General features: G+C 66.8%; 41 protein-coding genes (1 of these 41 running past the window's edge). 25 read left to right on the top strand and 16 right to left on the bottom strand.

The window, feature by feature from the left end:
* On the bottom strand, positions 1-2,358 hold a 2,358-nt coding region (locus BM013_RS41160), incomplete at its 3' end, for an ESPR-type extended signal peptide-containing protein (protein WP_256221403.1).
* A 497-nt stretch (positions 2,359-2,855) separates the two neighbouring features.
* On the opposite strand from BM013_RS41160, the gene BM013_RS06155 reads away from it, so the two are divergent.
* The gene (locus BM013_RS06155; RefSeq protein WP_093124178.1) at positions 2,856-3,992 is read left to right on the top strand and encodes a DUF2827 domain-containing protein; all 1,137 of its coding nucleotides are present in this window, start codon (positions 2,856-2,858) and stop codon (positions 3,990-3,992) included.
* A gap of 12 nt (positions 3,993-4,004) precedes the next feature.
* Entirely contained in the window at positions 4,005-4,865 is an 861-nt protein-coding gene (locus tag BM013_RS06150; RefSeq protein WP_093124175.1) for a hypothetical protein, read from the top strand.
* A 79-nt stretch (positions 4,866-4,944) separates the two neighbouring features.
* Here the strand turns inward: BM013_RS06150 and BM013_RS06145 are convergent, their stop codons facing one another.
* The 5 genes from BM013_RS06145 to BM013_RS06125 all read right to left on the bottom strand — a co-directional run bounded on the left by BM013_RS06145 (position 4,945) and on the right by BM013_RS06125 (position 11,001).
* Entirely contained in the window at positions 4,945-7,530 is a 2,586-nt protein-coding gene (locus tag BM013_RS06145; RefSeq protein ID WP_093124172.1) for a bifunctional aconitate hydratase 2/2-methylisocitrate dehydratase, read from the bottom strand.
* A 79-nt stretch (positions 7,531-7,609) separates the two neighbouring features.
* Positions 7,610-8,179 (bottom strand): hypothetical protein, encoded by a 570-nt coding sequence (locus tag BM013_RS06140; protein WP_093124170.1) that lies wholly within the window; start codon positions 8,177-8,179, stop codon positions 7,610-7,612.
* A gap of 34 nt (positions 8,180-8,213) precedes the next feature.
* Positions 8,214-9,212: an HpcH/HpaI aldolase/citrate lyase family protein gene (locus BM013_RS06135; protein ID WP_093124166.1), complete on the bottom strand. Its 999-nt coding sequence runs from the start codon at positions 9,210-9,212 to the stop codon at positions 8,214-8,216.
* Positions 9,209-10,000, bottom strand: coding sequence for a trans-aconitate 2-methyltransferase (gene tam, locus BM013_RS06130; RefSeq protein WP_093124163.1), 792 nt, complete (start codon positions 9,998-10,000; stop codon positions 9,209-9,211). Before tam ends, BM013_RS06135 begins: the two co-directional genes overlap by 4 nt.
* A gap of 14 nt (positions 10,001-10,014) precedes the next feature.
* Complete coding sequence (locus tag BM013_RS06125; RefSeq protein WP_093124159.1) at positions 10,015-11,001, bottom strand: malate dehydrogenase; 987 nt, start codon at positions 10,999-11,001, stop codon at positions 10,015-10,017.
* Positions 11,002-11,184: 183 nt separating this feature from the next.
* Between BM013_RS06125 and BM013_RS06120 the strand changes: the two genes are divergently transcribed.
* From BM013_RS06120 to accD, 18 genes are all read left to right on the top strand, one after another.
* Positions 11,185-11,943: a GntR family transcriptional regulator gene (locus tag BM013_RS06120; RefSeq protein ID WP_093124157.1), complete on the top strand. Its 759-nt coding sequence runs from the start codon at positions 11,185-11,187 to the stop codon at positions 11,941-11,943.
* Between the two features lie 233 nt (positions 11,944-12,176).
* Positions 12,177-12,620, top strand: a complete 444-nt coding sequence (gene sdhC, locus BM013_RS06115; RefSeq protein ID WP_093124155.1) for a succinate dehydrogenase, cytochrome b556 subunit — start codon at positions 12,177-12,179, stop codon at positions 12,618-12,620.
* Between the two features lie 14 nt (positions 12,621-12,634).
* Complete coding sequence (gene sdhD / locus BM013_RS06110; RefSeq protein ID WP_093124152.1) at positions 12,635-13,000, top strand: succinate dehydrogenase, hydrophobic membrane anchor protein; 366 nt, start codon at positions 12,635-12,637, stop codon at positions 12,998-13,000.
* A gap of 7 nt (positions 13,001-13,007) precedes the next feature.
* Complete coding sequence (sdhA, locus tag BM013_RS06105; protein WP_093124150.1) at positions 13,008-14,816, top strand: succinate dehydrogenase flavoprotein subunit; 1,809 nt, start codon at positions 13,008-13,010, stop codon at positions 14,814-14,816.
* A 29-nt stretch (positions 14,817-14,845) separates the two neighbouring features.
* Positions 14,846-15,547 carry a succinate dehydrogenase iron-sulfur subunit gene (locus tag BM013_RS06100; RefSeq protein WP_093124147.1) on the top strand — a complete coding sequence of 234 codons (702 nt, stop codon included), beginning with the start codon at positions 14,846-14,848 and terminating at the stop codon, positions 15,545-15,547.
* Positions 15,548-15,575: 28 nt separating this feature from the next.
* Complete coding sequence (locus BM013_RS06095; protein WP_093124145.1) at positions 15,576-15,890, top strand: FAD assembly factor SdhE; 315 nt, start codon at positions 15,576-15,578, stop codon at positions 15,888-15,890.
* A gap of 24 nt (positions 15,891-15,914) precedes the next feature.
* Positions 15,915-17,225, top strand: a complete 1,311-nt coding sequence (gene gltA / locus BM013_RS06090; RefSeq protein WP_093124143.1) for a citrate synthase — start codon at positions 15,915-15,917, stop codon at positions 17,223-17,225.
* A gap of 178 nt (positions 17,226-17,403) precedes the next feature.
* Positions 17,404-18,348: a LysR substrate-binding domain-containing protein gene (locus BM013_RS06085; protein WP_093124141.1), complete on the top strand. Its 945-nt coding sequence runs from the start codon at positions 17,404-17,406 to the stop codon at positions 18,346-18,348.
* A gap of 61 nt (positions 18,349-18,409) precedes the next feature.
* A complete protein-coding gene (leuC, locus tag BM013_RS06080) occupies positions 18,410-19,831 on the top strand; it encodes a 3-isopropylmalate dehydratase large subunit (RefSeq protein WP_093124138.1) in 1,422 nt (473 codons plus the stop codon).
* Positions 19,832-19,848: 17 nt separating this feature from the next.
* A complete protein-coding gene (leuD, locus tag BM013_RS06075) occupies positions 19,849-20,505 on the top strand; it encodes a 3-isopropylmalate dehydratase small subunit (protein WP_093124135.1) in 657 nt (218 codons plus the stop codon).
* Positions 20,506-20,542: 37 nt separating this feature from the next.
* Positions 20,543-21,631: a 3-isopropylmalate dehydrogenase gene (gene leuB / locus BM013_RS06070; protein WP_093124133.1), complete on the top strand. Its 1,089-nt coding sequence runs from the start codon at positions 20,543-20,545 to the stop codon at positions 21,629-21,631.
* An 89-nt stretch (positions 21,632-21,720) separates the two neighbouring features.
* Positions 21,721-22,890 carry an aspartate-semialdehyde dehydrogenase gene (gene asd / locus BM013_RS06065; protein ID WP_093124130.1) on the top strand — a complete coding sequence of 390 codons (1,170 nt, stop codon included), beginning with the start codon at positions 21,721-21,723 and terminating at the stop codon, positions 22,888-22,890.
* A gap of 168 nt (positions 22,891-23,058) precedes the next feature.
* On the top strand, positions 23,059-25,908 hold the full coding sequence (locus BM013_RS06060) for a FimV/HubP family polar landmark protein (protein ID WP_093124128.1): 2,850 nt from the start codon (positions 23,059-23,061) through the stop codon (positions 25,906-25,908).
* A gap of 41 nt (positions 25,909-25,949) precedes the next feature.
* Complete coding sequence (truA, locus tag BM013_RS06055) at positions 25,950-26,762, top strand: tRNA pseudouridine(38-40) synthase TruA (protein ID WP_093124125.1); 813 nt, start codon at positions 25,950-25,952, stop codon at positions 26,760-26,762.
* Positions 26,759-27,460: a phosphoribosylanthranilate isomerase gene (locus BM013_RS06050; RefSeq protein WP_093124123.1), complete on the top strand. Its 702-nt coding sequence runs from the start codon at positions 26,759-26,761 to the stop codon at positions 27,458-27,460. The genes truA and BM013_RS06050 overlap by 4 nt, the downstream gene beginning before the upstream one ends.
* Before the next feature lie 47 nt (positions 27,461-27,507).
* On the top strand, positions 27,508-28,785 hold the full coding sequence (gene trpB, locus BM013_RS06045) for a tryptophan synthase subunit beta (RefSeq protein ID WP_093124119.1): 1,278 nt from the start codon (positions 27,508-27,510) through the stop codon (positions 28,783-28,785).
* A complete protein-coding gene (trpA, locus tag BM013_RS06040) occupies positions 28,785-29,630 on the top strand; it encodes a tryptophan synthase subunit alpha (protein ID WP_093124117.1) in 846 nt (281 codons plus the stop codon). The genes trpB and trpA overlap by 1 nt, the downstream gene beginning before the upstream one ends.
* Positions 29,631-29,696: 66 nt before the next feature.
* Complete coding sequence (gene accD, locus BM013_RS06035; protein ID WP_093124114.1) at positions 29,697-30,569, top strand: acetyl-CoA carboxylase, carboxyltransferase subunit beta; 873 nt, start codon at positions 29,697-29,699, stop codon at positions 30,567-30,569.
* Between the two features lie 93 nt (positions 30,570-30,662).
* Here accD and BM013_RS06030 read toward each other — a convergent pair whose 3' ends face one another.
* Positions 30,663-31,223 (bottom strand): YggT family protein, encoded by a 561-nt coding sequence (locus BM013_RS06030; RefSeq protein ID WP_093124112.1) that lies wholly within the window; start codon positions 31,221-31,223, stop codon positions 30,663-30,665.
* Positions 31,224-31,312: 89 nt separating this feature from the next.
* Between BM013_RS06030 and BM013_RS06025 the strand changes: the two genes are divergently transcribed.
* The 5 genes from BM013_RS06025 (at position 31,313) to BM013_RS06005 (ending at position 36,443) form a co-directional block, all read left to right on the top strand.
* Positions 31,313-32,278: a glycosyltransferase family 2 protein gene (locus tag BM013_RS06025; protein ID WP_093124109.1), complete on the top strand. Its 966-nt coding sequence runs from the start codon at positions 31,313-31,315 to the stop codon at positions 32,276-32,278.
* 35 nt (positions 32,279-32,313) lie between these two features.
* Positions 32,314-32,937 carry an LON peptidase substrate-binding domain-containing protein gene (locus BM013_RS06020; protein WP_256221402.1) on the top strand — a complete coding sequence of 208 codons (624 nt, stop codon included), beginning with the start codon at positions 32,314-32,316 and terminating at the stop codon, positions 32,935-32,937.
* A gap of 124 nt (positions 32,938-33,061) precedes the next feature.
* Positions 33,062-34,645 carry a lysine--tRNA ligase gene (gene lysS, locus BM013_RS06015; protein WP_177206344.1) on the top strand — a complete coding sequence of 528 codons (1,584 nt, stop codon included), beginning with the start codon at positions 33,062-33,064 and terminating at the stop codon, positions 34,643-34,645.
* A gap of 2 nt (positions 34,646-34,647) precedes the next feature.
* Positions 34,648-35,919, top strand: a complete 1,272-nt coding sequence (locus BM013_RS06010; protein WP_093124107.1) for an Hsp70 family protein — start codon at positions 34,648-34,650, stop codon at positions 35,917-35,919.
* Positions 35,916-36,443, top strand: a complete 528-nt coding sequence (locus tag BM013_RS06005; protein ID WP_093124105.1) for a M48 metallopeptidase family protein — start codon at positions 35,916-35,918, stop codon at positions 36,441-36,443. Before BM013_RS06010 ends, BM013_RS06005 begins: the two co-directional genes overlap by 4 nt.
* 6 nt (positions 36,444-36,449) lie before the next feature.
* Here BM013_RS06005 and BM013_RS06000 read toward each other — a convergent pair whose 3' ends face one another.
* The 9 genes in view from BM013_RS06000 to BM013_RS05960 are tightly spaced (at most 30 nt apart) and all read right to left on the bottom strand, a layout consistent with a single transcriptional unit that may run on beyond the window.
* Positions 36,450-37,322 (bottom strand): DUF7164 domain-containing protein, encoded by an 873-nt coding sequence (locus BM013_RS06000; RefSeq protein WP_093124103.1) that lies wholly within the window; start codon positions 37,320-37,322, stop codon positions 36,450-36,452.
* Between the two features lie 30 nt (positions 37,323-37,352).
* Complete coding sequence (locus BM013_RS05995; protein WP_093124100.1) at positions 37,353-38,699, bottom strand: glycosyltransferase family protein; 1,347 nt, start codon at positions 38,697-38,699, stop codon at positions 37,353-37,355.
* A 3-nt stretch (positions 38,700-38,702) separates the two neighbouring features.
* Complete coding sequence (nagZ, locus tag BM013_RS05990; protein WP_093124098.1) at positions 38,703-39,824, bottom strand: beta-N-acetylhexosaminidase; 1,122 nt, start codon at positions 39,822-39,824, stop codon at positions 38,703-38,705.
* Positions 39,821-40,213 carry a holo-ACP synthase gene (acpS, locus tag BM013_RS05985; RefSeq protein ID WP_093124095.1) on the bottom strand — a complete coding sequence of 131 codons (393 nt, stop codon included), beginning with the start codon at positions 40,211-40,213 and terminating at the stop codon, positions 39,821-39,823. The genes nagZ and acpS overlap by 4 nt, the downstream gene beginning before the upstream one ends.
* Before the next feature lie 13 nt (positions 40,214-40,226).
* A complete protein-coding gene (locus tag BM013_RS05980) occupies positions 40,227-40,994 on the bottom strand; it encodes a pyridoxine 5'-phosphate synthase (protein WP_093124093.1) in 768 nt (255 codons plus the stop codon).
* Positions 40,991-41,764, bottom strand: a complete 774-nt coding sequence (gene recO, locus BM013_RS05975) for a DNA repair protein RecO (RefSeq protein ID WP_093124090.1) — start codon at positions 41,762-41,764, stop codon at positions 40,991-40,993. The genes BM013_RS05980 and recO overlap by 4 nt, the downstream gene beginning before the upstream one ends.
* Before the next feature lies 1 nt (position 41,765).
* Positions 41,766-42,731, bottom strand: coding sequence for a GTPase Era (era, locus tag BM013_RS05970; protein ID WP_093124088.1), 966 nt, complete (start codon positions 42,729-42,731; stop codon positions 41,766-41,768).
* A 7-nt stretch (positions 42,732-42,738) separates the two neighbouring features.
* The gene (rnc, locus tag BM013_RS05965) at positions 42,739-43,425 is read right to left on the bottom strand and encodes a ribonuclease III (RefSeq protein ID WP_093124086.1); all 687 of its coding nucleotides are present in this window, start codon (positions 43,423-43,425) and stop codon (positions 42,739-42,741) included.
* 17 nt (positions 43,426-43,442) lie between these two features.
* Positions 43,443-43,784: the 3' portion of a DUF4845 domain-containing protein gene (locus BM013_RS05960; protein ID WP_093124083.1), read on the bottom strand. Its footprint extends 27 nt past the window's final position; the window shows 342 of its 369 coding nt (coding positions 28-369); its start codon lies off the right edge, out of view; its stop codon occupies positions 43,443-43,445.

The following is a 43,784-nucleotide window of genomic DNA, read 5'->3' as shown; positions in this document are numbered from 1 at the left end:
CGCCTGGCTGTCCACGCCGGTGCTGTTGGCGTGGAAGTACTTCGTGCCGGTGTTGTAGATCGAGCTGACCGACGAACTCAGCTTGCCGAGGTTGCTGCTGGTGGTGCTCAGGCCGGTCGACAGGCTGCCGACGCTGCTCGTGGCGGTGCTGAGCCCGGTGGAGAGGCTGGCGATGCCGCTGGTGGCGGTGCTCAAGCCTGTGGAAAGGCTCGTGACGCCGGTGGACGTCGATGTCGACAGGCTGGCCACTGCGCTGTTGGTGGTGCTCAGGCCCGTCGAGAGGCTGCCCACGCCGCTGGTCACGGTGCTCAGGCCGGTGGACAGGCTGCCGATGCCGCTGGCGGCCGTGCTCAGCCCCGTCGAAAGGCTCGTGATGCCCGTGGACGTCGACGACGACAGGCTGGCGACCGCGCTGTTGGTCGTGCTCAGGCCCGTGGAAAGACTGCCGACGCCGCTGGCGGCAGTGCTGAGGCCAGTCGAGAGGCTGGTGATGCCGGTGGACGTCGAGGACGACAGGCTGGCGACGGCACTGCTGGTGGTGCTCAAGCCCGTCGAAAGGCTGTTGACGCCGCTCTTCACCGTGCTCAGCCCGGTGGAAAGGCTGCTGACGCCGCTGGTGGCGGTGCTCAGGCCGGTCGACAGGCTCGCCGTGCTGGTGCTCAGCTGGGCCACGGTGACGGCGTCCTGCGCCGCGGAACCGTCGGCCACGTTGGTGATGCGGCGCAAGGCGCTCGCGCTGCCGACGGAAACTTCGGAAGCCGGTGCGGCGGTGCCGGTGATGTAGCCGGTGCCCGAGGGCGCAACGGCACCGGTCGCGGAGCCCGCGCCGATGGCCACGCTGTTCGCGTACTGCGCCTTGGCGCCGGTGCCGAGGCCGACCGCATTCGATGCGGCCGTCGCGCCGTCGCCTTGCGCAATACCGAAGGCGCCATTGACGATCGCGCCGCGCCCGATGGCAATGCCGGACGTCGCTGCCGACGCGACACTCGATTCACCGCCCAGCGCGATGGAATCGGCCGCCGCCGCCGCCGCCCCGGCGTTGGCGTTTCCGCCAAGTGCCGTGGCACCCACCCCGCTCGCATTGGTCGTCCGCCCCACGGCCGTCGAAAAGCCGCCCGTGGCCGTGGCTCCCGAGCCGATGGCGACGTTGCGCGCCGGGGTTGCGGACGTGGGCGAGCCAGCCGTCGCGTTGATGCCCATCGCCACGTCGTTCGCGTTGTAGGCGTAGGCGGCGCCGATCGCCACTGCGCTGCTTCCGTAGGCCTGGGCGTTCGTGCCGATAGCCACGCCGCTCCTGTTGGTGGCGAGCGACGAAAATCCCATCGCAACCGAAAGCGCGCCCGAGGCGTTTGCCAAGGCACCGAACGCGATGGCACCGCCAGCGCCACTGGCAGTGGCCCTGGCACCGTTGCCGAACGCCGTCGACGGCGCCAGGCCTGTGACCTCGCCGATGGCCAGCGCGTTGTTGCCGAAGGCCGTGTCGTTGTTGAAGACCGCGTTGGCGCTCGAACCGAAGGCCGTTGCGGCGACGCCGGTCGCACGGGCATTGGGGCCGATGGCGACGGCGTTCATGCCGCTCACGACGGCGTTGAGCCCGATGGCCACGCCCGCGCCCCCGCCCGCGGGGGCGGTGACGGTGGCGCCTGCGCCCAACGCCACGCCGTTGGACACCTGCACATTGGCGCCGAGGCCGATGGCCGTGCCGGCAGTCGCCCCGGCGGCCACGAGGGACTTCCGGCCGATCGCAATGCCGTCGGTGGCCGCGGCGTTGGGGCCGTCACCCTGCTGCGCGTTGTTCGAGACGCTGGCGCTGCCCAGCGCGATGGAATTCATGCCGGATGCGTTGGAGCCGTAGCCCCAGGCCTGCGCCAGGGTGCCCGCGGCCACCGAATCGCGCCCCATCGAGAAGCTGTAGTTGCCGAGGGCCAGCGCATTGACGCCCAGCGCGAAGGCGCTGGTACCGAGGGCCGCCGTGGGATAGGAGCAGTTCGCGCCGATGGCGATCGACTCGGATCCGTTGCCAATCGCGCCTGAATTGGAAGTCGCTCCACCGCCGCCCTGGTTGCGATAGTTGCTGTCGGTCGCCGGAGCGCAGGTCGCGGTGCCGCCGATGCTGATGTGGCGCGTGCCGGTGCCGGTGCCCCCGCCCAGGTCGGTTTGCGCCCGGGCGTCCGGCGCCGCCGCGAGCGACATGAGCGCGGCCAGCACGGTGGCACTCAATGTGGAGGCGCGAAAGCCCTGTGCACCGCTTCCCGCCACCGCCGAGCCGCTGCGCTTGCCGCGAGCCTTCGTGGTCTCGGCAGTGGCCACCCAGGCACCCAGGGCTTCGTTCCATATGCTGCGATGTGACTTATTCATTTGTTTCGACTTAATTTTTCAAAAGAAGCGGGCGGCTTCAGATCTGCGGGAAAGCGACATCCCTGCTTTGGGATCGGATGGTCAAAGTCACTGCATGCGACTTTGTTTTTCAAGAGTGATGGAATGTACGGACTTGTTTACATTTCCGATGCGCTGCAGCAATTCCTGCAATTCAGCCTGATGATTTAGTGCACAGAATTCAAAAAATAGTGATTTTGCGAATGACGTCCAGTTGTCATGGGGCCACGGAAAATTACCGGATTCTTAATCGGCGGCATCCAAACATTCGCCTTCTTCATCCAACTGCAGTTAACAATCACGCTTCCCCTCGATAATTTCATTTGGTGACGGAAGCAGATAGACTTCACGACGGCAAGCGCCAGATGACATTCAAATGAAAAAAACGGAAATCCTTCACACCGCCACTTGTGAAATCCGTCACCCCAATTCGATTTAAATAGCCTCTCGTCATTAATTAACATTCAAGAAACAATTCAATGACTTCACCACCTCGACTGAGAATTGGCATCACCATCGGCCTTCATCACGAAGCCGAAACGCTCTGGAACAACGGCATCAAGCAAAACGCCGTCTTCCTGGCCGAGGCGTTGAAGCACTGCGCCACGGTCCGCTCGGTGGTGCTGGTCAACACCACCGCCACGCCCATCACGCCCGCCCTGCCCTGGGACCAGGCGCGCTGGCCCACCGTGACCTTCGAGGCGGCCAAGGACAGCGTGGATGTGCTGATCGAGCTGGGCGGCCAGATCGACGCGGCCCAGACGGACCACCTGAAGCAGCGCGGTGCCCGGCTGGTGTCGTACTGCTGCGGCTTCGAGTACGTGCACGCGATGGAGTCGGTCCTGTTCGACAAGCCCCTGTGGGGCCAAAACCTGTTCGTGAACCAGCGCTACGACGACATCTGGATGGTTCCGCAGGTGGCAAACATCAGCCAGCCGTACTTCGAGGTGCTGCGCCGCGCCCGGGCGCGCGCGGTGCCCTTCGTGTGGAGCCCCGTGTTCCTCGACGAGCGCACCCGCGACCTGCCCGACGCCGGCGTCTACCGGCCGCACCCGGGCCCGCGCCGGCTCAGCGTGATGGAGCCCAACATCAACGTGGTGAAGTTCTGCCTCTACCCGGTGCTCATCGCGGAGCTGGCGTACCGCTCACGGCCCGGGGCCATCGAGGTGCTGCAGGTCACCAACGCCGAGCGGCTGGCCCGGGAGAACATGGAGTTCATCACCCTGATGAACCAGCTCGACCTGGTCCGCGAGCACAAGGCCGTCTTCCTGGGCCGGCACGAGACCCCGGTGTTTCTGGCCCGGAACACAGACATCGTGATTTCCCACCAGTGGGAGAACCCACTCAACTATTTCTACCTGGAGACCTGCTGGCAGGGCTACCCGCTGGTGCACAACGCGCACCTGTGCGCGGACCTGGGCTACCACTACGAAGGCAACGACGTGGCCGGCGGCAGCGCACGCGTGCTGGAGGCCGTCGACAGCCACGACGCCCAGGCCCTCGCCTACCGCGAGCGGCAGCGCGCCCTGATCGACCGCTACCTGCCCGGCAACGCCGCGGCCACCGAGGTGTACAACGCCCTGCTGCTCGGCCTCGTGCAGCGCCCCGCCAGATAACCGGACCCTTTCATGCTCGAGCCCTCCGAACTGCGGCAGTTCTTCCCCGTCATCGTCACGCCGAGCCATGACGGCAAGTACTTCCAGAACTATGTCATGTCGATGATGAATTTCGCCATCGAGGCCGAACGCGCCGGCATGCGGCTGCAGGTGCTGTTCCACCAGGGTGAAAGCCTGGTGACACGGGCGCGCAACAACTGCGTGGCCCAGTTCCTGGCCAACCCGCAGTGGACGCACCTGTTCTGGATCGACGCCGACATCGGCTTCTCGGCGCAGGCGGCCTTCCGCCTGCTGCTGGCCGACTACGACATCGCGGCCGGCGTGTACCCGCTCAAGCGCGAGGACTGGCCCGCCGAAGGGGTCGCCGAAGGCACGACACGGCAGCTTTTCGAGGCCACGTTCACGCGCTACACGGTCAATGCCAAGGCGTCGGAGGCCAGCTCGCAGGTCGAGCTCGAGGTGCAGCCCGACGGGTTCATGCGGATGACCGAGGCGCCGACGGGCTTCATGGCCATCAAGCGCGGCGTGTTCGAGCGGCTCATCGCCAGCCACCCCGAGCTCAACTACGTGCCCGACAGCATCGGCGAGCCCGACCTCGGGCTGCACTACCGCTTCTTCGACGTGATGGTCGATCCGCAGACGCGCCGCTACCTGTCGGAAGACTACGGTTTCTGCCGGCTGTGGTCGGGCCTTGGCGAGTCCATCTACATCGACGCCAACTCGAACCTCACGCACCAGGGCGCCAAGCTCTACCGCGGCGACTTCGCGAGTTCGCTGCTGACCTCGCTGCCCCACGCGGTGGGCGGCCCGGCCGGCGCGAACATGGTGCTGAGCGGCCAGGAACACCTGCAGCCCAACCTGCCACCGAGCTGAGCGAACAACACCACCCCGTTCGCCAATGAAAAAGCCCCGCGGAGCGGGGCTTTTTCGCATGCGAAAGACGCTGTGCCGATCAGCAGGCCGGTGCGGTCTCGGCCACCTTGTAGTCTTCGATCTTGTCGAAGTTCAGGTACTGGTAGATCTGCGTGCTCGACGCATCGAGCACGCCCGTGGCGGCCATGTATTCCTCACGCGTCGGGATGCGGCCCAGGCGCGAGCAGATGGCGGCCAGCTCGGCCGAACCCAGGTACACGTTGGTGTTCTTGCCCAGGCGGTTCGGGAAGTTCCGCGTGCTGGTCGACATCACCGTCGCGCCTTCGCGCACCTGTGCCTGGTTGCCCATGCACAGCGAGCAGCCCGGCATTTCGGTGCGCGCACCGGCATTGCCGAACACGCCGTAGTGGCCTTCTTCGGTGAGCTGCTGCGCGTCCATCTTGGTCGGCGGTGCGATCCACAGCTTGACCGGGATGTCGCGCTTGCCTTCGAGCAGCTTCGACGCCGCGCGGAAGTGGCCGATGTTGGTCATGCACGAGCCGATGAACACTTCGTCGATGGTGGCGCCGGCCACGTCGCTCAGCGTCTTCACGTCGTCGGGGTCGTTCGGGCAGGCCACGATGGGTTCGTGGATCTCGGCCAGGTCGATGTCGATCACGGCGGCGTACTCGGCGTCGGCGTCGCCCGCAAGCAGCGACTGGTCGGCCAGCCACGCCTCTTGTGCGGCGATGCGGCGGGCCAGCGTGCGTGCGTCGGCGTAGCCTTCGGCAATCATCCACTTCATCAGCGTGATGTTGCTGTTGATGTACTCGGCGATCGGCTCCTTGTTCAGGTGCACGGTGCAGCCAGCGGCCGAGCGTTCGGCCGAAGCGTCGCTCAGCTCGAAGGCTTGTTCCACCTTCAGGTCGGGCAGGCCTTCGATTTCGAGGATGCGGCCCGAGAAGATGTTCTTCTTGCCTTGCTTGGCCACGGTCAGCAGGCCCGCCTTGATGGCGTACAGCGGAATGGCGTTGACCAGGTCACGCAGCGTGACGCCGGGCTGCATCTTGCCCTTGAAGCGCACGAGCACCGACTCGGGCATGTCCAGCGGCATCACGCCGGTGGCGGCCGCGAAGGCCACGAGGCCCGAGCCTGCAGGGAAGCTGATGCCGATGGGGAAACGGGTGTGGCTGTCGCCGCCCGTGCCCACGGTGTCGGGCGTCAGCAGGCGGTTGAGCCAGCTGTGGATCACGCCGTCGCCCGGACGCAGCGACACGCCGCCGCGGTTGGCCATGAACTCGGGGAGTTCGTGGTGCATCTTGACGTCGACCTTCTTGGGGTACGCCGCCGTGTGGCAGAACGACTGCATCACGAGGTCGGCCGAGAAGCCCAGGCAAGCCAGGTCCTTCAGCTCGTCGCGGGTCATCGGGCCGGTGGTGTCCTGCGAGCCGACCGAAGTCATCTTGGGTTCGCAGTACGTGCCCGGGCGAACGCCCTGGCCTTCGGGCAGGCCGCAGGCGCGGCCGACCATCTTCTGTGCGAGCGAGAAGCCCTTCTTGGTGTCGACCGGGCTGGTCGGCAGGCGGAACAGCGTCGACACGGGCAGGCCCAGTGCTTCGCGCGCCTTGGCCGTGAGGCCGCGACCGATGATCAGCGGAATGCGGCCGCCGGCGCGCACTTCGTCGAACAGCACTTCGCTCTTGACCTGGAATTCGGCAATGACCTTGCCGTCCTTCAGTGCCTTGCCGTCATAGGGACGCAGCTCGACCACGTCGCCCATTTCCATCTGCGTGACGTCGAGCTCGATGGGCAGTGCGCCCGAGTCTTCCATCGTGTTGTAGAAGATGGGAGCGATCTTGCCGCCAAGGCAGACGCCGCCGAAACGCTTGTTCGGAACGAAGGGAATGTCTTCGCCGGTGAACCACAGCACCGAGTTGGTGGCGCTCTTGCGCGACGAACCCGTGCCGACCACGTCGCCCGCGTAGGCCACCAGGTGGCCGCGTGCGCGCAGGTCTTCGATGAACTTCACCGGGCCGCGCTTGCCGTCTTCTTCCGGCACGATGCCGGGACGCGCGTTCTTGTGCATCGCCAGGGCGTGCATCGGAATGTCGGGACGCGTGGTGGCGTCGGGCGCGGGCGACAGGTCGTCGGTGTTGATTTCGCCAGCCACCTTGAAGATGCTGACGGTGATGCTCTGGGGCACTTCGGGGCGGCTGGTGAACCACTCGGCGTCGGCCCAGCTTTGCAGCACGCCCTTGGCGTGCACGTTGCCCTTGTCGGCCTTTTCCTTGACGTCGTGGAACTGGTCGAACATCAACAGGGTTTTCTTCAGGCCTTCGGCTGCCACGGCGCCGACTTCGGCGTCGTCGAGCAGGTCGATCATGGGGCTGATGTTGTAGCCGCCGAGCATGGTGCCGAGCAGTTCGGTGGCGCGGGCGCGCGACAGGAACTCGCTCTTCTCGGTGCCGTGGGCCACGGCCGCAAGGTAGCTCGCCTTGACCTTGGCGGCGTCGTCGACGCCGGCAGGCACGCGATAGGTGAGCAGATCGAGCAGGAAGGCGCCGTCTTTCGCGTTCGCGCTCTTCAGGAGCTCGATCGCTTCAGAGGTCTGCTTCGCGCTCAATGGCAGCGGCGGGATACCGAGCGCGGCGCGTTCGGCAACATGGTCAACGTAGGCTTGCAACATCTTTTTTTCTCCGGAAACTGGTCTGACGGGCGTGCGGAGCGCTCAAGCAAGAGCTGCGCCGCACCCCGGCTCGGTACGCTTACTTCTTCTCGCCGTCGGCACCTTCGAACAGGGCCTTGGGCGGGTTCTTCTTCATTTCTGCGGCGAACGCGACTTGCGCGTCGGTCTGGCATTCGTCCGCAATGCGCAGGCCGGCCTTCTGGTTCATCAGCATCGACTTGTTGCCGAGCTGCAGCCACATGGCGCCGGCGCGCGGGTCTTCGAGGCGGATGGCGCCGGTGCGGCTTTCGACCGGGTGCATGCGGTACTTCTGGCCCTTGGTGCTGACGGTGAAGAAGCCGGGCTTCTTCTCGTCGGGCGTGACGGTCACGTCGGCGCCGAGTTCGCACTGGGCCTTGCCGACCGACACGCGCTGTGCCACGGCCAGGTCGGCGTCGTTGAGCGTCACGTCGGTGTCGGTGTTGACGGGGGTGACTTCTTCCACGGCCTTGGCGGCGCGGCGGGTGACCTGGCGCTTCGGCGGAGCCTTCTTGGCCTCGGCCTTGGCGGCGGGCTTGGCCGCCGGCTTGGCGGGGGCTGCTGCGGTCTGCGCCACGGCAGCGAACGGCAGTGCCAGGGCAACGGCAGCGATCAGGGCAATTTTCTTCATGTGTGGGTTTCCTTGAGACTGGATTCGGGTGGTTTCAGGAGGCCGCGAATGCAAACCAGGCTTTCGCCTCGGGGGGCAACACGCGCCCTGTTGCGTGGGCGCGCGTCAGAACCTGCCAGAAATGGCGGTAGCTCGCGCGGTCGTGCAATGTGCCATCAATTTGTGTCGGTGCCCAATTCGCGGTTGCCGCCTTTACAAGGATTTTTGTGGCAATTTGAATCTGCGCCTCGTCGGGCGCGAAGGCCTCGAGGATCGGGCGGATCTGGTTCGGGTGGATGCTCCACATGCGCGTGTAGCCGAATTCGGTGGCGGCCTTGCGGGCCGCCGTGCGCATGGCATCGGTGTCGTTGAACTCGGTGACCACGCAGTGCGAGGGCACCTTGCCGCAGGCATGCGCGGCCGACGCGATGGCCAGCTTGGCGCGCACCACCAGCGGATGGCTGAACTGTCCCGCCGCGCCCATGCCGTCGGCCGGAATGGCGCCGGCGTGGGCCGAGACGAAGTCCATCAGGCCGAAGCTCAATGACTGCACGCGCGGATGCGCGGCGATGTCGAAGGCGTTGTGCACGGCCAGCGGCGACTCGATGAGCACGTGCAGCGGCAGCGCGGCGGCATCGGCCGCGTCGAGCGCGGCCACGGCCTGCAGCACGTCTGCCACCGACTCGACCTTCGGCACCATCAGGTGGCTCAGGCGCTCGCCGGCACGCCCGGCGATGGTGATCACGTCGCCGGCAAAGGCCGGATGGTCGACCGGGTGCACGCGCACGCCGACGCGCATGCCGGGCCTGGCGGCCAGCGCGAGCTCGGTGACGAGCGCGGCATGCTCGGCCTCGCCGCCCACCGGGGCGCCGTCTTCGCAGTCGAGGGTGACGTCGAACACGCAGGCGCCGAACTCCTCGGCCATCTCGGCCTGGAGCGCGAGGCTCTTCTTCATGCGCGCTTCGACGCCGCTGTAGTGATCGCACACCGGCAGCGTCACGGCGCCGGCCTGCGCGCCGAGCAGTACTTCACCCGGGTGAACAGTGTTCGTCATGCCTTGTTGCCCTTTTGCGCCACGATGAACATGCGCGGAAAAGCGAGCAGCCGCTTGCCGTCGGCACGGGCCGGATAGGCCGCGTCCACGCGGCGCAGGTACTCGGCCAGGTAGCTGGCCTGCAGGTCGGCCGGCAGGCGGTCGACGAACGGCTTCAGCCCGGTGCCGCGCACCCATTCGACGATGGCCGCGGCATCGGCCATGCGGTGCTGGTAGATGGTGTGCCAGACATCGACGTGCGCGGCGCGCGGCGCCAGCAGGTCGTAGTAGCCGCCCAGGTCGAGCAGCAGCGTGCGCAGCCTGTCGGCATCGCCGATGGCCTCGGCCCACGGGGCTTCGGCGGCCACGGCGCGCATCAGGCGGTGCGTGGGCTCCTGGCGGTTGTCGGGCATCTGGATGGCGAGCACGCCACCCGGGGCCAGCGCGTCGAACAGGCGCGGGATCAGCGTTTGGTGATCGGGCACCCACTGCAGGGACGCGTTGGCATAAATGAGGTCGGGCGCTTGCTCCGCAGAGTGCGGCGCCCAGGTCGCGATGTCGCTCAACTCGAAGGCCGCCTGGGGCAGCCGCTCGCGCGCGCTGGCCAGCATGGCCTCGGAGTTGTCGGTTCCGGTGACTTGCGCCGCCGGGAACCGATGGACCAGCAGCTCGGTGGAATTGCCCGGCCCGCAACCGAGGTCGACCACGCGGGCCGCCTCCGTCAGCGGCACCCGCGCCAGGAGTTCCTGTGCGGGGCGGGTGCGCTCGTCCTCGTAGCGACGATAGAGCGCGGGATTCCAGTCGAGCATGCTGCGGGGTTGCCTTACAGCAGGTGAGCGACGCCGGCGCGTTCGCCTTCGAGCTCTTCGAGGGTCTTGTTGATGCGTTCCTGGCTGAATGCGTCGATGTCCAGGCCTTCGACCAGCTTGTACTCACCGTTTTCGCAGGTGACGGGGAAGCCGAACATCACGTCCTTCGGAATGCCGTACTGGCCGTCCGACGGGATGCCCATGGTGACCCACTTGCCGTTGGTGCCCAGGGCCCAGTCGCGCATGTGGTCGATGGCGGCGTTGGCGGCCGAGGCAGCCGACGACAGGCCGCGTGCTTCGATGATGGCCGCGCCGCGCTTGCCGACGGTCGGCAGGAAGGTGTTGGCGTTCCATTCCTGGTCGTTGATCATCTTGGCGACGCTTTCGCCGTTGATGGTGGCGAAGCGGTAGTCGGCGTACATCGTGGGCGAGTGGTTGCCCCACACGGTGAGCTTTTCGATGTCGGCCACGGCCTTGCCGGTCTTGGCGGCGATCTGGCTGGCGGCACGGTTGTGGTCCAGGCGCAGCATGGCGGTGAAGTTCTTGCGCGGCAGGTCCGGCGCGCTCTTCATGGCGATGTAGGCGTTGGTGTTGGCGGGGTTGCCGACCACCAGCACCTTGACGTTGCGGCTGGCAACGGCGTTCAGGGCCTTGCCCTGCGCGGTGAAGATGGCGCCGTTCACGGCCAGCAGTTCGGCACGTTCCATGCCGGGGCCGCGGGGACGCGAACCGACCAGCAGTGCGTAGTCGGCGTCCTTGAAGGCGGTCATCGGGTCGCCGTGGGCTTCCATGCCGGCCAGCAGCGGGAAGGCGCAGTCGTCGAGCTCCATCATCACGCCCTTGAGCGCCTTCTGGGCCTTCTCGTCGGGGATTTCGAGCAGTTGGAGAATGACCGGCTGGTCTTTGCCGAGCATTTCACCGGATGCGATACGGAACAACAGGGCGTAACCGATTTGACCGGCGGCACCGGTAACGGCAACGCGGACGGGCTTTTTGCTCATGGGAAGACTCCAGAAGGTGATGAAACGGTGCGGCGCTCTCGTGGGGCGCCAGGGTCCTGCGGAATGGAAATACCTTCCCGCAGCGCGAGACCCGCAGCATTTTAAGCCGATTCAATGAGGGCCGTCTTATGTCTTATATAAGATATCCTCTGGGGGTCCGCCACGGCGCACCCCACCGCTGCCATGAACACGCCCACCCTCCTCGACGAGCCCACGACGCCGTCCTTCAGTCCGCTCTACCAGCAGATCAAGACATTGATCCTGCAGAGCCTGCAGGCGGGCGAGTGGAAGCCGGGCGAACCGATCCCGAGCGAGATGGACCTGGCGGCGCGCTACCGCGTGAGCCAGGGCACGGTGCGCAAGGCCATCGACGAACTCTCGGGCGAAAACCTGGTGGTGCGCCGCCAGGGCAAGGGCACCTTCGTGGCCACGCATGCCGAGCAGCATGTGCAGTACCGCTTCCTCAAGCTCGTGCCCGATGCCGGCGACCCGAGCACCGAGGGCCCCGCGGTGCGCACCATCGTCGACTGCAAGCGCCTGCGCGCCTCGGCTGACGTGGCACGCGCGCTCGGCCTGCGCACCGGCGACGCGGTGCTGCAGGTGCGCCGCGTGCTCGCCTACGGCGGCGTGCCGACCATCCTCGAAGACCTCTGGCTGCCCGGCACGCCCTTCAAGGGCCTGACCGCCGAGCGCCTGCGCGCATGGCCCGGCCCGATGTACGCGCTGTTCGAGACCGAATTCGGCGTGCGCATGGTGCGCGCCGAGGAAAAAATCCGCGCCGTGCTGCCCGATGCCGAACAGGCGCAGCTGCTCGACGTTCCCCGCCAGATGCCCCTGCTGAGCGTGGAACGTGTCGCGCACACCTACCATGACATGCCGATGGAGCTGCGACGCGGCCTCTATCGCACCGACACGCACCATTACAGGAACCAGCTGGGCTGATCCCGATGCATTCGAAGGAAGAATCCGGTCTCGCGCAGACCCCCGCACAGCATGCCCAACGCGCTACGAAGTCAATAGCATCCGACTGCAACGGTGCGCTGACTCGGACGCGTCCGCTGCCCGATGGTGCATTGCAATAGAATTTTGCGTTGTTTGCATTTCCGCATAAGAAACAAAAGCGTTCGCTCTCAGAACAAGCCAACAAGTCACCAAGCCACGAAAGCAATCCCCCAATGACAGAGCTTGCAACTCCTCCTCGGCCACGTCGCGAATTCCGCAACATCAATGCCTTCACCGACCTCACGACGTACCGGCTGCCGCCGGCCGGCATCGTGTCGATCCTGCATCGCGTCAGCGGCGTGCTGATGTTCCTGCTGCTGCCGTTCATCATCTGGATGTTCGACACGTCGCTGTCATCTGACTATTCGTTCGCGAAATTCAAGGGCGCGTTCAACGTCGGCATCGGCTTCGCTCCGGGCTGGTTCTTCAAGCTGGTCGCACTCGCGCTCATCTGGGCCTACCTGCACCACTTCATCGCCGGCCTGCGCCATCTCTGGATGGACGTGAGCCACGCAGCGGTCACCAAGGAGTTCGGACACAGCTCCGCCCTGGTCACGCTGTCCCTGAGCATCCTGCTCACCGTGGTGCTCGGCGCCAAGTTGTTCGGCCTGTACTGAGAAGGAGCCAATCCATGTCTGTGAACTACGGCTCCAAGCGCATCGTCGTCGGCGCGCACTACGGTCTGCGCGACTGGCTCAGCCAGCGCATCACCGGCGGCCTGATGGCCCTCTTCACGATCATCCTGCTCGCGCAGCTGATCTTCTCGCGCGGCCCCATCGGCTACGACCTCTGGGCCGGCATCTTCGCCGCGCAGTGGATGAAGGTCCTGACGTTCTCCGTGATCGTCGCCCTGCTCTATCACGTGTGGGTCGGCATGCGCGACGTGTGGATGGACTACGTCCAGCCTGTCGGCATCCGTCTCGTGCTGCAAATTTTCACCATCGTCTGGCTTGTCGGTTGTGCGGGTTGGGCCATTCAAGTGCTTTGGAAGATCTGACCCCACCATGACTTACACAAAAGAAAAAATCACCAAGCGCAAGTTCGACGTCGTGATCGTCGGTGCCGGCGGCTCCGGCATGCGCGCCTCGCTGCAACTCGCACGTGCCGGCCTCAACGTGGCCGTGCTGTCCAAGGTGTTCCCCACGCGTTCGCACACCGTGGCTGCCCAGGGCGGCGTGGGCGCATCGCTCGGCAACATGAGCGAGGACAACTGGCACTACCACTTCTACGACACGATCAAGGGCTCCGACTGGCTCGGCGACCAGGACGCGATCGAGTTCATGTGCCGTGAAGCACCGAAGGTCGTGTACGAACTCGAACACTTCGGCATGCCGTTCGACCGCAACCCCGACGGCACCATCTACCAGCGCCCGTTCGGCGGCCACACCGCCAACTACGGCGAAAAGGCCGTGCAACGCGCCTGCGCCGCGGCCGACCGGACCGGCCACGCGATGCTGCACACGCTCTACCAGAAGAACGTCGAAGCCCGCACCCAGTTCTTCGTGGAATGGATGGCGCTCGACCTCATCCGTGACGACGAAGGCGACGTGGTCGGCGTGACCGCGCTCGAGATGGAAACCGGCGACCTGCACATCCTGCAGGCCAAGACCGTGCTGCTCGCCACCGGCGGTGCAGGCCGGATCTTCGGCGCGTCCACCAACGCCTTCATCAACACCGGCGACGGCCTGGGCATGGCCGCGCGCTCGGGCATCCCGCTGCAGGACATGGAGTTCTGGCAGTTCCACCCCACCGGCGTGGCCGGCGCGGGCGTGCTGCTGACCGAAGGCTGCCGCGGCGAAGGCGCCATTCTGCTGAACAGCAACGGCGAACGCTTCATGGAGCGCTATGCGCCCACGCTGAAGGACCTGGCGCCGCGCGACTTCGTGTCGCGCTCGATGGACCAGGAAATCAAGGAAGGCCGTGGCTGTGGTCCGAACAAGGACTACATCCACATGAAGCTGGACCACCTGGGTGCCGACACGATCCACAAGCGGCTGCCCTCGGTGTACGAGATCGGCATCAACTTCGCCAACGTCGACGTCACCAAGGAACCGATCCCGGTGGTGCCCACCATCCACTACCAGATGGGCGGCATCCCGACCAACATCAACGGCCAGGTCGTCATCCAGAAGGGTGAAGAGAACAGCGCCGTGGTGAATGGCCTCTACGCCGTGGGCGAATGCTCTTGCGTGAGCGTGCACGGCGCCAACCGCCTGGGCACGAACTCGCTGCTCGACCTGCTGGTGTTCGGCCGCGCGGCCGGCAACCACATCGTGCAGTTCAACGACAAGCTCAAGGAACACAAGGCCCTGCCCAACGACGCGGCCGACCGCACGCTGGAGCGCCTGAACCGCCTCGAGGCGACCACCGACGGCGAGTACGCGCAGGACGTGGCCGGCGAGATCCGCGCCGTCATGCAGCAGCATGCCGCCGTGTTCCGCAAGCAGGCCTCGATGGACGAAGGCGTGGTCAAGATCGCCGCCGTGCGCGAGCGCGTGAAGGCCATCGGCCTGAAGGACAAGTCGAAGGTGTTCAACACCGCGCGCATCGAAGCGCTGGAAGTCGACAACCTGATCGAAGTGGCGCAGGCCACCATGGTCTCGGCCGCGGCCCGCAAGGAATGCCGCGGCGCGCACACGGTGGAAGACTACGAGCGTCCCGCGGACGATCCGGTCGCACCGCTGGGCCGCGACGACGCCAACTGGATGAAGCACACGCTCTGGTACAGCGAGGACAACCGCCTCTCGTACAAGCCCGTCAAGCTGCAACCGCTGACGGTGGCTTCGGTGCCGCCCAAGGTCCGCACGTTCTAAGAACAAAGAGCATTTAAAAGGTCAATACGATGAAGCGCACATTCCAGATCTACCGCTACGACCCGGACAAGGACGCCAAGCCCTACATGCAGACGGTCGAGGTCGAACTCGACGGCCACGAACGCATGCTGCTCGACGCCCTGATGAAGCTCAAGGCGCAGGACCCCACGCTGTCGTTCCGCCGCTCGTGCCGCGAAGGCGTCTGCGGCTCCGACGCGATGAACATCAACGGCAAGAACGGCCTCGCCTGCCTGACCAACATGCTCACGCTCAAGGGCACGATCGTGTTGAAGCCGCTGCCGGGCCTGCCCGTCATTCGCGACCTGATCGTCGACATGACGCAGTTCTTCAAGCAGTACAACTCGATCAAGCCGTACCTGCAGAACGACAACGTACCGCCCGAGAAGGAGCGCCTGCAGTCGCCCGAAGAGCGCGAAGAGCTCGACGGCCTGTACGAGTGCATTCTTTGCGCGAGCTGCTCCACAAGCTGCCCGAGCTTCTGGTGGAACCCCGACAAGTTCGTCGGCCCGGCCGGCCTGCTGCAGGCCTACCGCTTCATCGCCGACAGCCGCGACGAAGCCACCGCCGAGCGCCTGGACAACCTGGAAGACCCGTACCGCCTGTTCCGCTGCCACACGATCATGAACTGCGTGGACGTGTGCCCGAAGAGCCTCAACCCGACCAAGGCCATCGGCAAGATCAAGGAATTGATGGTGCGTCGCGCCATCTAATCGACTGCTTCATCTGCCTGACGCCACCATGCAACCCGCCGCCGACTCCGCCCAGTTGCTCAGCGAACGTGCGCTGAGCAAGCTCAAATGGCGCTGCCGGCGCGGACTGCTCGAGAACGACCTGTTCATCGCCCGCTTCTTCGAGCGGCACGAAGCCCGCATGACCGTGGGTCAAGCGGGAGCGATGGAGACATTGATGGACCTGTCGGACAACGACCTCCTCGACCTCCTTCTCCGTAGAAAGGAGCCCGAGCCCGAATGGGCCGGGGCCGAGGTGGTCGCATTGCTGCAGCTGATGCGCACCGACGGCGCTCAGCGTCCCGCGATTTCTCCTTCGTCCTGAATCCACCTCTGAAAGTAAACCGAAATGAAAGCATCCGATACCAAGGCCACGCTGTCGTTCAGCAACGGCGGCGACAGCGTTGATCTGCCGATCTACAAGGGCACCGTCGGTCCCGACGTCATCGACATCCGCAAGCTGTACGCGCAGACCGGCATGTTCACCTATGACCCGGGCTTCATGTCGACCGCGGCCTGCCAGTCGGCCATCACGTACATCGATGGCGACAAGGGCGAACTGCTGTATCGCGGCTACCCCATCGAGCAACTCGCCACCAACTGCGACTTCCTCGAAACCTGCCACCTGCTGCTGTACGGTGAACTGCCGGACCAGGCCAAGAAGGAAAACTTCACCAAGGTCGTGACGAACCACACCATGGTGAACGAGCAGATGCAGTTCTTCCTGCGCGGTTTCCGTCGCGATGCCCACCCGATGGCCATCATGACCGGCCTCGTGGGCGCCCTGTCGGCCTTCTATCACGACAGCACGGACATCAACAATCCCGAGCACCGCGAGATCGCCGCGATCCGCCTGATCGCGAAGATGCCCACGCTGGTGGCCATGGCGTACAAGTACACGATCGGCCAGCCGTACATGTACCCGAAGAACGACCTGAGCTACGCAGGCAACTTCCTGCACATGATGTTCGCCACGCCGTGCGAAGAGTACAAGGTGAACCCGGTGCTCGAGCGCGCGCTCGACCGCATCTTCATCCTGCACGCAGACCACGAGCAGAACGCCTCGACCTCGACGGTGCGCCTGTGCGGCTCGTCGGGCACGAACCCCTTCGCGGCCATCGCGGCCGGCGTGGCCTGCCTCTGGGGCCCGGCCCACGGCGGCGCCAACGAAGCAGCACTGAACATGCTGTACGACATCCAGAAGGAAGGCGGCGTCGAGAAGATCGGCGAGTTCATCAAGAAGGTCAAGGACAAGAACTCGAACGTCAAGCTGATGGGCTTCGGCCACCGCGTGTACAAGAACTACGACCCGCGCGCCAAGCTGATGCAGGAAACCTGCAACGAAGTGCTGACCGAGCTGGGCCTGGAAAACGACCCGCTGTTCAAGCTGGCCAAGGAACTGGAAAAGATCGCCCTGGAAGACGAATACTTCGTGTCGCGCAAGCTGTACCCGAACGTCGACTTCTACTCGGGCATCGTGCAGCGCGCCATCGGCATCCCGGTGCCGCTGTTCACCGCGATCTTCGCGCTGGCCCGCACGGTCGGCTGGATCGCCCAGCTGAACGAAATGATCGGCGACCCCGAGTACAAGATCGGCCGCCCGCGCCAGCTGTTCGAAGGCTCGCCCAAGCGCGACGTGAAGCCGATCTCGGCCCGCTGATCGGCCCGCCGAGCGATCGCTCCCCTCAAAAAGCTGCCTTCGGGCAGCTTTTTTATTGCCCGTTCGGCAGGCCCCTCTTCTCGGGCCGGCAGCAATGCCATCTCATATCACGATGGCAATGGCATGAAAACAGCGAGAAAATAGCCATCTCATCGCAGAACGCGATGCCCCACACCCCATGAGCACGTCAGAACGCAACTTCGCCCGCCGCATCGACCTCACGTCGCTGCAGCTGTTCGTGGCCGTCTGCGAGCTGGGCAGCATCGGCCGCGCGGCGGAGCGCGAATTCATTGCGGCCTCGGCCATCAGCAAGCGGCTGTCCGACCTGGAAGCCACGCTCGGCACCACCCTGCTCTACCGCCATGCGCGCGGCGTCGACCTCACGCCCGCCGGCGAAAGCCTGCTGCACCACGCCCGCTCGGTGCTCTACAGCCTCGAGAAGATGCAGGGCGAGCTCAGCGAATACGCCGACGGCGTGCGCGGCCACGTGCGGGTGCACGCGAACATCTCGGCCATCGTGCAGTTCCTGCCCGAAGACCTGGGCGTGTTCACGCGCGCCCACGAAGCCATCAAGATCGACCTCGAAGAACACCTGAGCAGCGAGGTGATCCGCGCGGTGCAGGAAGGCGCGGCCGACCTCGGCGTGTGCCACGTGGCCGGCGGCGCGGGCGAGCTGCAGAGCCTGTCGTACCGCCACGACCGCCTTGCGCTGATCGTGCCCACGGGGCACGTGCTGGCGGCGCAGGACAGCATCGACTTCATCGACTCGCTGGACTTCGACCACGTCGGCCTGCACACCAACAGCTCGATCTACGTCGCCATGCACGAGGCCGCGCTGGACGCGGGCCGCAGCATCAAGCTGCGCATCCACGTGACGGGGCTGGACGCGATGTGCCGGATGATCGAGAACGGCCTGGGCATCGGCGTGATGCCGCAACGCGCGTTCGAGCTCATGCAGAACGGCATCGGCCGCGGCCTGGCGAGCGTGGCGCTCAATGACGCCTGGGCGGCCCGCGAGATCCGCCTGGTGGCGCGCGACTTTTCCACCCTGCCGGTGGCGGCGCGCTCGCTGGTGAACCACCTGCATGCGGCAGCGGACGGCACGGAACAACTTGCGGCTTGAAACGCATTCGAAGCCCCGCACACAAGACAATCCATTTCCCCACGAAAGACAAGAGAACGACATGGCACGCACGCTCTACGACAAGATCTGGGACGAACACGTCGTCCACACCGAGGACGACGGCACCGCGATCCTCTACATCGACCGCCACCTGGTGCACGAAGTGACCAGCCCCCAGGCGTTCGAAGGCCTGCGCGAAGCCGGCCGCAAGCTGTGGCGCATCAGCTCGGTGGTGGCCACGGCCGACCACAACACGCCGACCACGGGCTGGGAGCGCGGCTATGAAGGCATTGCCGACCCGACCAGCAAGGAGCAGGTCACCACGCTGGACCACAACATCGCCGAGTTCGGCGCGGCCGCGTTCTTCCCGTTCCTGAGCAAGCGCCAGGGCATCGTGCACGTGATCGGCCCCGAGTCGGGCGCGACGCTGCCGGGCATGACCGTGGTCTGCGGCGACTCGCACACCTCCACGCACGGTGCGTTCGGCGCGCTGGCGCACGGCATCGGCACCAGCGAAGTCGAGCACGTGATGGCCACGCAGACGCTGCTGGGCAAGAAGGCGAAGAACATGCTCGTGAAGGTCGAGGGCAAGCTGCCCCTGGGCTGCACGGCCAAGGACATCGTGCTGGCCATCATCGGCAAGATCGGCACCGCCGGCGGCACGGGCTACACCATCGAATTCGCGGGCTCGGCCATTCGCGACTTGAGCATGGAAGGCCGCATGACGGTCTGCAACATGGCCATCGAAGCCGGCGCGCGCGCCGGACTGGTGGCGGTGGACGAGAAGACCATCAGCTACGTCAAGGGCCGCCCGCTCGCGCCCACCGGCGTGGAATGGGAACAGGCCGTGGGCTACTGGCGCACGCTGCAGTCCGACCCGGGCGCGAGCTTCGACGCCGTGGTCGAACTCGACGCAGCCACCATCCCTCCTCAAGTGACCTGGGGCACCTCGCCCGAGATGGTGGTCGACATCAACGGCCGCGTGCCCGATCCGGACAAGGAAAAGGACGCCAGCAAGCGCGGCGCCATCGAGCGCGCGCTGGTCTACATGGGCCTGGAGCCCAACAAGGCCATGAACGACATCTTCATCGACAAGGTGTTCATCGGCTCATGCACCAACAGCCGCATCGAGGACATGCGCGAAGCCGCGGCCGTGGTGAAGAAGCTGGGCCAGAAGGTCGCGAAGAACGTGAAGCTCGCGATGGTCGTGCCCGGCTCGGGCGTGGTGAAGGAACAGGCCGAGCGCGAAGGGCTCGACGTGATCTTCAAGGCCGCGGGCTTCGAATGGCGCGAGCCCGGCTGCTCGATGTGCCTGGCCATGAACGCCGACCGCCTGGAACCCGGCGAACGCTGCGCATCGACCAGCAACCGCAACTTCGAAGGCCGCCAGGGCGCCGGCGGCCGCACCCACCTCGTGAGCCCGGCCATGGCCGCCGCCGCCGCGGTGCACGGCCACTTCGTCGACGTTCGTACGTTCGCCTGAACACACAAGAGATCCACATGCAGAAATTCACCGTGCACAAGGGCCTCGTGGCCCCCATGGACCGCGAGAACGTCGACACCGACGCGATCATTCCCAAGCAGTTCCTGAAGTCGATCAAGAAGACCGGCTTCGGCGTGAACCTGTTCGACGAATGGCGCTACCTGGACGCCGGCTTCCCGGGACAGGACCCTGCGAGCCGCAAGCCCAACCCCGACTTCGTGCTGAACCAGCCGCGCTACGCGGGCGCCTCGGTGCTGCTGGCGCGCAAGAACTTCGGCTGCGGCTCGTCGCGCGAGCACGCGCCGTGGGCGCTAGACCAGTACGGCTTCCGCGCGATCATTGCGCCGAGCTACGCCGACATCTTCTTCAACAACAGCTTCAAGAACGGCCTGCTGCCGATCGTGCTGTCCGAAGCCCAGGTGGCCCAGCTGTTCGACGAGGCCGCAGCCTTCCCCGGCTACTCGCTGACCATCGACCTGGAACGCCAGGTGGTGGTGAAGCCCGATGGCGGCGAACTCGCGTTCGACGTGCAGGCTTTTCGCAAGTACTGCCTGATCAACGGGCTGGACGACATCGGCCTCACGCTGCGCCACAAGGACAAGATCAAGGCCTTCGAGGCCGAGCGCCTGGCGCAGAAGCCGTGGCTCGCGCATACGATGCTCGCGAACGCCTGAGCGTCGCTCTCTTTCATCTCTTCAACACACGACAAAAATGAAAATCGCAGTTCTCCCGGGTGACGGCATCGGCACCGAAATCGTGGCCGAGGCCGTCAAGGTGCTCGACGTGCTCGACCTGAAGTTCGAGATGGAATCGGCGCTGGTCGGCGGTGCGGCCTACGAGGCGCACGGCCATCCGCTGCCGGAGTCGACGCTCAAGCTGGCCAAGGAATCCGACGCGGTGCTGTTCGGCGCCGTGGGCGACTGGAAGTACGACAAGCTCGACCGCCCGCTGCGGCCCGAGCAGGCCATCCTGGGGCTGCGCAAGAACCTGGGCCTGTTCGCCAACTTCCGCCCGGCCATCTGCTACGAGCAGCTGGTGGACGCGTCGAGCCTGAAGCCCGAGCTGATCGCGGGCCTGGACATCCTGATCATTCGCGAGCTGACCGGCGACATCTACTTCGGCCAGCCGCGCGGTCGCCGCACGGCGGTCGACGGGCACTTCCCGGGCGCCGAGGAAGCCTTCGACACGATGCGCTATTCGCGCCCCGAGGTCGAGCGCATCGCGCGCGTGGCCTTCGAAGCGGCCCGCAAGCGCAGCAAGCGCGTGACCAGCGTGGACAAGGCCAACGTGCTCGAGACCTTCCAGTTCTGGAAGGACATCGTCACCGAGATCGGCAAGGAGTACCCGGACGTCGAGCTCGACCACATGTACGTCGACAACGCGGCCATGCAGCTCGTGAAGGCGCCCAAGAAGTTCGACGTGGTGGTCACCGGCAACATGTTCGGCGACATCCTCTCGGACGAGGCCGCGATGCTCACCGGCTCCATCGGCATGCTGCCCTCGGCCTCGCTCAATGCGAGCAACCAGGGCCTGTACGAGCCCAGCCACGGCAGCGCGCCCGACATTGCTGGCAAAGGGGTTGCCAATCCTTTGGCTACAATCCTGTCCGCTGCCATGATGCTCCGCTTCTCACTCAACCAACCCGAGGCTGCCGACCGTATCGAGTCGGCGGTGAAGCACGTGTTGGCCTCCGGGCTGCGCACGGGCGACATCTGGTCGGAAGGCACGAAGCGCGTCGGCACCCGCGAAATGGGCGACGCGGTCGTTGCAGCAATCACCAAAAAGACGATTACCGGCTAACCGCAGCCCGCTTCGTCACGCCCCTCCCCGGCTCGACGAGTCGGGGGCAAAAAAAGACAACTTTTCTTTTTTCATAAGGGCAAACTGAAATGGCGAACGCATCTCAACCTCTGGTCGGCCTCGTAGGCTGGCGCGGCATGGTCGGCTCGGTCCTGATGGACCGCATGCAGGCCGAAGGCGACTTCGGTCTCATCGAACCGATCTTCTTCTCGACCTCCAACGCGGGCGGCAAGGCCCCGGCGATGGCCAAGAACGAAACCGCGCTGAAGGATGCGAACGACATCGAGGCACTGAAGAAGTGCGACATCGTCATCACCTGCCAGGGCGGCGACTACACCAGCGAGGTGTTCCCCAAGCTGCGCGCCGCGGGCTGGAACGGCCACTGGATCGATGCCGCCTCCACCCTTCGCATGAAGGACGACGCGATCATCGTGCTCGACCCCGTCAACCTGCCGGTGATCGAGAACGCGCTGGCCAAGGGCGGCAAGAACTGGATCGGCGGCAACTGCACCGTGAGCTGCATGCTCATGGGCGTGGGCGCCCTCTACAAGGCCGGCCTGGTCGAGTGGATGACCAGCATGACCTACCAGGCGGCCTCGGGCGGCGGCGCGCAGCACATGCGCGAACTGCTGACCCAGTTCGGCACGCTCAACGCCGAAGTGCGCGCCCTGCTGGACGACCCGAAGTCGGCCATCCTCGAGATCGACCGCAAGGTGCTGCACAAGCAGCAGAACCTCAGCGCCGCTGAAACGGCCAACTTCGGCGCGCCTCTGGGCGGCTCGCTGATCCCCTGGATCGACAAGGACCTGGGCCTGGGCAAGAGCCAGGACGATGCCGAATGGGGCATGTCCAAGGAAGAGTGGAAGGGCGGCGCCGAGACCAACAAGATCCTCGGCCAGGGCGCGGGCTTCGGCACCGCCGCCACGCCGGTCGACGGTTTCTGCGTGCGCATCGGCGCCATGCGCTGCCACAGCCAGGCCCTGACCTTCAAGCTCAAGAAGGACGTGCCGCTGGCCGACATCGAGGCGATGATCGCTGCCGACAACCCCTGGGCGAAGGTCGTGCCGAACACGCGCGAAGCCACCGTGAAGGACCTGACGCCGGTGGCGGTGACGGGCACCATGAACATTCCGGTCGGCCGCATCCGCAAGCTGGCCATGGGCCCGGAATACGTGGGCGCCTTTACCATCGGCGACCAGTTGCTGTGGGGTGCCGCCGAACCGCTGCGCCGCATGCTGCGGATCTTGCTAGAAGCCTGATGCGGACTGCTCAGGGCCTTTTGAAACAAGAATTGTTGCCATATGGCAACAGTCAATGTGTTCGTAAGTATGCGCGCACTGGGTAGAACAGGCGCATTGCCTTGTCAGTGCCTGGTGTTGATGCTAACGTCCTCTTACAAATTCTGGGCCTGAGCCGCCCCTATCAGCATGACAAGACATCTGTTGCCTGCGGCCAGCCCATCGGCCGCTCGCCCGCCCCTCCCGTCCAACGGTTGGCGTCTCTCCATCCTTGGCGCGGCGGCAGCCGTGGCCCTGGGCATCGCCAGCACCGATGCCAGCGCCTTCGCGCTGGGTCAGCTGAAGGTGCAGTCGGCGCTGGGCGAGCCCTTGCGTGCCGAGATCGACGTGACCGAAATAGCCGCCAACGAGGCGGAAGGTCTGAAGATCAACATCGCGACCGCCGCTGCGTTCAAGAGCGCCGGCGTCCCCTACAACTCGGCGCTCAGCGACGTCAAGGCAACGCTGCAACGCCGCGCCGGCGGCCAGTACGTCGTGCGGCTGAGCGGCAACCGCCCGTTGAACGATCCGTTCATCGACCTGTTGCTCGAAGCCAACGGTTCGTCGGGCCGCATCGTGCGCGACTACACCGTGCTGCTCGACCCGCCGACCGCGCGCCAGGCTGCCGCAAGCGCAGCGGCTGCAGCAGCGCCCATCGCACCCCAGATCGCAACGCCCGTCGAACGCTCCACGTCGGCGGCACGTGCACGCCGCGAGCGTGCCGCGCCCCCAGTGGTGGCAACGGCGCCCGACGCGCCCGCCACTGCAGCACCGGCACCCGCCGCCGCAGCCCCTGCCACGGCAACCGCACCGGCCCGCACCAGCGGTGGTGGCGGCGAACAGGTCACCGTGCAGCGCGGCGACACCGCCAGCAAGATCGCCGGTGCCCACAAGCCGGCCGACGTGTCGCTCGACCAGATGCTGGTCGCGCTGCTGCTGGCCAACCCCGACGCATTCGTCGGCGGCAACATCAACCGCATGCGCGCCGGCGCGGTGCTCGACCTGCCGGGCTCGGCCGAAGCGTCCGCCGTGCCGCCCGCGGAAGCGCGCCGCACCGTGACCGCGCAAAGCCGCGATTTCGGCAGCTACCGCCAGCGCCTGGCCGAGAACGCCCCCACGTCGAACGTGGCGGCCGCCAGCCGCAAGGCTTCGGGCAAGCTGCAAGCCAACGTCGAAGACCGCAATGCCGCGGCCAGCGCCCCCGACAAGCTCACCATCTCGCAAGGCAGCGCCTCCACCCGCGCCGCCGACGACAAGGTTGCGCAAACCCGCCAGGCGCAGGACAACAACACCCGCGTCGCGGAACTGTCGAAAAACATCAACGAGCTGAACAAGCTCAAGTCCGGCAGCGGTGCCGGTGCCACGGCGCCTGCCGCCGCTGCGCCCGCAGCGTCCACGCCGGGCATTCCGGTTCCCGCGCCGTCCACCGGCGCGAGCCCGACGCCCGCAGCCGCGAGCCCTGCCCCTGTTGCCGCGGCCCCCGCGCCGGCACCGGTGGCTGCTCCGGCACCTGCCGCTGCAGCAACGCCCGCCGCAGCAGCACCGGCACCGGCTGCCCCCACGCCTGAAGCCGTTGCCGCAGCCCCGGTTGCCGTCGAGACGCCGCCCGCTGCCGGTGCAGCTGCTGCAGGCACCGACGCCGCAGCCGTGCCCGCAACGGCCGCCGCCAGCGCCGCAGTGGCCGCACCCGCGGCCCCGAAGCCGGCTGCCAAGAAGGTCGTGGCACCGCCGCCCCCGCCGGAACCCACCTTCCTCGAGGAACTGCTCGACAACCCGCTGATGCTCGCCGGTGGCGCGCTGATCGCGCTGCTGATCGGCTTCCTGCTGTACCGCGTGCTGGGCCGCCGCCGCGAGGAAATGAGCGAAAGCGTGTTCCTCGAAAGCCGCATTCCGAAGGACTCGTTCTTCGGCGCCAGCGGCGGCGAATCGGTCGACACCAAGAACCGTGGCGACTCCACCGTGTCGTCGCTGTCGTACTCGCCGAGCCAGCTCGACGCGGGCGATGTCGATCCCGTGGCCGAAGCCGACGTGTACCTGGCCTATGGCCGCGACCTGCAGGCAGAAGAAATCCTGCGCGAAGCGCTGCGCCTGAACCCGGACCGCACCGCCATCCACCTGAAGCTGCTCGAAATCCACGCCAAGCGCCGCGACGTGCGTGCCTACGAAAGCCTGGCCACCGAAGTGCACAAGCTGACGGGCGGCCTGGGTTCCGACTGGAACCGCGTGGTCGACATGGGCAAGGATCTCGATCCGGGCAACCCGCTGTACGAATCGGGCACGTCCCGCAGCGGCAGCGCAAGCGCCGCCGAAACGGCCGCCTTTGCCGGCGCGCTGGCCTCGGCCGCCAAGCCGGTCGCCGTGCCGCCTCCGCCTGCAGCGCCGCCAGTCGCCGTCGCCGCGCCGCCCGCCTTCGTGCCTTCGGTCGCACCGCTGGACTTCGATCTCGACCTGACCACGCCGCCAGCACCCGCTCCGGCACCGGCCCAGAACCACGCACCGGTCGGCGCCAGCCTGCCGAAGTCGGCCTACGCACCCGCTCCGACCACGGCACGCCCCGCGCCGCCGCTGTCGAACGGCCATGCCGCGACGCCCGTGGATCTCGAGAACGATTTCGACACCGCACCCGGCGCGCTGACGCCCAACACCCTGCCCGGCTCGCTGTCCGACATCGACAACACCCGTCCTGCCATGCTGCGCAATGCGCTGCCGGCCGACTCGGGCTTCATCGAATTCGACATGAGCGCGCTGGCCGGCCTGCCCGCAACGGCACCGACCGCGGCCGCCCCGTCGCGCTCGGCGGAAACGACGCGTCCTTCGCCGATCTCGCACGATGACGACCACGGCGACGAGAGCCCGCACGCCGTCAAGCTCTCGCTGGCACGTGAACTGCAAGCCATCGGCGACGTCGAAGGCGCCCGTTCGCTGGTCGAGGAAGTCGAAGCCGAAAGCGCCGGCGACCTCAAGACGCAAGCCCGTCAACTGCTCGCCGAGCTGCGCTGAGCTGTTGTCCCTGTCGTTCCTGAATTCGTGAGGCTGGCGTCTTGAGGCTGGCGCTTGGCATCCGCTACAACGGCCAGGCGTACGAGGGCTGGCAAAGCCAGCGCTCGGGCCGCACGGTGCAGGACAAGCTCGAAGCGGCCCTCACGAAATTCGCCGCGCAGCCCATCGGCACGCTGTGCGCCGGCCGCACCGACGCCGGTGTGCACGGGCTGATGCAGGTGGTGCACTTCGACACCGACGTCGAACGCGAACCCTTCTCCTGGATGCGCGGTACCAACCGCTTCCTGCCCGGCGACATCGCCGTGCAGTGGGCGCACCCGGTGCCCGACGAATTCCATTGCCGCGCCAGCGCCCTGGCGCGCCGCTACCTCTACGTGCTCTCGCAATCGCCGGTGCGGCCCAGCCTCGACGCGGGCCGCGTCGGCTGGTCGATGCATGCGCTCGACGGCGACGCGATGCGCGCCGCGGCCGCGCTGCTCATGGGCCGACACGATTTCAGCTCCTTCCGCGCCTCGGCCTGCCAGGCGCGCTCGCCGGTCAAGGACCTGCGACGCATAGCGATCACGCGCGTGGGCGACGGCGAGCGCTGCCGCTGGCATTTCGAGTTCGAGGCCGATGCCTTCCTGCACCACATGATCCGCAACCTGATGGGTTGCCTGGTGCGCATCGGCCGCGGCGACGAGCGCGTGGACTGGATCTCCGAGGTGCTGGCAGCGCGCAGCCGCAAGGTGGCGGCGCCCACCTTCTCCGCGGACGGCCTTTATTTCGTGGGTCCGATGTACGACGCCAAGTGGGGTCTGCCGGCCGAGGCCACGCTGCAGGCCGGCGGGGCTCCGTATGATGGCCCGCCATGACCGCGACCTGCCCTCCCCGAACCCGCATCAAGATCTGTGGCCTGACGCGTGAGGCCGACGTCGATGCGGCGGTCGAAGCCGGCGCCGATGCCATCGGATTCGTTCTTTACCCGAAAAGCCCCCGCGCCGTGACGCCCGGGCGCGCCGCCGAACTGGCTTCGCGCCTGCCCCCGTTCATCACGCCCGTGCTGTTGTTCGTGAACGAGGATGCTCCCAAAGTCATAGCGGCACTCTCATGTGTGAAGGGCGCCATCGCCCAATTCCACGGCGAGGAGTCGCCCGGAGAGTGCGAGGAGGCCAGCGGTCCTGGTCGCTTTCGCTACATGCGCGCCGCGCGCATTCCGCTGGGGGCTGCCGGAGCCGGCTTCGACCTCGTAAAATACGCGTCCGATTACTCCCACGCCCAGGCCATCCTGCTCGACGCGCATGTCGAAGGTTATGGCGGTGGCGGCAAGGCTTTCGATTGGTCACTTCTTCCACCCGCCGTCGACGCTCACCTCGTCTTGAGTGGTGGGCTCACACCTGCAAACGTGAGCGATGGCATTCGCATCCTGCGGACGCGCTGCAAGTCGCTGTCCGTTGATGTGAGCTCGGGCGTCGAAGTCGACGGCCCGGGGAACAAGGGCCTCAAGGACGCCGGAAAGATCCGGCAATTCGTCGCAGCCGTCAGGGCAGCCGACGCGTCCTTCTCCAGTTAGCCGCCGCAGCCGATCGCTATCGGGCTGCGGCCCATCGATCGAGAACCATGCAAAGCAATTACCAGCAACCCGATGCCACCGGCCACTTCGGCAACTACGGCGGCACCTTCGCGAGCGAAACGCTCACCCACGCGATCAACGAACTGCGCGACGCGTATGCGAAGTTCAAGGACGATCCGGCGTTCCTCGCCGAATTCCACTACGAGCTGAAGCACTTCGTCGGGCGTCCTTCGCCGATCTACCACGCCGCGCGCACCAGCCGCGAAATGGGCGGCGCGCAGATCTACCTGAAGCGCGAAGACCTGAACCACACCGGCGCGCACAAGATCAACAACGTGATCGGCCAGGCGATGCTCGCGCGCCGCATGGGCAAGCCCCGCGTGATCGCCGAAACCGGTGCCGGCCAGCACGGCGTGGCCACGGCCACCATCTGCGCGCGCTACGGCCTCGAATGCGTGGTCTACATGGGCAGCCAGGACGTGAAGCGCCAGAGCCCCAACGTCTACCGCATGAACCTGCTCGGCGCCACCGTGGTGCCGGTCGAGTCGGGCAGCAAGACGCTGAAGGACGCGCTCAACGAGGCGATGCGCGACTGGGTGACGAACGTGGAAAACACCTTCTACATCATCGGCACCGTCGCCGGCCCGCACCCGTATCCGACGATGGTGCGCGACTTCCAGAGCGTGATCGGCACGGAATGCATCGACCAGATGCCCGCCATGCTGGCCGCCGACGGAATCACCGGCGAAGCCGAAGGCAAGCAGCCCGACGTGGTTGTCGCCTGCGTGGGCGGCGGCAGCAACGCGATGGGTATCTTCCACCCCTACATTCCGTTCGCCGGCACGCGCCTGATCGGCGTGGAAGCCGCGGGCGAAGGGCTGGACAGCGGCAAGCATTCGGCGTCCATCCTGCGCGGCAGCCCTGGCGTGCTGCACGGCAACCGCACCTACCTGCTGCAGAACGAAGACGGCCAGATCACCGAGACGCACAGCATCAGCGCCGGTCTCGACTACCCCGGCGTGGGCCCCGAGCACGCGTACCTGGCGGACATCGGCCGTGCCGAGTACGTCGGCATCACCGACATGGAGGCGCTCGAGGCCTTCCACTACCTGTGCCGGACGGAGGGCATCATCCCCGCGCTCGAATCCAGCCACGCCGTGGCCTATGCCATGAAGCTCGCGAAGACCATGCGCCCCGACCAGTCCATCCTGGTGAACCTCTCGGGCCGCGGCGACAAGGACATCGGCACCGTGGCCGACCTGTCGGGCGTCGACTTCTACGACCGGCCTTCGATGCGCGGTCTGAGCGTGAAGGGAGGCAAGTGATGAGCCGCATTGCCGCTACCTTCGACGCGCTGAAAAAAGACGGCCGCCGCGCCCTCATTCCCTACGTCACTGCGGGCTTCCCCTTCGCCGACATCACGCCCGAGCTGATGCACGGCATGGTCGAGGCCGGTGCCGACGTGATCGAGCTCGGCGTGCCCTTCTCCGACCCGATGGCCGACGGCCCCGTGATCCAGAAGGCCGGCGAAGCCGCGCTGGCGCTGGGCATCGGCATGAAGCAGGTGCTGGCCATCGTGGCCGCCTTTCGCCAGAAGGACACGGCCACGCCCGTGGTGCTGATGGGCTATGCCAACCCCGTCGAGCGCTACGACCTCGTGCACGGCAAGCAGGCCTTCATCCGCGACGCGGCCACGGCCGGCGTCGACGGCCTGCTGGTGGTCGACTATCCGCCGGAGGAATGCGAAGCCTTCGCGGCCGAGCTGAAGGCCGCCGGCATCGACCTGATCTTCCTGCTGGCGCCCACCAGCACCGACGAGCGCATGGCGCAGGTCGCGCGCATGGCGAGCGGCTACGTGTACTACGTGTCGCTCAAGGGCGTGACGGGTGCCGGCCACCTCGATACCGAGGCGGTCGGCCGGATGATCCCGCGCATCCGCCAGCACGTGAGCATCCCGGTGGGCGTGGGCTTCGGCATCCGCGACGCGCGCACGGCGCAGGCGGTCGGCTCGGCCGCCGATGCGGTCGTGATCGGCACCAGGATCATTCAACTCGTCGAAGACCAGCCGCGCGAACGCGTGGTGCCGGCGGTGCGTGAATTCCTCGCGGGCATCCGCGAGGCGCTCGACGCCCTGCCTGCCGCTACCCCCAAGAACGCGGCTGGCCGATAATCGCGGTTGCCCTCACCCCCAGCCCCTCTTCCGCCCTGCGGGAGAGGGGAGCTAATTCGGAGTCCTATGAGCTGGCTTGAAAAACTGCTACCCGCCAAGATCGCACAAACCGACCCGTCGGAGCGCCGCCAGGTGCCCGAGGGCCTGTGGATCAAGTGCCCCGCCTGCGAGACCGTTCTGTACAAGACCGACCTCGAACACAACCAGAATGTCTGCCCCAGCTGCAGCCATCACCACCGCATCGGCGCCCGCGCGCGGCTCGACGCGTTCCTCGACGCCGAGGGCCGCTACGAAGTCGGCCAGGAAGTGCTGCCGGTCGACGCCCTGAAGTTCAAGGACAGCCGCAAGTACCCCGAGCGCCTGAAGGAAGCCCTGGAAAACACCGGCGAGACCGACGCGCTGGTCGTGCTGGGCGGCTCGGTCCACAGCATCAACGTGGTCGTGGCCTGCTTCGAGTTCGAATTCATGGGCGGCAGCATGGGCAGCGTGGTCGGCGAGCGCTTCGTGCGCGGCGTCGAGACCGCCATCGAGCAGAAGGTGCCCTTCATCTGCTTCACCGCCACCGGCGGCGCGCGCATGCAGGAAGGCCTGCTCTCGCTCATGCAGATGGCCAAGACCAACGCCTCGCTCACGCGCCTGGCGAAGAAGGGCCTGCCCTACATCAGCGTGCTGACCGACCCGACCATGGGCGGCGTGTCGGCCGGCTTCGCCTTCGTGGGCGACGTGGTGATCGCCGAGCCCAAGGCGCTGATCGGCTTTGCCGGCCCGCGCGTGATCGAATCGACCGTGCGCGTGACGCTGCCCGAAGGCTTCCAGCGCGCCGAGTTCCTGCAGACCAAGGGCGCCATCGACTTCATCAGCGACCGCCGCGAACTGCGCAAGACCATCGCCAGCACGCTGGCCATGCTGCTGCGCCAGCCGGCCGACGCGGTCAGCTGATCGAACAGGAAGCAGAAGCCGCGCGCGAGCGCAGCCAATGCAAAAGGGCCCGGATGCAATGCATCCGGGCCCTTTTTCCTGCGCGGTACGGGTTCAGAACGTCAGTTGGTAGGCAAACACCAGCAGGTTGCCCAGCACGATCGCGATCACCTGCAGCACCACGATGGCGGCCAGCGGGGACAGGTCGACGCCGCCGATCAGCGGAATGAAGCGGCGAAACGGCCGCACCAGCGGGTCGGCCAGGCGCGAGATCAGGTCCAGCAGCATCGGCGAGGCACCCGGGATCCACGACAGCACCGCATAGACAACCAGCAGCGCCGTCAGGCCCGAGACGGCCAGCTGCATCAGCCCGACCAGCGACACCAGCGGCAGGGTCACGATGTGGCCGAGGTTGCCGATGAGCAGCCACAGCAGCAGGAACTTCAGCATCACCAGCAGCCAGGCCGCGATCAGGCTCGCGAGGTCCCAGCGCTTCACCGACGGCACGATGCGCCGCAGCGGCAGCACGATCCAGTCGGTGATGGCGAACACGAAGCGCCCCAGCGGATTGCCGAAGGGCACACGGTGGTATTGCATGTAGAGGCGCAGCAGGCAGGCGCCGCCGAGCAGCCCGATGATCACGTCGAGGAGGAACGAGGGTATCTGGTACAACATGTCGGTTGGGAGAAAGGTGCGGTTGCACGACTGCTCCGATTCTGGCCCACAAGCGCCCCGTCGCCACTCACACTGCCCTACGAAACACCATGCCTTTGCTGAGCGTCGTCCTGCCCACCTGCAACAGCGGCGAGCTCGTCATCGAAACCGTGCAGTCGCTGCTGGCGCAGACCTTCACCGACTTCGAACTGCTGGTCATGGACGACGCGAGCTCCGACGGCACCTGGGAGCGCCTGGCCGCCTTCGACGACCCGCGCATCCGCCGGCACCGCAACGCCTGCAACGTCGGCCTGCCCACCAACATGAACATCGCCATGGCGATGGCGCAGGGCCAGTACCTGGCGCGCGTCGACCATGACGACTGCGCCATGCCCGAGCGCTTCGCGCGGCAGGTCGGCTTTCTGGAGAGCCACCCCGACATCACCGTGGTCGGCAGCCAGCTCGAGCATTTCCAGGACGAAGCAGGCATCACCGGCCTGCCGCTGGACGACGCGACCATCAAGGCGCGCATGGTGCTGGGCGCCGAATACCTGGCGAACCAGAGCACGCTCGGGCGCCTGGATTTCTATCGCGCGCACGCCCTGCGCTTCGACCCGAACCTCTACGTGGTCGACGACCTCGGTTTCTGGATGGACTGCATGCTGCATGGCGCACGCTTCGCCAACCTGCCCGAGCCGCTCACGCGCTACCGCATCCACGCGAACATGACCTCGCGCACCCTGCGGCTCGACCGGCTCTATGCCTCCAAGGACCGCATCTACCGCCGCTTCCTGCCGCTGTTGTTCCCGCGGCTGAGCGGGCGCGAATGCGAGCACCTGCTCAGCCTTTACCGCATGGCCGAGGACATGCCCCAGACGCTGGCCCACATGGTCGATGTGCACCGCGCGGCGCGCAGCGCGCTGTCCGAGATCGACACCCGCTGGGGCCAGAGCGCCGAAGGTTGCCAGGCGTGCGTCCTGAGCCTGTTGAACCGTGCGCGGCAGGGTTTCGAGGCGCGCGGGATACTGCGCGCGGAGCACGCGGCCGTGCTCGACCTGGTCTTTCAATCCCACTGACTTCGGCCCGAGTTCACAGCCCGGGCCCCCTCAACGTGCCTCTTCCTCTTTTTCCGCTCGGAACGGTCCTCTACCCCGGCGGCCTGCTGCCGCTTCGCATCTTCGAGGTGCGCTATCTCGACATGATCGGCAAGTGCCGCAAGGCCGACCTGCCCTTCGGCGTGGTGAGCCTCACCAGCGGCAGCGAGGTGCGCAAGGCCGGCGCCGAGGCCGAGAGTTTTGCCGCCGTCGGCACGCTGGCCTCGATCCGCGAATTCGAATCGCCGCAGAGCGGCCTGCTGCAGATCGAGTGCGTGGGCACGCAGCGCTTTCGCATCCGCAGCACCGAGCTGCAGAAGCACGGCCTGTGGATCGCCGAGGTGGACCCCGTGGCCGACGACGTCGCGCTCGAGATCCCCGACGACCTGAAGCACACCGCCACCGCGCTGCAGCGCCTGATCGACACCCTCGGGGAGCGTCGGCGCGCCGAGGGCGAGGCCGTGCGCCTGCCCATCGGCGAGCCCTACCGGCTCGGTGACTGCGGCTGGGTGGCCAATCGCTGGTGCGAGCTGGTGCCGATGCAACTCGAACTGCGCCAGCGCCTGATGGAACTCGACAGCCCGCTGATGCGCCTCGAACTGGTCAGCGATCTGCTCGCACGCACCGGCATCACTGAATGAGTTGCTACTTTTTTCATAGCGCATTGCGCAGGATTGACGGGCGATAGGGCCGTCTTTTCTTCAAATCCGATGGGCTAAAATGCCAGCCCCGCGCACGCTCCCGGATGCGCGCCACCCGCCTCCCATGTCCGATCACCTGACCCCTCCCATTCCCACGCCGTCTACGCCTGTAGCGGCACCGGCCGCTACCACGCCCGCCGTCGACGAAAACCAGCTCATCGCCGAACGCCGCGAAAAGCTCAAGCTGCTGCGCACGGCGCAGGCCGAGGGTAAAGGCGTTGCGTTCCCGAACGACTTCAAGCCCGGCCACCGCGCCGCGGCACTCGTCGAGGCGCACGGTGCCACCGAGGCCGAGGCCCTCGAGGCGCAAGCCGTCGCAGTGAGCGTCGGGGGCCGGATGATGCTCAAGCGCGTCATGGGCAAGGCCAGCTTCGCCACGCTGCAGGACGCCACCAGCCGCATCCAGCTGTATGTGACGCGCGACGCGGTCGGCGAGGAAACCTACGCCGAATTCAAGCGTTGGGACCTGGGCGACATCCTGGGTGCCGAAGGCACGCTGATGAAGACCAAGACCGGCGAACTGTCGGTCAAGGTCACCAAACTGCGCCTGCTCACCAAGAGCCTGCGGCCGCTGCCCGACAAGTTCCACGGCATGGCCGACCAGGAGCAGAAGTACCGCCAGCGCTACGTCGACCTGATCACCGACGAGTCGGCCCGCGTGCGCTTCACCGCGCGCAGCAAGGCGGTGAGCGCGCTGCGCGAGTTCATGGTGGCCAACGACTTCCTCGAGGTCGAGACGCCCATGCTGCACCCGATCCCGGGCGGCGCGAATGCCAAGCCGTTCAAGACGCACCACAACGCGCTCGACCAGGAGATGTTCCTGCGCATCGCGCCCGAGCTGTACCTGAAGCGCCTGATCGTCGGCGGCTTCGAGCGCGTGTTCGAAATCAACCGGAGCTACCGCAACGAGGGCATCTCGGTGCGGCACAACCCCGAGTTCACGATGATGGAGTTCTACGCGGCCTACTGGAACTACCGCGACCTGATGGACTTCACCGAGACGCTGATCCGCACCATCGCCGACAAGGCCGTGGGCACGCAGCAGCTCACCTACGGCGGCAAGCCCGTCGACCTGACGCAGCCCTTCGAGCGCCTGACGATCCGCGAAGCGATCCTCAAGTACACCGAAGCCGAGGGCGTGGCCCAGGGCGTGGACGACAGCGCCTGGCTCATCCCCGCCCTGCGCAAGCTCGGCCTGAGCGAAGAAAAGGACAAGCTCTCGCAGCGCAGCCTTGCGAGCCTGCAGGTGATGTACTTCGAGGAAACCGTCGAAGAGAAGCTCTGGCAGCCGACCTTCATCATGGAGCACCCGACCGAGATCTCGCCGCTGGCGCGCGCCAACGACGAGCGCCCCGAAGTCACCGAGCGCTTCGAGCTGTACATCACCGGGCGCGAGTTCGGCAACGGCTTCAGCGAGCTGAACGACGCCGAGGACCAGGCCGCGCGCTTCAACGCGCAAGTGGCCGCCAAGGACAGCGGCGACGACGAAGCCATGTTCTACGACCACGACTTCGTGCGTGCGCTCGAATACGGCATGCCGCCCACCGGCGGCTGCGGCATCGGCATCGACCGCCTGATGATGCTGCTGACAGACTCGCCGAGCATCCGCGACGTGATCCTGTTCCCGGCGCTGCGCAGGGAATCTTGAGCATGAAGTCACCGTCGTCGCTGCCGACGATCGGCATCGACTTCGGCACCTCCAACTCCGCCGTGGCCTGCCGGGTCGACGGCGTGGCCCGGCTGTTGCCCATCGAGGGCGCGGCCACCACCCTGCCCACGGCGATCTTCTTCAACGCCGAAGACCGCACCACGCACTTCGGGCGCGAAGCGGTGGCGCTCTATCTCGCGGGCTACGAAGGCCGCCTGATGCGCTCGCTGAAGAGCCTGCTCGGCAGCGCGCTGATGCAGGAAAAGACCGCCATCTACGACGGCCTGGTGAGCTTCGAGGACATCATCGCGCGCTTCCTGCACGAGCTCGCCCATCGCGCCGGCAAGGAACTGGGCCACACGCCCGAGCAGGTCGTGATCGGCCGCCCGGTGCACTTCGTGGACGACGACAGCAAGCGCGACGAACGTGCCGAGCAGAGCTTGCGCGTCGCGGCGCGCGCGGCGGGCTTTCGCGACATCTCGTTCCAGCTGGAGCCCATTGCGGCCGCCTTCGACTACGAGCAGCGCATCACCAGGGAATCCGTGGTGCTGATCGTGGACATCGGCGGCGGCACCTCCGACTTCACGGTCGTGCGCGTCGGGCCCGAGCGCGCCACGCACGAAGACCGCAGCGGCGACGTGCTGGCCACCACCGGCGTGCACATCGGCGGCACCGACTACGACCAGCGCCTGAACCTCGACCGCGTGATGCCGCTGCTGGGCTTTCGCCACCACGGCCCGCAAGGCCGCGAGGTGCCCAGCGGCGTGTTCTTCGACCTCTCGTCGTGGCACCTGATCAACTGGCTCTACGCCGCCAAGGCCACGCGCCAGGCCAAGGACCTGCGCACCAGCTACATCGACCTTCGGCTGCACGACCGGCTCATGACCGTGCTCGAAGAGCGCCATGGCCACCGCATCCTGGCGGCCGTGGAGCAGGCCAAGATCGACGCGTCGGTCAACGACGCGCCGGCCACCATCGACCTGTCGTGCGCCGAGCCCGGCCTGAGCGCCGTGCTCTCGCCCGAGGACATGGTGCAGCAGCTCAGCGGCCCGTTCGACGACGTGATCGCCTGCGCCCATGCCTGCGTCAAGCGCGCAGGGCTGCGCAGCAACGACCTCGACGCGATCTACCTCACGGGCGGCTCGTCGGCGCTGCGGCCGTTCCAGCACGCGCTGCGCAAGAGCTTCGCGGGCGTGCCGCTGGTCGAGGGCGACCTGTTCGGCGGCGTGGCCGCGGGCCTGGCCTGCGCGGCGCGCACGGAGCAGCGGGCGTGAAGTACCTGGCGGGCTATCCGGCGTCGCTGCTGGACCAGGTCCGCCAGCTGGTGGCGGACGACAAGCTCGCCGCGCTGCTCGGCAAGCGCTACCCCGAGGGCGTGCACACCGTGCAGACCGACCGCGCGCTCTACGAGTACGTGAGCGAGCTCAAGAGCGAGTTCATGCGCAAGGCCGAGCCGCTGTCCAAGGTGATGTTCGACAACAAGCTGCACGTGATCCGCAACGCCCTGGGCACGCACACCACGGTGTCGCGCGTGCAGGGCGGCAAGCTCAAGGCCAAGCGCGAGATCCGCGTGGCGAGCCTGTTCAAGGGCGTGCCGCTGCCGTGGCTGCGCATGATCGTCGTGCACGAGCTCGCGCACATGAAGGAGCGCGACCACGACAAGGCCTTCTATTCGCTGTGCACGCACATGGAGCCGGACTATTCGCAGCTCGAGTTCGACCTGCGGCTCTACCTGACCCACCTGGACGGCGGCGGCGAGCCGCTGTGGTCGAGCGCCGCGAAGGCGCCGGCGCCCTGAGTTTCTTCAGGCCGCCGCCGCGGCGGCCCTGACCTGCTCGATGCCGGCAACGGCCAGCCAGTGGCAATACCCGCCCGAGGTGCGGCGGTCGATGGCTTCCAGCGCCACGCCGTCGTAGGCGCCCGCGCGGTACTGGTGCTTGGACCAGTACTGGTCGGTGTGCCAGGCGTGGATGTGCAGCACGTCGCTGCCCAGCGCGCGGCTCGCATACGGCAGATGGTCCAGCAGGCCGAGCGAACATTGCTGCGGATAGGTGCGGCGCAAGGCCAGCTCGCCCGCATACATCGTGACGACGTTCTTGCACCAGCCCGGCCATTCGCCCTGGAAGTGGCGGAACTCCTCGTCGAGCAGCCGGTTGCAGTAGTCGAGCTGCGCCTCCACGAAATTGCAGACGAAGTCGGAGGGGCCGAGCACCGACGCGCCGACGTTGTGCAGGCCCGAATGCGGGAAGCCCCAACGCGCGCTGCACGCCGAGAGCTTGCGGCGCACCTCTTCCTCGTACGCGTAGGCGCCGAAGCCGAAGCACAGGCCGGTGGGCGTGAAGCCGGTGAGCGCGGGCGTGACGAAAGTGTCGCAATCGGTCTTCAGCAGGGTGTCGTACTTGCGGCACTCCTGGATGACGGCCGGCTCGCAGAGGTTGGCCACCGAGTTGATGTAGCCGTAGCCCGCCCAGTCGGTGTTGCGCTGCGCATAGGGCTCGCTCGGGATCACGACGATGCGGTCGTCCTGTGGCAGCGCAGCGGCGGCCTCCGGATGGCACACGGCGATGATCTTCGCGCGCGAGAACAGGTTCGAGAAGATCATGCTTTTGTAGAGCCATGAGAACTCGTCGATGATTTCCTGCTTGTGGTCGATGTAGACCAGCACGCCCATCGTCATGTCGTTTCCTTGCGAGGTGGCCGCCGGGCGTCACCGGCCGCGTTGCGAGCGGGCGTCCATGGCGGCCATGTACACGGAGCGGTACGGCTCGCTGAGATTGATGAAGTGCACCAGCAGCGTGTCGTCGCTCGCCAGGTGCGGCGGCGTGTTGATGCTGAGGTTGTCCAGGATGTGCGGCTCGCCGACAAGGCCCTCTTCGCCCAGCACCTCGTTCGTGTAGTACTGGTCGCCCTGGCTGCTGTACACCGCCGACTTGTCGGCCACCGCGCCGATGCGCTCCCAGATGCGATCGAGCAGCCGCGCATTGCCCGGCGTGTTGCGAAAACCCATGACGCCGGAGTTGAACTGCCAGGCGCCGATGTCCTTGGCGAGCAGCAGGTCGCGGCCTTCCAGCAGCGGCTCGATGCGCCTGGCGGGGTTGCGGAAGACGACGTCGGCGTCGACCCAGATCACCCATTCATGGTGCGCCAGGTGCTGGTTGATGAGCCAGCTGCGGATCCACGAGCCGTTGATGCCGGGGCCGATGGCCGCGGGAATGTCGCGGTACACGTGGTACGCGTGGCCATGCCGGTCGCAATAGCGGCGCACGTTGTGCTCGGACACGCGGGCGTAGGCCTGGATGTGCGGCGTGTACAGCGTCAGGAAGGCGATGCGTGCTTCGGGGTTGTAGCTGTCCGCCGCCGCCGCCGAGATCTCGGGGTACGCCGGCGGCTGCAGCACCGGGCTGCCCTGGGTCAGCGACGCGTTCACCTGGTCGACCAGCACGCGCTGCAGGTTCAGGTCGTGCAGCATGTCTTCGCCCGGCTCGCCGTCGACCTCGACCGGCGACGCACCCAGGTGGACCACGAAGACCGGCGCCTGGTGCCACTGCGCGATGCGCCAGGACACGTTGACGTAGACGCCCTGTTCCATGGCGTTGCATCCCCGCATGCCCGCCGGCCGCAGGCGCGCGGCCTCGTCGATGCGCCTGGCCACCCGGGCGATCACGTGGCCGGCATCGACGATCAGCTGGTGCAGCATCGCCCGGTTGGCGGCCGTGTGGCGCAGCACCATCATGTTGGTCATGGCCAGGCCGCCGAGGCTGCCCGCGGGCGGGCTCTCGGCCGCGAGCAGGTCGCGGCCCTGCATCAGCGCGTCGATGGCCACGGGATGGAAGACCACCGAATCGCCGTCGATGAAGAACAGCCAGTCGCCTTCGGCCAGCGTGCGCAGGTGGCGCAGGATCTCGCTGTACTTGGCGCTCGCGCGAAGCGCCGGGTGCAGGATGCGCTCGCTTTCGACCCATTGATGGGGGTAGCCGTGGAGCCTGCAGTAGTGCGCATGGTTGCGCAGCACCGCGTCGTCGCGGCGCTGGAGAAAACTGAGGCACAGGGGCATGGCCTACCCCGAGAGACCGGCCTCGGTCAGCGCGCGCCGGGCGCCGCGGTAGGCAGCCGACTCCAGCAGCGCCTCCCACGAGGCGGGCGCGGGCGTGTCGGGCAACAGGCTCCGGCGCCGCGCTTCGCTGCGCGCATCGGGCTGCCAGCGCTGCGTGCCCGCCGCGCGGGCGAAACCGTCGAGCAGTTCGTCCAGCGGTGCGCCGTCGCCGATGCTCTGGTTGCACAGCAGGGCCAGGTCGCAACCGGCTTGCAGCGCGGCCAGCGCCGCATCGGTGTAGCTCAGGAGCTGGCCGTCGATGTAGCGGCCGGCCTCCATGCTGAGGTCGTCGCTGAAGATCACGCCGTCGAAGCCGAGCTTCTGGCGCAGGATGTCCTGCAGCCACCGGGTCGAGAAGCCCGCCGGCCGCTTGTCGACCTTCGGGTAGATCACGTGCGCGGGCATCACCGCGGTGAGCGCGCCCGAAAGCCACTCGTACGGTCGCGCGTCGTCGCCCAGGATGGCCTTGAGACCGCGCTTGTCGACCGGAATCTCGACGTGCGAATCGGCATGCACGAAGCCGTGTCCGGGGAAATGCTTGCCGCAGTTGCGCATGCCCATCTGCAGCATGCCGTACATGACGCTCTTGGCCAGCAGCGCCACCACGCGCGGATCGCGATGAAAACTGCGTGTGCCGATGACGCTGCTGCCGCCGAAGTCGAGGTCGAGCACCGGCGCGAAACTGAAATCGACGCCGCAGGCACGCAGCTCGCCGGCCAGCACCTGCCCGGCGGCGGTGGCCGCCTGGGTGGCGCGCATGGCGTCGTTCATCCACAGCTCGCCGAGCGCGCGCATCGACGGCAGGTGGGTGAAGCCGTCGGTGCGAAAGCGCTGCACCCTGCCCCCTTCGTGGTCGACGCAGATCAGCAGGTCGGGCCGGATGGCCTTGATCTCGGCGTTGAGCGCGGTCATTTGCGCGCGGCCTTGCCAGTTGCGGGCGAAATGGATCACGCCGCCAACCAGCGGGTCGGCCAGGCGCCGGCGGTCGGCGCCGGTGAGTTCGGTGCCCGCCACGTCGATGATCAGCGGCGAATGCGACGGAACTGTGCGGGAACAGGAGTTGGGGCGGGTGAGCCCGGGGGTCATAGCTTCTCCACCACCACGAAGCTCGCGGCGTATTCGGTTTCGTCGGTCACGGTCACATGGGCCGTGAGGCCCTGCGCCTCGAACCATTCCTTCAGCTCGCCATGCAGCACGATGACGGGCTTGCCGCTGCGCAGGTTGGCGATCTCGCACAGGCGCCAGCTCATCGGCATGCGCATGCCCATGCCGACGGCCTTGCTGAAGGCCTCCTTGGCCGAGAAGCGGGTGGCGAGGTAGCTCAGACCGCGCTTCGGCCAGCGGGCGCTGCGGGCCTGCCAGACCGCGAATTCGGCGTCGCTGAGCACCTTGCGGGCAAAGCGCTCTCCCTGGCGCTCGAAGGTCGCGGCGATGCGGCGCAGGTCGCAGATGTCGGTGCCGATGCCGTAGATCATGCGGCGCCGGCGTTCATTGCGCTTCGCCGATGCAGCGCAGGTAGTCGCGCGTGGCGCCGGCGTAGCCCAGTTCCAGCGCGTCGGCCACGAAGGCATGGCCGATGGAGACCTCCTGCACGCCCGGCACGGCACGCAGGAAAGCGCTCAGGTTGTCGCGGCTCAGGTCGTGGCCGGCGTTGACGCCCAGGCCCGCCGCGATCGCCGCGCGCGCGGTCTCTGTGTAGCGCGCCAGCACGGCCTGCGCGTCCGGCGTGCCGCGGGAGGCGGCATAGGCCTCGGTGTAGAGCTCGACGCGGTCGGCGCCCACGGCCTTGACGGCGGCCATCATCTCGGGAATCGGGTCCATGAACAGGCTGACGCGCACGCCCAGGGCCTTGGCCTCGGCGATCAGCGGGCGCAGGCGCTCGGCGTCGTCGGGGAAGGTCCAGCCGTGGTCGCTGGTCGACTGGGTTTCGCTGTCTGGCACGAAGGTGGCCTGGTGCGGCTTCAGCGCGCGCACGAAGTCCATCAGGTTCTGGAAGGGGTTGCCTTCGATGTTGAATTCGACGCCCGGCCAGTCCTTGGCGAGCAGCGTCGACAGGTCGCTCACGTCGTGCGCGCGGATGTGGCGGGCGTCGGGGCGCGGGTGCACGGTGATGCCCTGGGCGCCGGCGGCCAGGCAGGCCTGTGCGGCTTTCACCACGCTCGGGATGCCCAGGTGGCGCGTGTTGCGCACCAGGGCGACCTTGTTGAGGTTGACGGACAGCGAAGTGGTGGCGCCGGCGTGGCCTGAAGTGCTCATAGTGCTTGCAGATCTCTCATCATTTGCCGCGTGCGCAGCGTGGACACGCCGCAATGGTAGTTGAGCAAGGCGCGCAGCTGGTTGCGCAGCGCGCTGTTGCTGCCGGCGTTCATGGTGGCAATTTCACGCAATGTGGAGGTAAATGGCGTGCGGTCGTCGAGCATGTCCTGCAACGCCTGCCAGTCGGCACCGGCGAGCGCGGCTTCTTCGTCGGCTGCGTGCCGCAAGCCGGCTTCCGGCACCAGGATGTAGCGCGTGTCGGCATCGAGCGGCTCCAGCGTGAGCGTCTGCAGGTCGAGCGCCGGCAGCAGGCCCACCGCGCGCAGCAGCAGCAGCTCGAAGGCGCGCAGCGCGGCGGCGTGCGTGGCCGCCTGGGCGCCGGCATGGTCGCCGGCCAGCACCTGTACCACGCCGGCGTAGGCGTCGAACAGCGCTTCGTGCGCGTCGTCGCGCGCCAGCAGGCGCAGCAGCAGTTCGTTCACGTAGTAGCCCGACAGCAGCGCCTCGCCGGTCGGCATGACGTGGCCGCCCATCCACTCGGCGCCCTTGAGCGTGCGGATCTCGGCGTCGCCGCCGTAGTTGAGCTGCAGGGGCTGCAGCGGCAGCAGCACCGGGCGGAAGTTGGAGCTCGGACGCTTCGCCCCCTTGGCCACCAGCGCGATGCGCCCGTGGTGCCGGGTGAAGACCTCGAGGATCAGGCTCGACTCGCTCCAGTCATAGCGATGGAGCACATAAGCCGGTTCGTGCGAAACGCGGTGGGCAGCGGCCACTTCATTCGTAGCCGAACGAGCGCACGCGAGCTTCGTCGTCGGCCCAGCCCGAGCGCACCTTCACCCACAGTTCGAGGAACACCTTGGCATCGGCCAGCTTCTCGAGCTCGACACGGGTTTCCATGCCGATGCGCTTGATGCGCTCGCCCTTGTCGCCGATCACCATAGCCTTGTGGCCGTCGCGCTCGACCACGATGGTGGCGGCAATGCGCAGCAGGCGCTTCTGCCCCTTCTTCTGGGGCGGCTCTTCCTCGAACTTGTCGATGATGACGGTCGAGGTGTAGGGCAGCTCGTCGCCGGTCAGGCGGAAGAGCTTCTCGCGCACGAGTTCGCCGGCCAGGAATTTCTCGCTGCGGTCGGTCAGCTCGTCCTCGTCGTAGAACCAGGGCTGCTCGGGCAGGTACTTCTCGCAGATGCCGAACAGGCGCTCGACGTCCTTGGCGCTCTTGGCCGACATCGGCACGAACTCGGCGAAGGCATGCTTGGCCTGCATGGTCTGCAGCCAGGGCGCGATGTCGCCGCGGCGGTGCACGTTGTCCAGCTTGTTGGCCAGCAGCACCGTCGGAATGCCCTTGCCGAGCAGCTTGAGCACGCGCTCGTCGGCCGGCGTGAAGCTGCCGGCTTCGACCACGAAAAGAATCAGGTCCACGTCGCCGACCGCGCCCTGCACGGTCTTGTTGAGCGACTTGTTCAGCGCGTTGGCATGCAGGGTCTGGAAACCCGGCGTGTCGACGAACACGAACTGCGTGGCGCCCAGCGTGCGCATGCCGGTGATGCGGTGCCGCGTGGTCTGCGCCTTGCGCGAGGTGATGCTGATCTTCTGGCCGACCAGCGCGTTGAGCAGCGTCGACTTGCCGACGTTCGGCTTGCCGACGATGGCGATGAGGCCGCAATGTTGGGGACCGCTGGCGGGCGAACCGCCTTCGGCGTCTTCGGGTTCCGCTACGGGATTGATAGCATCGTTCATTCTGATTTCACGCGGCGCCGCGTGCCTTGAGCCGGATCAACATGGCGGCGGCCGCCGCCTGCTCGCCGGCGCGGCGCGAACCGCCGATGCCGCGTTCGCGAAGGCCCAACTCGGGCACCTCGCACTCGACATCGAAAGTCTGCTTGTGCGCAGCGCCCAGTGTGGCGGCCACGCGGTACACCGGCAGCTTCATTTTGTGACCCTGCAGCCATTCCTGCAATTCGGTCTTCGGGTCCTTGGCCGCGGCTTCCATGCGCGGGTTGATCTCGACCGCCTCGTAGAGCCGGTGCACCATCGCCTGCGCGGCGGCGAAACCGGAGTCGAGGTACACCGCGCCGATCAGCGCTTCGAGCGCATCGGCCAGGATCGACGGCCGGTTCGGCCCGCCGGAGCGCGCCTCGCCCTCGCCCAGCTTCAGCAGCGGCGACAGCGCCAGCCCCACCGCCAGGCGGTGCAGGGTGTCCTGCTTGACCAGGTTGGCGCGCACGCGCGAGAGATCGCCTTCGGGCAGCGCCGAGAGGCGCAGATAGAGCAGATGCGAGACCGCCAGGTTCAGCACCGAGTCGCCGAGGAATTCGAGGCGCTCGTTGTGGTCGGCCGAGAAGCTGCGGTGCGTGAGCGCGAGCTGGAGCAGCCGCGGGTCGGAGAAGGTGTACTGGAGACGCGCCTGCAGCGCGACGAGGCTGCCGTCCACCTTTTTCAGCGCCGCGTTCAGCGGGACTCGCCCTTGTATTTGAGGGTCAGGTAGGCCGGGCCGAACAGGGGAATCTCGCGCTCGTACGCGTACGACACGACCACCTTGTCGCCGACCTTCTTGATGTCGAGGTCCTTGCCGCTGACCGACTTGAAGTCGTCGATGGCCTGGGCGCGATCGAAGATGGCGCGCACTTCGGGCACGGTGGAGCCTTCCTTGGCCTTGTTGGCGGCCTTGTCGATCGCCTGCCACTCGATCAGCGTCGGAATGACCTGTGCGACGACCACGCCGAGGCAGCCGAGCACGGCCGCGACGAACACCAAGCCGACGAACGAAATACCACGTTGCCGCGCAGCGCT

Source organism: Variovorax sp. OK605 (assembly GCF_900115445.1).
GTDB lineage: Bacteria > Pseudomonadota > Gammaproteobacteria > Burkholderiales > Burkholderiaceae_C > Variovorax.
The sequence above is the reverse complement of the archived record's forward strand: the minus strand, read 5'-3'. Positions and strand labels throughout refer to the sequence as shown.

Coding starts and splice junctions, on each gene's coding strand:
- sdhA (WP_093124150.1), top strand. CDS start 13,008: ATGACTTACACAAAAGAAAAAATCACCAAGCGCAAGTTCGACGTCGTG.
- tam (WP_093124163.1), bottom strand. CDS start 10,000: ATGCTCGACTGGAATCCCGCGCTCTATCGTCGCTACGAGGACGAGCGC.
- gltA (WP_093124143.1), top strand. CDS start 15,915: ATGAAAGCATCCGATACCAAGGCCACGCTGTCGTTCAGCAACGGCGGC.
- asd (WP_093124130.1), top strand. CDS start 21,721: ATGGCGAACGCATCTCAACCTCTGGTCGGCCTCGTAGGCTGGCGCGGC.
- trpB (WP_093124119.1), top strand. CDS start 27,508: ATGCAAAGCAATTACCAGCAACCCGATGCCACCGGCCACTTCGGCAAC.
- BM013_RS06050 (WP_093124123.1), top strand. CDS start 26,759: ATGACCGCGACCTGCCCTCCCCGAACCCGCATCAAGATCTGTGGCCTG.
- BM013_RS06000 (WP_093124103.1), bottom strand. CDS start 37,322: ATGACGATGGGCGTGCTGGTCTACATCGACCACAAGCAGGAAATCATC.
- BM013_RS06095 (WP_093124145.1), top strand. CDS start 15,576: ATGCAACCCGCCGCCGACTCCGCCCAGTTGCTCAGCGAACGTGCGCTG.
- leuC (WP_093124138.1), top strand. CDS start 18,410: ATGGCACGCACGCTCTACGACAAGATCTGGGACGAACACGTCGTCCAC.
- leuD (WP_093124135.1), top strand. CDS start 19,849: ATGCAGAAATTCACCGTGCACAAGGGCCTCGTGGCCCCCATGGACCGC.
- sdhC (WP_093124155.1), top strand. CDS start 12,177: ATGACAGAGCTTGCAACTCCTCCTCGGCCACGTCGCGAATTCCGCAAC.
- BM013_RS06030 (WP_093124112.1), bottom strand. CDS start 31,223: ATGTTGTACCAGATACCCTCGTTCCTCCTCGACGTGATCATCGGGCTG.
- BM013_RS06120 (WP_093124157.1), top strand. CDS start 11,185: ATGAACACGCCCACCCTCCTCGACGAGCCCACGACGCCGTCCTTCAGT.
- BM013_RS06085 (WP_093124141.1), top strand. CDS start 17,404: ATGAGCACGTCAGAACGCAACTTCGCCCGCCGCATCGACCTCACGTCG.
- BM013_RS05995 (WP_093124100.1), bottom strand. CDS start 38,699: ATGCCCCTGTGCCTCAGTTTTCTCCAGCGCCGCGACGACGCGGTGCTG.
- BM013_RS06060 (WP_093124128.1), top strand. CDS start 23,059: ATGACAAGACATCTGTTGCCTGCGGCCAGCCCATCGGCCGCTCGCCCG.
- BM013_RS06100 (WP_093124147.1), top strand. CDS start 14,846: ATGAAGCGCACATTCCAGATCTACCGCTACGACCCGGACAAGGACGCC.
- trpA (WP_093124117.1), top strand. CDS start 28,785: ATGAGCCGCATTGCCGCTACCTTCGACGCGCTGAAAAAAGACGGCCGC.
- BM013_RS06150 (WP_093124175.1), top strand. CDS start 4,005: ATGCTCGAGCCCTCCGAACTGCGGCAGTTCTTCCCCGTCATCGTCACG.
- BM013_RS06125 (WP_093124159.1), bottom strand. CDS start 11,001: ATGAGCAAAAAGCCCGTCCGCGTTGCCGTTACCGGTGCCGCCGGTCAA.
- BM013_RS06140 (WP_093124170.1), bottom strand. CDS start 8,179: ATGAAGAAAATTGCCCTGATCGCTGCCGTTGCCCTGGCACTGCCGTTC.
- BM013_RS05980 (WP_093124093.1), bottom strand. CDS start 40,994: ATGAGCACTTCAGGCCACGCCGGCGCCACCACTTCGCTGTCCGTCAAC.
- BM013_RS06010 (WP_093124107.1), top strand. CDS start 34,648: ATGAAGTCACCGTCGTCGCTGCCGACGATCGGCATCGACTTCGGCACC.
- nagZ (WP_093124098.1), bottom strand. CDS start 39,824: ATGACCCCCGGGCTCACCCGCCCCAACTCCTGTTCCCGCACAGTTCCG.
- sdhD (WP_093124152.1), top strand. CDS start 12,635: ATGTCTGTGAACTACGGCTCCAAGCGCATCGTCGTCGGCGCGCACTAC.
- era (WP_093124088.1), bottom strand. CDS start 42,731: ATGAACGATGCTATCAATCCCGTAGCGGAACCCGAAGACGCCGAAGGC.
- BM013_RS06155 (WP_093124178.1), top strand. CDS start 2,856: ATGACTTCACCACCTCGACTGAGAATTGGCATCACCATCGGCCTTCAT.
- leuB (WP_093124133.1), top strand. CDS start 20,543: ATGAAAATCGCAGTTCTCCCGGGTGACGGCATCGGCACCGAAATCGTG.
- BM013_RS06025 (WP_093124109.1), top strand. CDS start 31,313: ATGCCTTTGCTGAGCGTCGTCCTGCCCACCTGCAACAGCGGCGAGCTC.
- lysS (WP_177206344.1), top strand. CDS start 33,062: ATGTCCGATCACCTGACCCCTCCCATTCCCACGCCGTCTACGCCTGTA.
- accD (WP_093124114.1), top strand. CDS start 29,697: ATGAGCTGGCTTGAAAAACTGCTACCCGCCAAGATCGCACAAACCGAC.
- BM013_RS06145 (WP_093124172.1), bottom strand. CDS start 7,530: ATGTTGCAAGCCTACGTTGACCATGTTGCCGAACGCGCCGCGCTCGGT.
- BM013_RS06135 (WP_093124166.1), bottom strand. CDS start 9,212: ATGACGAACACTGTTCACCCGGGTGAAGTACTGCTCGGCGCGCAGGCC.
- acpS (WP_093124095.1), bottom strand. CDS start 40,213: ATGATCTACGGCATCGGCACCGACATCTGCGACCTGCGCCGCATCGCC.